We start from the raw sequence: 56033 nt of genomic DNA on the forward strand, positions 1-56033 counted from the left end.
CGTGCGGGCGCCGAGCGTGCGCCGCCGGCGAGCAGCGCCTGCCGGGCGGCGAGTACGGCGGCGTTGGCGGCCGTACGCGCGCGGGCGTGTCCGGGGCCGGTGCCGCCGGTGGCGGCGTACGCGGCGGCGGCGTTCAGGGCCTGGGCGGTGGCGCGGCGCTCGGGCCCGTGGGGGCGGAGCAGGCCGGGCGCCATGCACACCAGCCAGGCCCAGGCGCCCGCCGCGAGGCCCAGCGCGAGATGGCCGGGCACCTCGCCGAGGCTCTGCGGGGCGAACAGGGCGGCGGAGCTGACGAAGGTGAGCACCACGTTGCCGGGCGGGCCGAGCCGGGTGGCGTCGCACAGCGCCTTCTGCGCGGCGGCGAGCAGCGCGCCGGCGGTGACGAGCACGAGCGCGTTGCCCGTGAGCGAGGCGGTGACGAGGGCGACCGCGAGCCCGCCGAGCATGCCGAGCACCACCCCGGCCAGGACGCGGGCGCGGGCGGCGTAGGGGCGGCTGTGGGCGTAGAGCGCGCACAGGGAGCCGGCCATCGTGTACATGACCAGGTCGAGGCGGCCGAGCGCCAGCAGGGTCAGGTTGGGCGGCGCCATGGAGACGACGACGCTGAGCGCGGGCTTGAACCAGATGTCGGACGGGCGGCCGACGCGCAGGGCACCGGCGAGCGGGAGGGGACGGACGGGCATACCGACAAACTTAACAGGTGTTTTACCTGTAAATAATTCTGTGGTCGCGCCCCGCCGCACGCTCCCCCTCTACACCCTTGCGCTCGTATGCGCGCCCGACGGCCCGGGCATCGCTTCCCGTGGACCGACGTCGAGCGGGGAGGCGCCTGTGCACGGACCGGCTTCGTCCGGCTGGCTGATGGTCGCGCTGTGCGCGGCGACCGGCGCCTACTGCCTGCTGCGGATGCGCAGCACCGTGGAGGAACAGCGCAGTGCCGCGGGCGCCGAGGCCCTGATGGGGTTCGGCATGGCCGTGATGGCGGTGCCGTCGACAGCGTTCACGCCGCCCGGCTGGGCCTGGGCCGGCTACGCGGCGGTGTTCGGCGCGGCCGTGCCGCACGCCCTGTGGGCGGTGCGGCGCGGCGCCCACCATCTGCACCACCTGATGGGAGCCGCGGCCATGGTGTACATGGCGGTCGCCATGGCATCGTCCGCCCCCGGCCACCACCACGGGGGCGGCGACTCCGGCGTGCCGCTGGTGACGGGGGCGCTGCTGCTGTACTTCGCCGGGTACGTCCTGCTGTCCGGGGCCCGGCTGGTGCCGGCCGCCGCGGTCGCCGCGGGCCCCGCACCGCCCGGCTGGGCCGACCGGCCGGAGCTGGCGCGGGCATGCCGGTTGTCGATGGCGATCGCCATGGTGGCGATGCTGCTGACGATGTGACCCGCCTGCGGAATCCGTCGTGGTCTCCGTCACTTCGCGCAGTGGGCCGTACCGCACAGTAGCCATGGCTCATAGGGTTGTTCCCATGATGGTCCCCGCGGCATTGCTGCTGCTCGGCGCCCTGACCGCCGTGGCGGCACCCCGGCTGCTCGCCCGCGCCGACTGGCCGGACCGCGAACCGGTGGTGGCCCTGTGGGTGTGGCAGTGCGTGGTGGCGGCGGTCCTGCTGTGCTGCGCGCTGTCGATGGTCCTCAGCGCGGCGGCCGCCTGGCAGGCCGTACGGGGCCAGGTGTTCGCCCCGGCGCCCCGCGCGGTGGTGGAGGCGTACGCGCTCGGCGCGGCCGGCCCCTGGGCGGCGACCACCGCGGTGGCGCTGGCCCTCGGCGGGGTGTGGAGCGCGGCCATGCTGGTCCGTGAGGTGGTACGGGCCCGGGCCCGCCGTCGCCGGCGGCGCGCCGAACTCTCCCTGCGGGCCCCGCTGCTGCCCGGCGAGCAGTTCGATCGGGGACGGCTCGTCGTGCTGGAGGGCGAGCGTCCGGACGCCTGGTGGCTGCCGGGCACGGCTCCCCGGCTCGTCGTGACCACCGCGGCGCTGCGCCGCCTCAAGGGGCGCCAGTTGGACGCCGTACTCGCCCATGAGCAGGGCCACGCGCGGGCCCGGCACGACTGGCTGCTGCACTGCTCGGCGGCGCTGGCGGGCGGGTTCCCGCAGGTGCCGGTGTTCGCGGCGTTCCGGGACGAGATGCACCGGCTGGTGGAGCTGGCCGCCGACGACATGGCGTCGCGGCGCTTCGGCCGGCTGACGACCGCGCTGGCGCTGGTCGAACTCAACGAAGACCGGGGCGTGTTCGCGCTCGCGCCGGCCGGGCACGCGGACGTCCCGCGGCGGGTGCACCGCCTGCTCACTCCCCCGGACCGGCTCACCGCCGCCCGCCGGCTGCGGCTGACCGCGGCGGCGGCGCTCGTGCCGGTGGTTCCGGTGCTGGTGGCGTTCGTGCCGGGGCTGCGAGCGCTGGGCTAGACCGCTTCGCGCAGGCACGCAGGACCGGAAGTCGAGGATCGGGAGCGGGGATCGGGCCGTACCGCGCGTGCTCGTAGCGGCGTGCGCGCGCGTTCCGGGCCGCCGGCCGGGCACGCGTGAGCGCGAGCCGTCCTCCCGCCCGCCGCGCGGCTGGACGAGGTGGTGGAGCGGCTGGCCGACGGCTGGGCGACGCGCGTCGGCGAGGGCGGCGCGCGCCTGTCGGGCGGGGAGCGTCAGCGCGTCTCGATCGCGCGGGCGCTGCTGAAGGACGCGCCGGTGGTGCTGCTGGACGAGGTGACCTCCGCGCTGGACCCGGTCGGCGTCACGGGGCCGTGCACGTCGGCATCGAGCGCCTGACGGCGGGGCGGACGGTGGTGATGGTGGCCCACCGGACGCGCACCGTCCGGCACGCCGACCGCATCGTCTCCCTGGACGCCGGCCGGGTGGCCGAGGAGGGCAATCACGAGGAACTGCTGCCCCGCGGCGGCCGTTACGCCGAGTTCTGGCACCTGTCCCTGGCGCCGGCGGCCGAGGCGTGAGTGGCGGTATACGTGCCCCACGACGCGCCCGGGTTGGCCTTCGACCCCGCCCCTCGGCGAGGATCGCACCATGCACACCGGTTCCGTCGACTCCCCGCCCCGCCCTCCGCAGCACCGCCGCGCCGTGCGCGCGGGCACCGGTCTGGCACTGGGCTCGCTGCTGCTGATCGCCCTGGTCGCCGCCGAGTGGGCGCCGCTGCTGTCCCTCGACGGCGAGATCGCCCGCACCACCCACCGCTGGGCGGTCGACGCGCCGGGCCTGACGCAGACGTGCCGCATCCTGACGGACTGGGTGTGGGATCCGAACACGATGCGGATCCTGTGCGGGGTGGCCGCGGTCGCGCTGGTGTGGCGGTTCGGAGCGCGGTGGACGGCGGCGTGGCTGGTGGTGACGGTGGCGCTCGGCACCGCGCTGCAGCAGTCCGTGAAGGCCGCGGTGGGCCGCGCCCGCCCGGTCTGGCCGGACCCGGTCGACTCCGCCCACTACGCGGCCTTCCCGTCCGGTCACGCCATGTCCGCCGTGGTGGTGTGCGGTCTGCTCCTGTGGCTGCTGCGCCGCCACGGCGTGGGTGCCGCGCTGTGGCGTACGGCGGTGGGCGTGGCGGTGGTCTCGGTGATCGGCGTGGGGTTGACGCGGATCTGGCTCGGCGTGCACTGGCCGACCGACGTGCTCGGCGGCTGGCTCCTGGGCGCGGCCTGGGTGGCCCTGGCGGTCGCCGTGCACCAGCGCCTGCGGCCATGAGCGAACCTCGCCACGATCCCCCGGTCCCCTGACGCCGTGGCCGCGGCTCCCTAGGATCGGCGCATGACGGCAGCCGTACTGTTCGACTTCTCCGGAACCCTCTTCCGTGTCGAGTCCGCCGAGTCCTGGCTGCGCGCGGCGCTCGCCGGGCGGGGCCTCACCCTTCCCGGGCCCGAGTTGGCCGGGACCGCGCGAGCGCTGGAGGCGGCGGGAGCGCTGCCGGGCGGCGCGCACCCGCACCGCGTCCCGGCGGAGATCGGCGAGCTCTGGGAGCTGCGCGACCTCGGCTCGGCCCACCACCGGGCCGCCTACACCGGCCTCGCCCGCCAGGTGCCCCTGCCCGACCCGGCCCTGTACGACGCCCTGTACGACCGCCACATGAACCCGGCCGCCTGGTCCCCGTACCCGGACGCCCTCGACGTGCTGGCCGGTCTGCGCGAGCGCGGCATCCCCGTCGGCGTGGTCAGCAACATCGGCTGGGACCTGCGCCCCGTCTTCCGCGCCCACGGCCTCGACCGCTACGTGGACACCTACGCCCTGTCGTTCGAACACGGCGTCCGCAAACCGGACCCCCGTCTCTTCGGGCTCGCCTGCGCCGCGCTCGACGCCGACCCGCGCGCCGTCCTGATGGTCGGCGACAACCGATACGCCGACGGAGGCGCCACCGCCCTCGGCTGCACGGTCCACTTCGTGGACCACCTGCCGACCGCCCACCGCCCGGCGGGCCTGCGCCCGGTCCTCGACCTGACCGCCTGACCCGCGGGCGACCGCCTGGGGCCGATACCCGCGACCGGGACGCGCTGGGCGTCGCCGAAAGGCGAAACCTGCAGTGGTACGCCGGCAGAGCGGGAAGAAAGCCCCGCAATTGCCGTCCGCCTCGGACGATCCCCCGCGTCGCCCGAGGCGGACAGCTTGCCCGGCCGGGCCCGGGAACGGGTCGGTCGGGACGTGCTGAGTATAGTTGGCTGGCAGCCAGTCAACGCAGGAGTTACAGGATGTCCCCTCGAAGCGCCGCGGTCAATGAAGAGTTGCGGCGCCGTTCCCGGGAACGTCTGCTCCAGGCGGCGGTCGAGCTGGTCGGTGAACGCGGTTACGACGCCACGACCTTGGGAGACATCGCGGACCGGGCGGGATCGGCGCGCGGACTGGTGTCGTACTACTTTCCCGGCAAGCGGCAGCTGGTGCAGTCGGCCGTGCACCGGCTGATGCACCGCACGCTGGAGGAGGCGCTGGAACGCGAACCGCGCACCGAGGACGGCCGGGAGCGGATGGCGCGGGCCATCGACGCGATTCTCGGCCTGGCGCGCGACCGGACCGTGCTGATGCGCCAGCACATGGCGGGGCTGTTGCAGGCGGAGGGGTTCGTGCGCTGCCCGGAGCAGCAGCGGCTCGCGGAGCTGCTGAGCGACACGGTGGCCCGGCACGCCTCGTCGGACGCCGCCACCGACTATCCGATGCTGCGGGCCCAACTCATGGGCGCCGTCTACGCGATGGTGCTGCCGAACGTCGGCATGCCCATCACCCCGCTGCGCGCCGAGCTGTTCCGGCGCTACGGCCTGGACTGGGAGATGGGTTCCCCGCCGGACGCGGAGACGTCCGGCGGGGAGTGCGAGCGGGATCTGTCACGGTTCTTCGCGACGGGGTCCCCGGTGGTGGATCAGTCGAAGTAGTCCGGCTGGGTCTGGACGTTGAGCTCGCTCAGCCGCACCCGCTCGGCGGGGTTCGTCCGCCGGTCGTCGAGCTTGAGGACGTCGAAGCCCTTCGCCATGTCGTTCGAGTAGATGTGGCCGTTGTAGTAGTACGCGGACCAGGAACCGCCGCCGACCAGGCGCTCGGTGCTGATCGGGCCGCGCTCGAAGTAGGCGATCTCCTTCGGGTGGGAGGAGTCGGTGAAGTCCCAGACGGAGACGCCGCCCTGGTACCACGCCTGGACCATGAGGTCCTTGCCCTTGACCGGGATCAGCGAGCCGTTGTGGGCCACGCAGTTCTCGGTGTCGGCCTGGTGGCGGGGGATCTTGAAGTAGCTGCGGAAGACCAGCTTGCGGTGGTCGCCCTTGCCGGCGATGTCGTAGATGCCGTCCGCGCCGCGGTTCGGGCCGACGGCCGCGTTGCAGGTGGCCGCGCCACCGCCGCCCAGCTCGTCCGTGAACACGACCTTGTCGGCCTTCTGGTTGAAGGTCGCGGAGTGCCAGAACGCGAAGTTGACGTTGTCCTGCACCCGGTCGATCACCTTCGGGTTCTCCGGGTCCTCGATGGAGAAGAGGATGCCGTCTCCCATGCACGCGCCCGCCGCGAGGTCCTTGGAAGGAAGCACGGTGATGTCGTGGCAGCCGGTGGTCTTGGAGACGCCCGGGTTCGTGGGGGCGCCGGGGTTGCCGCCGCCGTCGGGACCCTCACCGGGGAACAGCACCGGGAAGCCGACGACCGCCGCCTTCTCGGGGGCCTTGCGCGGCACCTTGATGACGGAGATGCCGTCGTGCGGCGGCTGGCAGTCGGGGTACGCGGCGTTCGGCGAGTAGGAGGAGACGTAGATGTACACGTTGCGGCGCTCGGGCACCAGCGTGTGGGTGTGCGAGCCGCAGGCGGTCTCGACGGCGGCGACGTACTTCGGGTTCCTCTTGTCGCTGATGTCGAAGACCTTCATGCCCTCCCACGAGGACTTCTCGGTCGCCGGCTGGGTGGTGCTGTTGCAACTGCTGTCGCTGCGCGAGGAGTCGGTGGACAGGAACAACAAGTCACCGGAGACGGAGATGTCGTTCTGCGAGCCGGGGCACAGCACCTGGGAGACCGTCTTCGGGGCCTTCGGGTCGCTGATGTCGAAGATGCGGAAGCCGTCGTAGTTGCCGGCGAAGGCGTACTTGCCCTGGAAGGCCAGGTCCGAGTTGGTGCCCGGCAGCACGTCCTTGGGGATGTTCGTCAGGTGCTGGATGTTGGCGGAGTGGACGATCTCGTCCTGGCCGGGTATCTCCCCGCTCTCCACCGCCTCCTTCACTTCCTGCCTGGTGCCTTCCGACACCCGCTTCTCGGCGGCCGGCGAGTCCCCGGGATCGGGGGTGGCGACCGCGGGCTGTGCGGTGATCAGCGCGGCCAGGAGCCCGGCGGCAGCCGTGGTGATTCCCAGGCGTCTGCGCCGTGTTCGGGATCTGCTCAACAGGGTCACTGCTTCCTCCCTTGTGCCGTTCGCAAGGGAACGGTTCACGGACCCCCGAAGTATCGTCGTCATCATGGACAGATCAACAGGGGGCAACAGAGATGTAATGAATGTTTTCAACGGACAGTGCTCACCGGCGTGTTAAGACGGTCACCGGCACTCACGAAGTGCACCCCGCATACCGCCCGTCACAGGAGGTCGTCGTGCCCTTCCGCCGCGCGTCGCGTGTCACCGTCCCGCTGAGCGCACTCGCCGCACTCGCCGCTCTCACGCTCGGCGCCTGCGACGCGGGCTCGACGCCCGCACCCGACCGGGCGGCCGGCCCCTCGGTGCTCGTCCCCGGCAAGCCCGGTGAGGCCAACCGCACCCTCTCCGCCCAGGAGGCCGCCCAGCAGCGCGCCGACGACGACACCCCCAACTCGGCGGACGTCGACTACGCCCGCATGATGATCACGCATCACACGCAGGCCCTGGAGATGACCGGACTCGCCCCGGACCGCGCCGGGTCCACGCAGGTGAAGAAGCTCGCCGAGCGCATCGCGGCCGCCCAGGAGCCCGAGATCGGCGTGATGAAGGCGTGGCTGGCCGAGCACGGCAAGCGGGAGGAGGCCGAGGGCGGCCACGCGCACCGGGCCATGCCGGGGATGGCCACCGAGACCCAGCTGAGGAACCTGCGCGCGGCGCGCGGCAAGGCCTTCGACCAGCTGTTCCTGACGCTGATGATCACCCATCACGAGGGCGCGATCACGATGGCCACGGACGCCAAGTCCCAGGGAAACAACGTGAAGATCGAGGAGATGGCGGACGACGTGATCGCCCAGCAGACGAGCGAGATCACACGGATGCGGCAGATGCTCTGACGCCCGCGGTCGCACCGGCGCGCACGCCCGCACGCCTGCCCTCCCCGGCGGCCGCCCTGACGCGCCCCGTACCGGCGGGCGCCGGCTGAGGGCCGGTCAGCCGCGGCGGGCGTGCCGGGGCGTCAGGAAGCCGGCGTCCCGCGCCTGGGCGATCAGCCGGAGCGACCTGCGGCGGCTGTGCCCCGTCGCGCACATCACCGCGAGCACCGGATCGGTCCCCTCCTCCTGGGCGGTCCGGTACGCCTGCGCGACCAGCCACCGGCCCTCGATACCGCGCGGCCACGGCGGCCGGGCCCGGCGCGGCCCCGCCGCCTCAGCGGCGTCCGCTGCGTCCGATGCCTCCGATGCGTCCGATGCGTCCGATGCGTCCGCGCCCTCTTCCCCGCCTGCGCCTGCGCCCGCGTCGCCCTCGCCCTCGCCCGCGACACCGATGTCTACGGCACTCACGTCCGCCCCGCTGACGCCCGCCCCGCTCACGTCCACCTCGCTGACCTCCGCCCCACGGTGGCCCGCCGCCCCCTCCCCCACCATCTCCGCCTCGTCCGCCTCCCGGCCCCGGCCCTGTGCCGGCCCCGCCGCGATCCCGCACGCCTCGAACAGCGGCACCTCGAGCCAGTCGGCGAGCACCGCGAGGTCGTCGAGGGCGAGCGCGGGCCGGGCCCGTACGTCCTCCAGGGAGACGTTCCCGTCCGCGACGACGGCCAGCGCCTCCACCACCGCCCCGTCGGCGAAGGCCAGCCGCACCTGGAACCAGGCGGTCACGACGCCGCCCTCCCACACCTCCCACGCCGGCCACACGGACACCGCGCCGTCCTCCGGCAGACGGTCGGAAAGACCAAGAAAGGATGCTTCCAGCACGCACGGAACGTAACCGCATGATCACATTCCATACGAACGGACACGCACCCGCTCCCCGCACAGCACCCTGTCAGCGCAGCCCCGGCGGTGGGATGCTGGAACCGACAGCGAATACGGGGGCGAAGGAGTTCCGCCGTGCTGCGTGTCGCCGTCGTGGGTTCCGGACCGAGCGGGGTCTACTCCGCCCAGACCGTCGTCGAGCGGGAACCGCGGGCCCTGGTCGACGTGCTCGACCGGCTGCCGTGCCCGTACGGTCTGGTGCGCTACGGCGTGGCGCCCGACCACGAGAAGATCAAATCGTTGCAGAACAATCTGCGCGCGGTGCTGGAGCACGACCGGGTGCGGTTCCTCGGCGGCGTCCAGGTCGGCGCCGGCGGGGTGCCGGCGGCCCGGCTGCGGGAGCTGTACCACGCGGTGGTGTACTGCGTGGGCGCCGCCACCGACCGGCGGCTGGGGATTCCCGGCGAGGACCTGCCGGGCAGCTGGTCGGCGACGCGGTTCGTGTCCTGGTACAGCGCACACCCGGACGCCGTCGACGACGGGTTCCTCCGGGGCGTCCGGTCGGCCGTGGTCATCGGGGTCGGGAACGTCGCGGTGGACGTCACCCGGATCCTGGCGCGCGGCGCGGCCGAGCTGAGTCCCACCGACATGCCGGACGCGGCGCTGCGCGCCCTGGCCGCGAGCCGGGTGACCGAGATCCAGATGGTGGGGCGGCGCGGACCGTCCCAGGCGCGTTTCACCACCAAGGAGCTGCGCGAGCTGGGCGCGCTGCCGGAGACCGAGGTGACCGTCGACCCGGCGGAGCCGGCGCTGGATCCGGCCTGGGCCGACCCGTCCGCGCTGCCGGCGCCGCAGCGCCGCAACGTGGAGGTGCTGCGGGGCTGGGCGGAGCGCGACCCGCGCGGTGCCCCGCGCCGCATCCGGCTGCGGTTCTTCCTGCGGCCCGTCGAACTGCTCGCCGAGGCGGGGCGGGTGGGCGCGGTGCGGTTCGAACGGACGGTGCCGGACGGGCACGGCGGGGTGGCGGGCACCGGCGAGTTCCAGGTGCTCCGGGCACAGCTGGTGCTGCGGTCGGTCGGTTATCGCGGGGTGCCGGTGGAGGGGCTGCCGTTCGACTCCGGCAGCGGCACGGTGCCGCACCGGGCGGGGCGGGTGCTGCGCGGTGGGGTGGTGTCGCCGGGCGAGTACGTCGCCGGCTGGATCAAGCGGGGCCCGACGGGCGTGATCGGCACCAACCGGCCGTGCGCGAAGGAGACGGTGACCTCACTGCTGGAGGACGCCCCCGTGCTGGCCGGCCGGCCCCTCCCCGAGGACCCGCTGGCGGTCCTGCGCGCCGAGGGCGTGGAGCCGGTCGAGTGGGAGGGCTGGCAGGCCATCGAACGGGCGGAGGCGGCGCTGGGGGCGGAGCTGGGGCGGAGTGTGGTGAAACTGCCCGACTGGGACGCGCTGTTGACCGCGGCGCGCGGCGACCGCCCCTAGGGGCGAAGGGAACCGAACGCCCCCGCGCGGCCGGTGTCCGGGCGGGAGCGGCCCCCGCGCGGGTGGTTCACCCGGTGGCGGCCTCGCCGAGCCGGGCGGTCTGGCGGGTCGCGGCGTCCAGGAGGGCGTCGAGCAGTCCCGGGAAGAGATCGTCCAGGTCGTCGCGGCGCAGGCCGTTCATCTTGGCGGTGCCCCGGTAGGTCTGCCGGATGACCCCGCTTTCGCGCAGCACCCGGAAGTGGTGGGTGGTGGTGGACTTGGTGACCGGCAGCACGAAGTGCGAACAGGACAGCTCGTCGCCGTCGGCGGCGAGTTCGCGCACGATCCGCAGCCGCATCGGGTCGGACAGCGCGTGCAGCACCTGCTCCAGCCGGATCTCGTCGCGCGCCGGGTGGGGCAGGGTGCGACTGGCACTTGCGGTGGTCACGGCGGCTCCACTTCCTCAGGGAGCTCCATTGTACGAGGGGCATCGTAGTTTGACATCCGCCGTACTACGATGGCTATCGTACGAAGGAACCTTCGGTCCGTGACGAATGGAGCCCGCCGTGACCGCGCTGTTCGAGCCTTACACCCTGCGCGACCTGACGATCCCGAACCGCGTGTGGATGGCGCCGATGTGCCAGTACTCCGCGGCCCCCGAGGGACCCGAGGCCGGTGTGCCGCACGACTGGCACTTCGCGCACTACGCGGCCCGCGCGACCGGCGGCACCGGGCTGATCATCGTCGAGGCCACCGCGGTCAGCCCCGAGGGCCGTATCTCGCCGTACGACCTGGGCCTGTGGAACGACACCCAGGTCGAGGCCTTCCGCCGGATCACCCGCTTCCTGGCCGGCCAGGGCACCGTCCCCGCGATCCAGCTGGCCCACGCGGGGCGCAAGGCGTCGACCGACCAGCCGTGGAGGGGCGGGGCGCCGCTCGGCCCGGACGCGTACGGCTGGCAGCCGCTCGCGCCGAGCCCCGTCGCCTTCGACGAGCGGCACCCGGTGCCGACGGAGCTGACGGTCGAGGAGATCCGGGAGATCGTCGGCCAGTTCGCCGACGCGGCCCGCCGGGCGCTCGCCGCCGGGTTCGAGATCGCCGAGATCCACGGCGCCCACGGCTATCTGATCCACGAGTTCCTGTCCCCGTACTCCAACCACCGCACCGACGCCTACGGCGGCTCGTACGAGAACCGCGCCCGGTTCGCCCTGGAGGTGGTCGACGCCGTGCGGGAGGTCTGGCCGGACGGCAAGCCGCTGTTCTTCCGCGTCTCGGCGACCGACTGGCTGGACGAGGGCGGCTGGACCCCCGACGACACCGTCCGCCTCGCCCGCGACCTCCAGGCGCACGGCATCGACCTGCTCGACGCCTCGACCGGCGGCAACGCCCCCGCCGTCCGCATTCCCACCGGCCCCGGCTACCAGGTGCCCTTCGCCGCCCGGGTGAAGGCCGAGACCTCGCTGCCGGTCGCCGCCGTGGGCCTGATCACCGAGGCCGGGCAGGCGGAGAAGATCCTCGCCAACGGGGAGGCGGACGCCGTCCTCCTCGGCCGTGAGCTGCTGCGCAACCCGTCGTGGGCGCGGCACGCGGCCCGCGAGCTGGGCGGCGAGGTGCGGGTGCCGGACCAGTACCACCGGTCCGTCTGAGCCGTCCGCGTCCCGCTTCCGCCGGCGACTGCGTCGCACCCGCCCGCCGGTTGAGGCGGGCGGGTTCGCACCTCAGTCACCGGAGGGTGTGACGACCCGGCCCTCGATCGCGGCCGGCTTCGGCGACGCGCCGTCGACCTGTCCCACCTGCCCGGCCTGCGCGGACTGGTCCGTCTTGCCGGCCCGTTCGGTCTTCTCCCCGCTCCCCGGCGTGCCGGTGGTGCCCACGCCCGCCGTGCGGGCCAGCCGCTGCACCGTCCGCTCCAGGTCCGGCAGGACCCGCTGCCCGGCCACCGCGAGGGCGATGGCCGCCGCGACGCCCGCCCAGGCGAGCGGGCCGAGCGGGGTGCAGCCGACCAGCCGGCTGGCGACCGGGGTCTGGACGAGCGCGACCAGGGCGGCGGCGGAGCCCAGCGCGGTGACCTGGACCAGCGGGCTGTCGCGCCGGTCGAGCAGGGTCTGCGCGAGCTGGGTGCCGACCACCGCGCACAGCGCCATCGTCGTCGTACGGCGGGCCGTGCCCGGGGTGAACCGGCCGAACAGCCAGGCGGCGACCGCGCCCAGGCAGGTGGTCAGCGCCCGGTGCCGGATCTGCCGCATCAGCGGCTCGCCCAGCAGCGAGGTGCCCAGCGGCCCGCCCGCGCCGGTCTCGGCCGGGTCCTGCTTCGGGGTGACCGCGACGGCCATGGCCGGGAACAGGTCGGTGAACAGGTTCACCAGCAGCATCTGCCGGGTCGACAGCGGTGCCGCGCCCGCGAGCAGCGTGCCGAGGATGCCGAAGCCGATCTCGCCCGCGTTGCCGCCGATCAGGATGGCGACGGAGTCGGCGACGCTGTGCCACAGGGCGCGGCCTTCGCCGACCGCCTCCACCAGGACGGTCATGTCGTCGTCGGTGAGCACCAGGTCGGCGGCGTTGCGGGCGGCCGCCGAGCCGCGGGCGCTGATCCCGACGCCGATGTCGGCGGCGCGGATCGCGGCGGCGTCGTTGGCGCCGTCGCCGACCATGCCGACCACCCGGCCGGCGTCCCGCAGCGCCTCGACGACCTGCAGTTTCTGCTCGGGCGCGACGCGCGCCACGACGTCCGCGTCGCGCAGCATGCGGGAGCGTTCGCCGCGGTCCGCGGCGGCCAGGTCGTCGCCGGTGACGACGGCGGTGTCCTCGGGCCAGCCCAGGTCGAGGGCGATCGCCCGCGCGGTCTGCGGGTGGTCGCCGGTCAGCATCACCGGCCGTACGCCGGCCGCGCGCAGCCCGCGCACCAGGGCGTCGGACGTCTCGCGGGCCACGTCGGCGAGGGCGAGCAGCCCGGCGAACTCCAGGTCGTGCGGCGGCTCGTCGCAGACCTCGGCGTCGTCCTCGCCGTCGGCCAGCCGGCGCCGGGCGACCGCCAGCACCCGCAGCCCGTCACGGGCCAGCGCGTGCGCGGTCTCCTCGGCGTCCTCGGGCAGATCACGGCAGGCGGGCAGTACGGTCTCCGGGGCGCCCTTGACCTCGAACACCCGCACACCGTCCGCGGCGTATCCCACCGCGCCCGCGTAGCCGCGCCCCGCCTCGAAGGGCCGGGCCTCGGTCTGCGTCCACTCGGGGTCGCGGCCGGCCGCGTCCAGCACGGCCTCGTCGGTGGCGTGCACGACCTTCTCGCCGCCGTTGGGCTGCGGGCAGGCCCGTACAGCGATCCGCAGCACCTCGGAGTCGCGCGCCTCGTCGAGCCTGCGGACGGTGCCGTCGGCCTCGGCGACCCGGACCAGGCGCAGCTTGTTCTCCGTGAGGGTGCCGGTCTTGTCGAAGCAGATGGTGTCCATCCGGCCCAGCGCCTCCAGGGTGCGCGGGGCGCGCACCAGGACGCCGCGCCGGCTCAGCCGCCGGGCCGCCGCGAGCTGGCCCACCGTCGCCACCAAGGGCAGGCCCTCGGGGACGGCGGCCACCGCGACGGCCACGCCGCCGCTGACCGCCTCGCGGATGGGGGTGCCACGCAGCAGCGACAGGCCGGTCACCGCGGCGCCGCCCGCCATCGTCCACGGCAGCGCCTGGCTGGTGAGTTCCTGCAGCCGGGCCTGCACGCCGCCGGCCGCGGGGGTGCGCGCGGCGAGGTGGACGGCGCGGGCGGCCTCGGTGCGCTCGCCGGTCTCCACGACGACGGCCCGCGCGTGTCCGGCCACCACGGTCGTGCCCTCGAAGACCATGCAGCGGCGGTCCGCGACGGCGGCGCTGGGGGTGGGCTCCACCTGCTTGTCGACCGGCAGCGACTCGCCGGTCAGCGCGGACTCGTCGACCTCCAGGCCGTCCTCCCACAGCAGGCGGGCGTCGGCGGGCACGACGTCGTCGGCGTTCAGCTCGATCACGTCGCCGGGCACCAGGCGGGAGGCGTCGACGGTGCGCGGGCCCGGCCGCCGCCGGTCGCGCCGCCGTCCGGGGGGACCGGCCCAGCCGTCGGCGCTGACCCGTGCTTTCTGCTTCTGTTCGGCGACCAGTCCGGACAGCGCCCGCTCGGCCCGCAGCCGTTGCAGGCCGCCGACCAGGGCGTTGAGGTCGAGCGCGCCGACGACGAGCAGGGCGTCCGCGACGGAGCCGAGGATCGCCGACGCCGCCGAGCCGACCGCGAGCACCGGAGTGAGCGGGTCGTCCAGCTCGTTGCGTACCGCGCGGGCGAGCTGGAACGTCCAGCGCGCCGGGGCCATGACCGGCTTGCGGCCGACGGTGGTGACCGTCGCGCGCATCCGGTCCACGGTCTGCTCCAGAACGCTCTCCTCGGTCTCCAGCCGGTCGGCCAGCCGGGCCCGCACGGAGCGGGAGTCCAGGGCGTGCCAGGCCACCCGGGGCTGTGGGTGCGGGGAGCGGGTCAGCGCGACACCGAGGGCCGCGCGCACCCCGCCGAGCAGGGCCGTGGCGGCGGCCGCGTCGACGGGGACGTGACGCAGTCCGGGCAGCCACGGGTTGGTCTGCCGCCGGGCCTCGCCGACGGCCACGAGCAGCCCGGACAGGGCGGCGCCCGACCGGGCGAGGATCTGCGACCGGCGCCCGACCCCGCGGGCGGCGGGCACGGCGACGAGCAGCCGCCACACGTCGGACAGGCCGTCCGGGGTGAGGATGTCGGCGCCCCACGCGACGGCCGCGTCGCGGTCGGCGAGCCCGACGGCCAGGTCGCCGGCGAACATGGCCTCCAGGACCTCGGTGTCATCGGGGGAGGCGGGCCGGGCCACGGTGATCACACAGCCGTCGTCCTGGCGCAGCCGCTCGACCGTCTCGGCGGGCGGCCGCCCGGCGGGCACGATGTGGTCGGCGAGGCCGACGAAGTCGGTGAGGGCGGGGTCGTCGCCCACGACGACACGCAGTTTCGCGCGGCGGGCCGCGTCGAGGACGGGCTCGGCCCACGGGTCGGCCTCGCCGTCGGCGGTGCGCAGCGCGCTGGGGTGCAGGAAGATCGTCCCGGCCGTCTCCAGGCGGCGCAGCCGCTGCTGGTCGCGGACCAGGACGCCGGTGCGGGCGAGGGCGCAGCTGAGGGCGGCGTGGAAGGCGGCGGGGCCGTAGCGAGCCGCCTTGGGGGAACCGGCGAGCACCGCCTCGGCGGCCTCGGAGGCGTCATGTTTGACCAGCAGGGTCGCGAGGGCGCCCACCAGGCTGCCCGACTCGGCGTGCACGGCGTACTCCTGGGCCGGGGTCCGGCGCAGCGGCGGCCGGGGGAACCGGTCCATGGCCACGCCGGTGCGGTGGGGTACGCACAGCCGGTCGTGGACGGCGTCGAAGGCGGCCGCGCGCGCCAGTGTCTCGGCCAGTCCGCAGGTGCGCAGCGAGCCGTCGAGCACCAGCGCGACGGGGTTCTGGCCGGCGCCGTGGACGGCCGCGTTGACGGCGGCCAGCACGAGGTCGGCACGGGAGTCGCCCAGCCGTCCGCGCAGCCAGGAGCGGAACCGGGGGTGCTCACGCAGCAGGGTGTTGCCCGCCGAGAAGAACTTGGGCGAGGGCGGCAGGCGCAGCGCGGAGGCGGCGAGCGCGGCGCCGATGCCGAGCGCGTCCACGCCCAGCGCGGCCACCGCGGTGCGCACCCCGATCGGGTCGCCGGGGTGGGCGAACTCCTCCACGGACTCGTCGTCGGGGGCGAGCCCGTGCCGTTCGGCGAGTTCGCTCGCCTTCTCCAGCACCGAGTCGGCGACGGCGGCCTCGGTCGCGGCCACGACGAGGCGGGACAGGCCGCCGTCCCAGTACGCGTAGGCGACGTCGGGCCGCTCCATCAGGGCGGCCGCGACCCGCCGGGCGGCGTGGGCCGCCTCGCCGGCCTCGCGCTTTCCGTCCGTCGTGACGGCCCGCAGCGCGAGGTGGGCGCGCCGTCCGGAGCGCCAGTCACGCCTCTGTCCGGGCAGTGCCGCGGTCCGCGCCACCCGCGCGACCCGCACCGCGGAGTCCGCGCCGCGCACTCCCGCTCGCGCCGTCCCGGCCGCCGCCGCCGCGGCCAGACCGACGGCGGGCGCGGTTCCGCGCGCCAGCAGCCGGGGCCCGGCCAGCAGGGCTCCGGAGACAGCCGACACCGGCCCCGTCAGCAACCCCATCGCACATCCTCGGTTCGTGCTCGACTGTTTTCGCTTCTCGACTCTCGCGGATCTCTACGCTTGCAAATCCCTACCTTTGCGGGCTTTTACGACTTTATGCCTATTACGGCCTGTTGATAACTGCTCATACCCATTACCGGAAATTTGGCCTTCCGGAGGTTCGGCTCAGCCGGAGGTCCCGGTGTGTCGCCGGGCCGCCGTGCGCCGGTGGGCGGTCGCCGCCTTGATGGTCGTCGTGCCGGTCCCGTGTACCGTCCTGGTCCGCGTCCCGGAGACCGTCGTACGGCCCGGGGAGGCCGTCGTACGAGCACCGGGCGCCGCGGCGGACATGCCGGATTCCGCGGCGGGCTCGCCGGAGGACGCGTCGCTCCGGCCCGTCCCCATGGTCGCCGTGCCGCCTCCGGGCGCCGTCGTCCGGGAGGCGTCACCGGGGCCCTGTTCCCGCTCCTGGCCGGGCCTGGGCTGCGTCAGCCAGGCCACGGCCGCGCCCGCGATCGCCACGGGCCATTCCACGACCCCCGCGGCGCCGAGCACCCCGGCTCCCGTGTAGACCGCGATCCGGCGCCCGCGCGGGGACACGATCCCGACCGCGTCCAGGGTGCCCTCGGCCGCCTTGCTCACCTTGTCCATGCCGGGCATCCGACGCAGCGCCGAACCGGTGAACCGCACCGGCTGCGTGATGACGGACGACGGCTTCAGCCGTGTCATGACACTCCCCGCCTCCCTGCAGATGGCCTCTGTGCACCGGCCCGAGTTCCCGGAAACCACCCAGTCACCCGTGGGAGGCGGGGGAAACACGAGTGGCCGGGGGACTCTGCCCCCCGGCCACCGCGCGGCTTGCGCCGGCCGGACTCAGCCGGTCGCGCAGGCCGTCCCGTTGAGCGTGAAGGCGCCTGGGGACGCGCTGTTGCCGGTGTGGCTCGCCTGGTAGCCGATGCTGACGCTCGCGCCGGGCGCGAGGGTGGCGTTGTACGCGGCGTTCGTCGCGGTCACCGCGCCGGAGGCCGGTGCGTACGTGGCGCCCCAGCCGCCCGTGATGGTCTGGCCGCCCGGCAGGGTGAAGCCCAGCTTCCAGCCGTTGATCGCCGTGCTGCCGGTGTTGGTGATCGTCACGGAGGCGGTGAGACCGGTGTTCCAGGCGTTGGTGGTCGCCTTCACCTTGCAGCCGGACGGCTGCGGCTGCGGCGCGGGGCCCTGGCCGTCGAGGCCGAAGAAGGTGAGCACGCGGGCGCCCATCGTGCCGTAGGCGTAGAGGTTGTGGCCGACGCCCTGGAGGCTGATCGCCTCCACGGGGGCCCGGTCACCGGTGGCGCCGTAGCGGGTCCGGGTCCAGCCGGTGGCGGGGGTGTCGGTGGACGCCGGCGTCTGGCTCACGCCCAGGACGTTCGTCCACTGCTTGATCTCCTCGCCGAAGTTCGGGTAGCGGAGCACGTCGTCCTCGGTGCCGTGCCACAGCTGCATCCGGGGGCGCGGGCCGGTGTAGCCGGGGAAGGCGCCGCGGACCAGGTCGCCCCACTGCTGCGGGGTGCGGGTCACCGTGCCGTTCGCGCAGGCGCTGTTCCACTCGGAGCCGTCGGTGGTGGCGAAGCAGCCGAAGGGGACCCCGGCGAAGGCGGCGCCGGCGGCGAACACGTCGGGGTACACCCCCAGGAGGACGTTGGTCATCATCGCGCCGGAGGAGATGCCGGTGGCGAAGACCCGCTCCGGGTCGGCGTCGTAGGTGGCGAGCACCCAGTCGACCATCGACTTGATGCCCACCGGGTCGCTGCCGCCGCCGCGGCGCAGCGCCTGCGGCGAGGAGACGTCGAAGCACTTGCTGGACCGGGTGACCGACGGGTAGACGACGATGAAGCCGTAGCGGTCGGCGAGCGAGGCGTACTCGGTGCCGCTGTACATCGCCGGCCCCGAGCCGGTGCAGTAGTGGACGGCCACCAGGACCGCCGGGTCCGGGGTGACGCTCTCGGGGACGTACAGGTACATCTGCAGGTTGCTGGGGTTCGCGCCGAAGCCGGTGACCTCGGTGAGGGTGGCGGTCGGCGCGGCCTGCTCGCGCGCGGCTCCTTCGCGGGCGGCTCCCTCGCGGGCGGCGGCCGGGGGCGAGGCGAGCAGCAGCGCGGCCAGCAGCGGCACCAGCGCGCAGAGCGCGACGAGTACCGGGGGCAGGGGTCTCCTCGCGGTGTTGCCGGGGGTGGCGGACACGTGGTCGTCCCTTCGTGATCGCGGCTCGGGTGATCGTGAACAGTCTGTGCGTGGAAGCGCTCCCACACCGTCACACGGACGCCGCCGCAGGGGAGTTCACCCCGAGCGGGAGTGGCGGAATCTGTTCTGCGCGAGGCGTTGACCAGAAAGCGCTTGCCCTTTACGGTCCGTTCAAGAGCGTGACCGGCCGGCGCCTCAAGGAGCTGAAAAGGTCACGTGGACCACGTTCTGCGTTTACGTGGACAGGCACTGTTCATGTAAGCGAACAAGCTACGACCATTCCGCCCCCACAGAAGGAATCGGGACATGGCATCTGTGACACCTCCGCGCACCCGCCGCCGGCGCGCGCTGACCGGCGCGCTGGCCACCCTCGGCGTCTCGGTTGGCATGATCATGACCACCGGGGCTCCGTCGGCGAGCGCCGCCACCTGGCCCACCCCCACCAGCAGCCAGCCGGTGAGCGCCACCATCACCCTGAACGCCTCGAAGGACTACGGGATGCAGCGCCTGTACGGCAGCGGCGCCCTGGGCGGAGGCGACCAGTCGGAGGACCAGCAGCCGATCCTGAAGCTGGCCGACGGGGTCACGCTGAAGAACGTCATCATCGGCGCGCCCGGCGCCGACGGCATCCACTGTATGGGCAGCTGCACACTGCAGAACGTGTGGTGGGAGGACGTCGGCGAGGACGCCGCCACCTTCCGCGGCGGCACCGGCGCGACGTACCACGTCATCGGCGGCGGCGCGAAGAAGGCGGCCGACAAGGTCTTCCAGCACAACGGCGGCGGCACGGTGAACATCTCCAACTTCGCCGTCCAGGAGTTCAAGACGCTCTACCGGTCCTGCGGCGACTGCTCCACGCAGTACACCCGCAAGGTCAACCTCAACACCGTCGAGGTGACCGGCACGGGCACCACCGCGCGGCTCGTCGGCATCAACGTCAACCGCAACGACGTGGCGACGCTGCGGAACATCACGATCCTGAACGACGCGAGCCGCAAGGTCGTCCCGTGCCAGAAGTACAACAACAACACGGCGGTGGGCGTCGGCCCGGACAGCACCAACTGCCTGTACTCCGCCTCGGACATCGTCTACCGCTAGGCGTGACGTCCACGGTCACCTCACGGTGATCCCGCGATGACCCGGCCGTACGAAGCGTCCCCGCACGACGCCTCGTACGGCCGTCACGCTGTCCGGGGCGGGCACCGTCCGGTCAGCGGGGCTCCACGCGCGCGTGCACCTGCTCCGCCAGCTCCCGCCGGTAGCCCGCGTAGGCGGCGCGCAGCTCGGCGCCCGGCCAGTCGTCGGGGAGCAGCGGGCCGGGCAGCACGGGGTCGGCCACCAGATGCCGTACGACGGCGGCGAAGGCGGTGAGCCGGCCGGCCGGTCCGGGGGCGTCGGCGACCCGGTCGAGCAGGGACCGCGCGGTAGCCGCCCACGTGTCCAGCGGCCACAGCCGCGCGGCCAGCTCCGCGGCGGGCAGGGCGGGGCGGGCCGTGTAGTGCTGGACCACGGGATCCAGCTCGGCGGGCAGCGGGCGGAGCAGGTTCGCGGGGCGCAACCAGACGCCCTCGCGCAGCTCGGCGAGGCGCAGACCGGTGAGCCGGGTGCGCAGCTCGGCGCGTTCGGCGGGCCCGCGGCCGGTCGCGGTGACGACCACCATCTCCCAGTCGCCGTCCCACGCGCGCGTGCGTGGCCGTACGGCCTCGTCCTGGCGGCGCCGGCGCTCCAGCAGCCGGTCGCCGATGCGGTAGCCGGTGCCGGTGCGGCGCAGATCCCCGGCGGCCGTCATGCGGCTGAGCGCGGCCCGCAGCGTGGAACCTCCGACGCCGAACGGGGCCACCACGCGGGCGAGGTCCTTCGCCGGCAGCTCCGGCGGCTGCGCGCCCAGCAGCAGGCTCAGCACCACCGACCGCGCGGACAGCGGGCGCAGCTCGGGTTCGTTCGTCGGCATGGGCTCGTACTCTACGGCGCACGGGCTTCGTTGCACTATTGCTGCGGTCACAGCGCGAGTGCAACACTCCCGGCATGGCCTCGACAGTCGCGCACCCGCAGCAGCACGCCGGCGCCCACGCCGCCACGCATGCCGCCCGGCCCGCCGCCACGCACGCCGTGACCAACCAACCCCCGCCGCTCACGCCGTACGACGCGTCGGACGACGCCGCCCTCCTGGAGGGCCTGCGCCGTGAGGGCGCCGGGTGGGCCGAGGAGGACATCCGGCGGCTGGGCCGACGGGCCGGGAGCGAGCAGGCGCAGGAGTGGGGCGACCTGGCCAACCGGCACGAGCCGGTGCTGCGCACCCACGACCGGTACGGCCACCGGATCGACGAGGTCGAGTTCCATCCCGGCTGGCATCACCTGATGGAGGTGGCCGTCACCGAAGGGCTGGCCGGGGCTCCCTGGGCGGACGAGCGGCCCGGCGCGCATGTCGCGCGCACGGCGGGCGGGCTGGTGTGGGGGCACGCGGAGGCCGGTCACGGCTGCCCGACGTCGATGACGTACGCGGCGGTCCCCGCCCTGCGCCGCGAGCCGGAGCTGGCCAGGGTCTACGAACCCTTGCTGACCAGCCGGGAGTACGAGCCCGGCCTGCGCGTCCCGACGCGGAAGCGGGGGCTGCTGGCCGGGATGGGAATGACCGAGAAGCAGGGCGGGTCCGACGTACGGACGAACACCACGGCCGCCACGCCCACCGCCGAGCCCGGTGTCTACTCGCTGCGCGGGCACAAGTGGTTCACGTCGGCGCCGATGTGCGACGTGTTCCTCGTGCTGGCGCAGGCCCCGGGCGGCCTGTCCTGTTTCCTCGTCCCGCGCGTGCTGCCGGACGGGGCCCGCAACACCTTCCGCGTCCAGCGGCTGAAGGAGAAGCTGGGCAACCGGTCCAACGCCTCCGCCGAGCCGGAGTTCGACGGGACGGTCGCGTGGCTGGTCGGCCCGGAGGGAGAGGGCGTCAAGACCATCATCGAGATGGTCAGCTGCACGCGGCTCGACTGTGTGATGGCCTCCGCGACGCTGATGCGCAAGACGCTGGTGGAGGCGGGCCACCATGTGCGGCACCGCACCGCGTTCGGCGCGCGGCTGCTCGACCAGCCACTGATGCGCAACGTCCTGGCCGACCTCGCCCTGGAGTCGGAGGCCGCGACCACCCTGACGCTGCGGCTGGCGGGCGCCGCCGACCGCGCGGTGCGCGGGGACGCCGGGGAGCGGGCGCTGCGCCGGATCGCGACCGCCGTCGGCAAGTACTGGGTCACCAAGCGGGGTCCGGCCTTCACGGCCGAGGCACTGGAGTGCCTGGGCGGCAACGGTTACGTGGAGGAGTCCGGGATGCCGCGGCACTACCGGGAGGCGCCGCTGCTGTCGATCTGGGAGGGCTCCGGGAACGTCAACGCCCTCGACGTGCTGCGGGCGCTGGGCCGTGAACCGGCCGTCGCCGATGCCCTGTTCGCGGAACTCGCCCTGGCGCGCGGCGCGGACGCCCGGCTGGACGCGGCCGTCACCGGGCTGAAGGACGGCCTCGCGCAGGCCTCTCCCCTCGGCGCCCGCAGGCTCGTGGAACGGATGGCGCTCGCCCTTCAGGCCTCCCTGCTGGTCCGGTTCGCCCCGCCGGCCGTCGCCGACGCGTTCTGCGCGACCCGGCTGGGCGGCGACTGGGGGTACGCGTTCGGGACGCTGCCCGCGTCGGCCGATGTCGACGCGATCCTCGGCCGGGCTCTTCCCGGGGGCTGCTGACCGCCCGCACGCGGGTCGCCGGCCGGTCAGGCCGCGTTGTCAGTGGCGTGGTGCGCACTCGCGATGTACGGGGCGGTGCACGACCTGGGGGACGTCTACGACTCGACGCTGGCCTGTGTGCCGTCCCTGTTCGAGCGCGCCGCCGGGGAGGAGAACCCGCACACCCGCCCGTCGATCGCCGGCTGTCTCGCCGCGCTGGACGGCGCCGCCGCCGCGCCGCTGCGGGACCTGGCGGTGACAAAAGTGGCCACGCGCCCCGGTACACGGCGCGGACGGGCGGCTACGGCAGCCATGACGTGCTCGGCGACGAGGAGCTGCTGCGGGTGTGCCGCGAGGTGCGGCCCGGTAGCCGCCCGGCCCGGCCGGCTGAGCCCGGCCCAGTCCGGCCCGGCCCAGTCCGGCCCGGCCCAGTCCGGCCCGGCCCAGTCCGGCCCGGCCCAGTCCGGCCCGGCCCAGTCCGGCCCGGCTCGGACCGGCCCGGCCCAGTCCGGCTCGGCTCGGACCGGCCCGGCGACACCGCCGTGACCTGCGGCGACGGCGTTCCGAGGGGTGACTGTCAGTGGTGGGGTGCAGACTGGCCGGTGTCTGGGACAAAGACGTCGCGGAGGTGATCGGCATGACCGAGGTACTGCTCGCCGTGGGCACGCGCAAGGGCCTGTTCATCGGGCGCCGGCGGGGTGGTGGCGCGTGGGAGTTCGACGAGAGCCCCTACTTCAACGCGCAGGCCGTGTACTCGGTCGCCATCGACACCCGCGGCTCCGCCCCGCGCCTGCTGGCCGGCGGCGACAGCGCGCACTGGGGTCCGTCGGTCTTCCACTCCGACGACCTCGGCCGCACCTGGACCGAGCCCGCCCGGCCGGCCGTGAAGTTCCCGCAGGACACGGAGGCTTCGCTGGAGCGGGTGTGGCAGCTGCACCCGGCGGCGGCGGAGCCGGACGTGGTGTACGCGGGCACGGAACCGGCCGCGCTGTACCGCTCGGAGGACCGCGGCGAGAGCTTCACCCTCGTCCGTCCCCTGTGGGAGCACCCGACGCGCTCGCGGTGGATGCCGGGCGGCGGCGGGGAGGGCCTGCACACCGTCCTCACCGACCATCGCGACCCGCGGTCGGTGACGGTGGCCGTGTCGGCGGCCGGGGTGTTCCGCACCGGCGACGGCGGCGCGAGCTGGGCCCCGTCCAACTCCGGTGTCTCCGCGGTGTTCCTGCCCGATCCGGACCCGGAGTTCGGCCAGTGCGTGCACAAGATCGCCCGGGACGCGGTCACCCCGGACCGGCTGTATCTCCAGAACCACTGGGGCGTGTACAGAAGCGACGACGCGGGCGCGCACTGGACCGACATCGGCCAGGGCCTGCCGTCCACGTTCGGCTTCGCCGTCGCGGCCCATCCGCGCCGCGGGGACACGGCGTACGTCTTCCCGATCGCCGCGGACTCCGACCGCGTGCCCGCCGGCCGGCGCTGCCGGGTGTTCCGCACGGCGGACGCGGGCAGGACCTGGGAGCCGCTGACGGCGGGTCTGCCGCAGGGGGACCACTACGGCACGGTGCTGCGCGACGCGATGTGCACGGACGACGCCGACCCGGCGGGCGTCTACTTCGGCAACCGCAACGGCGAGGTATATGCGTCGGACGACGACGGCGACAGCTGGCGGCAGTTGGCGGCGCACCTGCCGGACGTGCTGTGCGTGCGGGCCGCGGTGGTCGGATGAGGCGGGGTGGACCGTCCCGGGGGTGCTGCGGGCGGCGGCCCGGGGCGCCGGGCGTTGGCCACCGGTTGATCGCCGTGTGGCGTACGGCAGTAGGGTGACGCCCGTGGCACCACGACCGTTGCATGAAATCGTCGAACCGGGCTGGGCGAAGGCCCTCGAACCCGTCGCCGGGAAGATCGCCGAGATGGGTGACTTCCTGCGCGCGGAGATCGCCGCGGGACGCACCTACCTCCCGGCCGGACAGAACGTCCTGCGCGCCTTCCAGCAGCCCTTCGACGAGGTGAGGGTCCTGATCGTCGGACAGGACCCTTACCCGACCCCGGGGCACGCGGTGGGCCTGTCGTTCTCCGTCGCCCCGGACGTGCGGCCGCTGCCCGGCAGTCTGATCAACATCTTCCGCGAGCTGCAGGCCGACCTGGGCCTGCCGCAGCCCTCGAACGGCGACCTGACGCCCTGGACGCGGCAGGGCGTGCTCCTGCTCAACAGGGCGCTCACCACCGCCCCGCGCAAACCGGCGGCGCACCGCGGCAAGGGCTGGGAGGAGGTCACCGAGCAGGCCATCCGCGCGCTGGCCGCCCGTGGCAAGCCCCTGGTGTCCATCCTCTGGGGCCGCGACGCCCGCAACCTCCGCCCGCTCCTCGGCGACCTGCCCTCCATCGAGTCCGCCCACCCCTCCCCCATGTCGGCGGACCGCGGCTTCTTCGGCTCCCGGCCCTTCAGCCGCGCCAACGACCTGCTGATCCGTCAGGGCGGCCAACCGGTGGACTGGCGCCTGCCGTGACCTCCACCGGGTTCCTCGCCGTGGACTCGGGCGGCTCCGGTCTGCGGGTGGTCGTGGGCACGGTGGACGGCGGGCCGCTCGGGCAGCGGGAGTCGCGGGTGCCGGTGCGGACGGGAGCGGGCGGGATCGACGCCGGGCACCTGATGGAGCAACTGGTGCCGATGGTGCGGGAACTGGCCGCCGGGACGGGGGTGGCGGAGCCGGGCTGTGCCGTGGTCGGCGCCGCCGGGTTCGGCACGCTGGGTGACGCGCTGCGCGCCGAACTGCCGGGCGCCCTGCGGCGGGAGTTCGGCATCCGGCGGGTCGCGCTCGCCGCGGACGCCGTCACGGCGTACGTCGGCGCGCTCGGTGTGCGGCCCGGCGCCGTGATCGCCGCGGGCACCGGTCTCATCGCGATCGGCACGGACCTGACCGGCTGGCGGCGGGCGGACGGCTGGGGCCATCTGCTCGGTGACTGCGGCGGCGGAGCGTGGATCGGGCGCGCCGGTCTGGAGGCCGCGCTGCGGGCGTACGACGGACGGGCGGGTGGCTCCGCACGGCTGCTGGCCCGCGCCGAGGAGCAGTTCGGCCCGCTGGCGGATCTCCCCGGCGCGCTGTACCCCCGTACCGACCGCCCGGCCGTCCTCGCCTCGTTCGCGCCGCGGGTGGTGGCCTGCGCCGCCGACGACCCGGTCGCCGCGGACATCCTCCGCGCCGCGGCCCGGCACATGGCCGACGCGGCGGCCGCCGTCTGCCCCGCCGAGGGCACGCCGGAAGTGAGCCTGACCGGAGGCCTGTTCAAGATGGGCGAGCCGCTGCTCGCGCCCGCACGGGAGGAGCTGGCGAAGCGCCTGCCGCACGCCCGGTGCGTGCCCGCGGCGGGCGATCCGCTGCACGGCGCGGTGCGGATCGCCACCGCTCTCACGACCGGCGCCCTCACCCTTCCGGGGGACGCGAGACTGTTCTGCGTGGCCCCTGCGGAGGAATGATCCGGCCGCCGCATTCCGGCCACTCCGGACGGCGCCGTACGTCCCGCCCGGACGAAAACCCGCTGATCAGTTCCGATCCCGGCGTAACTCATCAGACAAAACCGGACGGATACCGCTCACCTGCACCCTCCCCGAACAGGGGAGCCACGGAAGCCACTAACATGCGGCACCATGAGCTCCTCCACTGGGCCCGCGTCCGGCCTGCCAGTACGAATGCCGCGCCCCCGCCAGCCCGGGCGGCACCGCCGACCCGAGCCCCTGGCGGCTCCCGAGGGCGCGCCCGCGCTCGTCCTCGCGGTGCCCGGCGCGCCCAGCGCCGCCACGCGCGGTCTCGCCGAGGAGATCGTGAGCATCGCCCGCTCCGAGCTGCCCGGCCTCGACGCCCGTATCGGGTACGTCGACGGGGACGACACCGAGTTCCCCACGCTGCAGGCCGTGCTCGCGCACGCCGCCGACGAGCGCACCGCCCGTTACGAGCAGGCCCTGGCCGCGGGCGCGGACGCCAAGGAGCCCGAGGGCCCCGTCGCCGTCGTCGTTCCCCTGCTGGCCGGCCCGGACGCCGCGCTGCTGCGCCAGGTCCGCCAGGCCGTCATGGACAGCCGGGTCGCGGCCGAGCTGACCGATGTGCTGGGCCCGCACCCGCTGCTCGCCGAGGCGCTGCACGTGCGGCTCTCGGAGGCCGGTCTGGCCCGCGCCGACCGGGCCCGGCTGTTCACCGTGGCGACCGCCGCGGACGGCATCATCCTGGCGGCCGTCGGCGGCGAGGAGGCCGTGCAGGCGGCCGGGATCACCGGCATGCTGCTCGCCGCCCGCCTGGCCGTGCCGGTGATGGCCGCGGCGCTCGACCAGGAGGGCTCGATCGCCTCCGTAGCCGAGCAGCTGCGCTCCTCCGGCTCCCAGCAGCTGGCGCTCGCGCCGTACCTGATCGGCCCGGAGATCGACACCACGCTGGTCGAGGCGGCCGCCGCCGAGGCCGAGTGCCCCGCCTCCGAGGCGCTGGGCCCGTACCCGGCGATCGGCAAGCTCGCCCTGGCCAAGTACACGACGGCCCTGGGCATCGCCCCGCAGCAGCCCCAGGGCGCACCGGTCCGCTGACCCGGTCGGCACCGCCGTAGGACGAACGACACGTCAAGGGCCCGCTCCGCACGCCGGAGCGGGCCCTTCACGCATGCCCCGGCTCAGCCGAGGACCACGCACGACGCCGCCGTCACCCGCACCGCTCCCGCGCGCCGCGGCCGCCCCGTCGCCGGGTCGACGGCGAACCAGGTCACATCGCCGGAGCGCTCGTTCGCGACGTACAGGAGCCCTTCCGAGGCGGTGAGCGCGCGGGGCCAGTGGCCGCCGCAGGGCACGGTGCCGGTCAGCCGCAGCGTGTCCCCCTCGACGGCGAACACGGAGAGCACGTCCTCGCCGCGGGTGGCGGTCCACACGAAGCGGCCGTCGGGCGAGACGGCGATGCCCGACGGGTAGGCGTCACCGGCGGGGGCGCCGGGCAGCACCGGTGTCTCGGCGAGCGGGCGCAGGACCCCGCCCTCGGCATCCCAGCGGCAGACGGTGACGGTGGGGCTGAGTTCGTTGACGACGTAGGCGTGCGTGCCCTCGGGGTGGAAGGCCAGATGGCGCGGTCCGGAGCCGGGCCGCAGGGCGGTCTCCCGGTGCGATGCCAGAGCGCCCTCGTCGAGGGTGGCGACGCGGACGGAGTCGGTGCCGAGGTCCACGCCGAGGATCCACCGTCCGCTCGGGTCCGGCAGCACCTGGTGGGCGTGCGGGCCCCGCTGGCGGGGCGTGCGGGGCCCCGACCCGGTGTGCCGGAGCGTCGTGGACGCGGCGGTGGCGAGGGTGCCGTCGGCGCGCAGCGGTACGACGGTGACGCTGCCGGAGCCGTAGTCGGCGGTGAGGACGTGTCCGGCGTGCACGCTGAGATGGGTGGGTCCGCTGCCGACGCGCACCGGCGCCCCGGCCGGTTCGGGGACCGCGCCGTCCACGCGGTAGGCGCCCACCGCGCCGTCGGCCGTCTCGCTGACCGCGTAGAGCATGCGCCCGTCGGGTGCCAGGGCGAGGTAGGAGGGGTCGGGGAGGCCGTCGACGGCGTTGAGGAGCGTGAGCGCGCCGCCGTCCGGGTCGACGGCGGCCGTCACCACTCCGGGGCCGCCGGCCGCCGTGAACGATCCGATGTACGCCCGCCGCCGCTGTCCGCCGTCCGTCACCGCTGTCCCCTCTCGGTCCTGGGCCTGTGCGGTGACGGTAGCAGCGGATCAGGGAAGGTCTAGACCAAACGGGTGCGGGTCTGGTGAAGGGCCGTCCCTCGGCCTCACCGGCCGGGGCCCGCCGCCGCCTCGGACGCCAGGGCGACGGCGTCCGCGCCTACGCCTCGACCAGCGGGGACTTCGGCGGCGTGCGCAGGGGTGTGGCCAGTTCGGCGAGCGCGCGCTCCAGGCCGTGCAGGTGGGCGAGCGCCGGTTCGGCGGCCGGGGGCTGCGGTGCGAGGCCGGCGATCTCGCGCTCCGCGGGTCCGCCGGTCAGCGCCTCGACCGCGGCCTGCACCCGCCAGCAGGCGGCGGCCAGCCGGGCGTCGTGGGAGGCCTCCGGGTCGGCGGCGACGGCGACCAGGCCGCGGACCTCGCGGGCGCAGTCGTCGAGCAGGGCGAGCACCCGGCGGGCGCGCCGCTTGCGGCCGCGCATCGGGCTGAGCGGATGGACCAGCGGGGCGACCGCGAGCCGGACCCGGGCGAGCTGCTGCTCCAGCTCGGCGACGCGCGGGCCGGGGTCGGCGGCCGGGTCGCCGGCGAGCCGGGCGGCGGCCTCGGCGGTGCAGGCGTGCACCGAGCGCAGGGCGCGCTGGATCCAGGCGTCGGTGACCCGGTGGGTGGTGACGGGCAGGACGAAGAGGACCGCCAGGACGGCACCCAGCGCGCCGATGCCGGTCTCGGCGAGACGCAGCGCGAGCAGCGCGGGTTCGAGCATGCCGAGGAGGCCGTAGAGCAGCTCGGCCAGCACGGTGACGCAGAGCATCATCCAGGTGTAGGAGACCGCGGCCGTGTAGAAGATGCCGAAGACGCAGACGGCGATCAGGGCGGCGGAGGGTACGGCGGCACCCTCCAGCGGGACGGCGACCAGCAGGCCGAGGCCGATGCCGAGCACCGTGCCGAGGACGCGCCGGAAGCCGCGGACCAGGGTCTCGCCGCGCGAGGTGGTGTTCACGAAGATCCACCAGGTGGCGCCGACGGCCCAGTACCACCGCTCGTCGGACACCAGCTGGCCCACGACCAGCGCGAACGCCGCGCCGACGGTCGCCTGGACCGCCTGGCGGGTGGTGATCCGGCCGAGTCCGGTGCCGTCCGGCGGGGCGACGGCGGGGACGGGGGGCATCCGCCGCTCGTAGCACCACAGGCCGAACCGCACGGCCGCCGCGGTCGGTACGGACAGCAGGACGGCGGCGTACAGCTCGGGCAGGTGGCGCGGGGTGGCCTGGAGGAACTGCGCGATGAAGTACGTCATGAAGGCGAACACGCCGAGGCTGTGTCCGCGCGGGCCCCAGCGGCGGGCGTAGACGCCCGCGCCGACCACGGCGAGGAAGAACAGGTCGCGCAGCACGCGCTGGTCGTGCACCTCGGCCGCGACGGCGAGCACCGGCAGGCCGACGACCGGCAGCAGCGCGGTGGTGACCGCCTGGCCGCGCACGGTGGCGTCGGTGACGGTGAACAGGGCGAGCAATGCCGCGAGGCCACCGATGACGGCACCGACGAGGGAGTGGCCGGCGAGTCCGCAGACGACGACCGCGAGGCCGACGCCGAGGACCGCGCGCGTCGCGAAACGCAGCCGCGTCCGCCCCGGATCCGGAGCCACGAACACCCTCTTCAGCACTGCTTACCGCCCCCTTGAGCTGATCGGCACGAAAAAGGCGCCGCGGGATCCGCAGCGCCATCGACCTCACCATGACAGCATCCCTGCCACCAGTGGCTCAAGTCGCCCCGCCTCGACTGTGCCATTGGTACATACGGAAGTCAGAGGATGCGTCCGGCACCGGGCCATCGGACCATGGCGAGTGGTGCAGCCGACGGTGGGCGATCTGGGCCATTGGTACAGTCAGCCAAGATCATCGAGGAGGAGGCCGCGCACCATGGCCGTGGACGAGCTGGACACCCGCATCCTGCGGCTGCTGCTGGAGCAGCCGCGCACGAGCGTGCGGGAGTACGCCCGTATCCTCGGGGTCGCCCGCGGCACCCTCCAGGCCCGGCTGGACCGGCTGGAGCGGGAGGGCGTGATCACCGGCACGGGCCCGACCCTCTCCCCCGCCGCCCTCGGCCATCCGGTGCTCGCCTTCGTCCACATCGAGGTCACCCAGGGCCACCTCGACGACGTGGGCGACGCGCTGGCCGGCGTACCGGAGATCGTGGAGGCGTTCTCCATCACGGGCGGCGGCGATCTGCTCACCCGGGTCGTGGCGCGCGACAACGCCCACCTGGAGGACGTCATCCAGAAGCTGATCAGCCTCCCCGGTGTCGTCCGCACCCGCACGGAGGTGGCCCTGCGCGAACGCGTGCCGCACCGGCTGCTGCCGCTGGTGGAGTCGATCGGACGGGCGACGAGGACGTGAGCCGGGGCGCACCGCGTGAGCCGGGGCGCACCGCACCGCTCCCGCCCGACGGGCCGCCGATCCCCGCTTGGCATCCTGGTCCCATGAACAGTCTCGGCGGAATCTCGGTCATCTTCGATCTCGATGGAACGCTCGTGGACAGCGAGCCGAACTACTACGAGGCGGGCCGGCAGATCCTCGCCGAGCACGGCGTACCGGGCTACACCTGGGAGGACCACGAGCGGTACGTCGGCATCAGCACGCTGGACACCATCGCGGACTGGAAGCGGCGGTACGGCCTGAGCGCTCCCACCGAGGAGCTGTTCGCCGCCAAGAACCGCCGTTACCTGGAGCTGGCCCGCGCGGCGACGCCCGTCTACCCGGAGATGCGCACGTTCGTGGAACTGCTCGCCTCCGAGCAGGTCCCGATGGCCGTGGCGTCCGGCTCCTCCCCCGAGGCCATCGCGGCGATCCTGGCCGCCACCGGCCTGGACGCCCTGCTGCGCACGGTCGTCTCCGCCGACGAGGTGCGGCGCGGCAAGCCCGCCCCCGACGTCTTCCTGGAGGCGGCCCGCCGTCTCGGTGCGGCCCCGGCCGGCTGCGTGGTCGTGGAGGACGCCGCCCCGGGTGCCGCGGCCGCGCACGCGGCCGGCATGCGCTGCGTCGCCGTCCCGTACGTCGCCGAGCAGGCCGGCGACCCGGAGTTCGCCACGGCGGACCTGGTCTTCCGCGGCGGTCAGCGGGAGTTCACGGCGCGCGCCGCCCTCGACTGGCTCCTCGGCGCCGCCACGGCGTCCTGACCCCTCCGGCCGGACACCCACCGCCCACCGGTCCCGGCCGAATCGGTCGGGACCGTTGACTCACCCGAACCCCACCTCTACCTTCTGGTCGGCTACTCGTACAGCATTCGATATACCGAACATGCCGAGTCGATCAGAGGAGCAGCACCCATGGCCCCGCCCCTCTCCCGCCGCGCCCTTCTCCAGTCGGCGATCCTCGCCGCGACCACCCCCGGCCTCGCCGCCACCACCACGACGGCCACCGCGTCCGCCGGGGGCGCCACCACCGCCACCACCGCGGCCACCACGGCCCCCGCCACCACCCTCCCCGCGCCGGCCGCCTGGAAGCTGCGCCCCTTCGCCCTCGAGGACGTGACCCTCGGACCGGGTCTCTTCGCCGGCAAGCGGCAGCTGATGCTCGACCACGCACGCGGCTACGACGTGAACCGGCTGCTCCAGGTCTTCCGCGCCAACGCCGGCCTCCCGACCGGCGGCGCGGTCGCCCCCGGCGGCTGGGAGGGCCTGGACGGGGAGGCCAACGGCAACCTCCGCGGCCACTACACCGGCCACTTCCTCACCATGCTGTCCCAGGCGTACGCGAGCACCGGCGACCAGCTGTACGCGGACCGGATCCGCACCATGGTCGGCGCCCTGGCCGAGGTCCGCGAGGCGCTGCGCCGGGACCCGGTGGTGTTGCCCGCGGCGGGCCGCTTCGGCCGGGCGGCGGAGCAGGTACGCGGCTCGTACCAGTACGTCGACCTGCCCCGGAACGTCCTCGCCGGAAACCCGGCGATCACCCTCGCCGCCTGGGTCAAGCCCACCCACGCGAGCACGTGGGCCCGCGTCCTCGACTGCGGCGACGACACCACCCGCTACCTGTACCTGGCCGCGCGCAGCGGCGGCGGCGCCCCGCGCTTCGCCCTCACCACCGACGGCCCCGGCGCCGAGCAGGGCATCGACGGCACCGCGCCGCTCCCCCTCGACCGGTGGAGCCACCTCGCGGTGACCCTCGCCGACGGCACCGGCACGCTGTACGTCGACGGCACCGCCGTGGCCCGCAACGCCGCCATGACCCTCACCCCGGCGAGCCTCGGCACCCCCGCCCACGCCTGGCTGGGCCGCTCCGCCTTCCCCGCCGACCCCGTCTTCGCGGGCGCCTTCGGCGGCTTCGACGTCTGGTCGCGCGCCCTGACCCCCGCCGAGATCGCCGGCCTGCAGGACAGCCGTCCCGCCGACGCCCCGGCCGGACGCGGCGACCTGGCCTCGTACGCCTTCGACGAGACCGACGGGTCCACCTTCTCCGACGCCTCCGGCCGCGGCCTGACCGCCACCCTGCGCCGCACCTGGGGCGGGCCGAGCCATCCCGGCTTCCTCGCGGCGTACCCCGAGACCCAGTTCATCGAGCTGGAGTCGATGACCCGCGGTGACTACACCCGCGTCTGGGCGCCCTACTACACCGCGCACAAGATCCTGCGCGGCCTGCTGGACGCCCACCTCGCCACCGGCGACGAGCGGGCCCTCGACCTCGCGTCCGGCCTGTGCGACTGGATGCACTCCCGGCTCTCCCGGCTGACCGACGCGACCCTCCAGCGCATGTGGGGCATCTTCTCCAGCGGCGAGTTCGGCGGCATCGTCGAGGCCATCGTCGACCTGCACGCCCTCACGGGCAAGGCCGAACACCTCGCCCTGGCCCGGCTGTTCGACCTCGACCGGCTCATCGACGCGTGCGCCGCGAACACCGACGTCCTCGACGGACTGCACGCCAACCAGCACATCCCGATCTTCACCGGATACGTCCGGCTGTACGACGCGACGGGCGAGGAGCGCTACCTCACCGCCGCGAAGAACTTCTGGCGCATGGTCGTACCGCACCGCATGTACGGCATCGGCGGCACCAGCACCGGCGAGTTCTGGAAGGCGCGGGACGTCATCGCGGGCACGCTCGGCGCCACCACGGCGGAGACCTGCTGCGCCTACAACCTGCTCAAGCTCAGCCGGACCCTGTTCTTCCACGAGCAGGACCCGGCGTACATGGACTACTACGAGCGGGCCCTGTACAACCAGGTCCTCGGCTCCAAGCAGGACAAGCCGGACGCGGAGAAGCCCCTCGTCACGTACTTCATCGGCCTCTCGCCCGGCCACGTCCGCGACTACACGCCCAAGCAGGGCACGACCTGCTGCGAGGGCACCGGCATGGAGAGCGCCACCAAGTACCAGGACTCGGTGTACTTCGCCCGGGCCGACGGCAGCGCCCTCTACGTCAACCTCTTCAGCCCCTCCACCCTCACCTGGGCCCAACAGGGCGTCACCGTCACGCAGAACACCGACTACCCGCGCGAACAGGGCACCACGCTCACCGTGCGCGGCCGCACCACCGCGTTCGCGCTGAAGCTGCGCGTGCCGTCCTGGGCGACCGCGGGGTTCCGGGTGACCGTGAACGGCCGCGCCGTCGACGGAACTCCGCGCCCCGGCAGCTACTTCACCGTGCGCCGCACCTGGCGCAGCGGCGACACCGTGCGGGTGAGCGTCCCCTTCCGGCTGCGGGTCGAGAAGGCCCCGGACGACCCGACGCTCCAGACCCTCTTCCACGGCCCCGTCAACCTGGTCGCCCGCAGCGCCTCGACGGACTACCTGACGTTCGGGCTGTACCGCAACGCCGCCCTGTCCGGCGACCTGCTGCCCACCTTCACCGCCGTGACCGGCAAGCCCCTCCATTACAGACTGGACGGCACGGAGTTCGCCCCGTTCTTCGAGGGCACCGAGGACCCCACCCACGCGTACATCCGGCGCTCCGAACCCCGTGTGATCTTCGGGGGCACCGACTCGGGCGTGGCCAACCCGGTGAAGGCGGACCGCACGACGCTGCTCGACGAGATCTGGGCGGGCGCGCCGTTCGCCGACAAGGGCGCGCTGGTGTCCCGGGTGCGGGCGACCGTGGACGCGTGGACGGCGGCGGGGCTGCTGAGCGCGGCGGACGGCGAGCGGATCGTGGCCACGGCGGGGAGGGCGACGTACGTCGCGTAGGGGCACAGGACCCGCCTGACGGGCACTCGGAGGCGGTGACCGGCGGGCGGGCCGTGCCGGTGGTCAGGACCGGCGGCGCGGCTTGCCCCGCTTGGCGCTCTTGGCGGCACCGGCGGAGCGGGCGCGCGGGCTCTTGCCCGCCGCACGGGTGCCGGCCGCGGGCTTCCGCGCCCTTCCGCTCGTCCCGGCCTTCTCGGCCTTCCCTGCCTTCCCTGCCTTCTCCGGCTTCCCTGGCTTCTCGGTCTTCCCTGCCTTCTCCGGCTTCCCTGGCTTCTCGGTCTTCCCTGCCTTCTCCGGCAGGGGGCGGGTGCGGCCGCGGGTGCTGTTGACCGTGCGGCCGCGGACGATGCCGATGAAGTCCTCGACCAGGTCGGTGGTGGCCTCCTCCGGCCAGGACAGCACGACGCTGGACTGGGGGGCGTCCGTGACCGGCCGGTAGGTGAGGTCGCGGCGGTGGTGCAGGCGGGCCAGGGACTGCGGCACGACCAGGACGCCGATGTTCGCCGCGACCAGCTCGATCGCGTCCGCCGTGGTGGCGGGGCGCTCGAAGGCGGGCTCGCCCGGCGGGCGGTCCCAGCCGAGGACGTCGTCGAGGGGGTGCAGGACCACCTCGTCGGCGAGGTCGTCGAGGGTCACCTCGTCCGCCGCGGTGATCACATGGTCCTTGGGGACCACGACGACGGTGGTCTCGGTGTAGAGGGGGATCGCGCTGAGGACCGTACGGTCGACGGGAAGGCGGACCAGACCCGCGTCCGCGCGGCCGTCCCGCAGGACGTCGCCGGCCTCGGCGGGCTCCACCTGAAGAAGCGTGAGGGGGACGTCGGGCGAGCGCTGCTCCCAGACCCGCACCCACTTGGCGGGCGTCACTCCGGGGACGTACGCGAGCCGGAACGAGGGGGAATCCGCCGAGTCGGTCATTCCGCCAGGTTACCGGCTGTGGTCAAAGGCCCCGTCGGCGGCCGATAGTCTGGACTGCATGAAGTCGCACCAGAGCACCCAGACGATGAAGCCCGCGACCGCGGCGAAGAAGCTGGGTGTGTACCTCCCCGCCACCCCCGCCGAGTTCCAGGAGGGTGTCGTCTCGCGCGCCGAGCTGAACGAGCTCCAGGCGAACCCGCCGGAGTGGCTGCGGGAACTGCGACGCAACGGTCCGCACCCCCGTCCGGTGGTCGCGGCGAAGCTGGGCGTCTCCATCGCCGGCCTCGCCCGCGCCGGGGTCACGGAAGCGCTGACCACCGAGCAGATCGAGGCGCTGAAGCAGGAGCGGCCCGAGTGGCTGGAGAAGGAGCGCGCCACGCAGGCCGAGGTCCGCAAGGAGGCGGCCCGGCTGAAGCAGCGCGCCGCCGAACGCGCGCAGCAGGGTGACGCGGGCGCCTGACGTCCACCAGACCGTGCCGGCGCGCCGGAGCCAGGCCGCCCAAACGCTGCTAGGGGCACCCGGTGCAGGGTGCGGAGGGCCGCGCCGCCGCGAGGGTGAGCACGCCGTCCACCGTGCGAGCCGGCCGCGCGCGCCCCTTGAGTTCGTCGAGCCGCTTCAGCAGGTCGTAGCCCTCGCACAGCACGGTCTCATGGCCGCCGTAGGACTCCATGTTGATCACCGCGGCCTCCACATGCCGGAATTCGGACAAGAGCACCGGCACGGTGGGAACGCCCCAGGCGAGCGCGGCACCGGCCCGGGAGTAGAGCGAGGGCAGCAACTCGGCGCCACTCGCGTTGCGGATCGTTTCGGCGTCGCCGGTGCTGTGCGTCGTGAGGCATAAGCGGGCGTGCTCGATCACCTGGGCGAGCACCCGGAAGTCCTCAAGGGACAGCTCGACCGCCAGAAGCTCACCGGGCGGCGGGACGTCGGCGGAGTGCCCGGCTCCGGACGCTTCCTGCCCCTCTTGACGACGTCTGCGTCTCCACGGCGCCACACCGCTCCCCCCTGAGCACCCGGCCGGATCACCCGACGCACCTGGCCGGACCATCCAGCCCCGACGGCCTTCGTGTGATGTCTCCTACGCCGAGCGTAGCCGGTACACGACAACTATTGCCACCGGACAACTTTCGCCCCGGTCGCCCCGGCCGCAGCCTGCCCTGCCGAGCGCACGGCACAACCCTCAGGAAAGCGGCGTTCCCACTCGCCCGTGGCCCTACGATGGCCCGGCTGGCGGTGCTTGCTCGGCGGCTCCTCGGGTACCGCGTTTGAATGTGGGTGTTGTCCTGATGGGCAGGCGTATACGGAAAGTGATGCGTTCGTGACTGGTCTCGACGGTTCCGGGGACGACCCGGCAGGCGGGCCGGGCGACGATGCCATGGCCCTCGCCCTGCAGATCGCCGATGCCGTGGACGGTCTCACGACCCTGTGGTCGATTGCCGCGCAGGAAGCGCGGATGCGGCTGTCGCCGCACCAGTTGCGGGCCCTGCAGATCCTGAGAGCCGCGCCGGGGCTCAACCTGACCACTCTGGCGGAGAGCATGGACATAGGGATGCCCACCGCCAGCCGCCTGTGCGACCGGCTGGAGGCGGCCGGTCTGCTGGAACGCGTACTGCACCCGTTGAAGCGCCGGGAAGTACAGCTGAACCTCACGGGCCACGGTCAGCAGGTCCTCGACGAGGTGGCCTCCCGCAGGACGCGGGCCCTCGCTGAGGCCCTCGCCGGCATGGAGACGGACGAGCGGGAAGCACTGGCCCGCGGTATGCGGGGGTTCCTGCAGGCGCAGGACGGCCTTCTGCCGGGGGCGGACCGCCCCTACAGCCCGTGATCCGGCCGGCCCGCCTCAGCGGCCGGCCGGCCGGTCCAGTCCAGGCACACCACGGCGGCGTCGGACATCAGTTCGCTGCTGCCGAAGTGCTCGATCATCCCGGCGACCACCGCACGCGCCGTCTCGTGCGGGGGTGAAGGGCGGGTGGCGCTGAGCACCTGGCGCAGCGCCTGTTCACCGAACGCGTCCCCGGCCGCGGAGCGGGTGTCGTGCACGCCGGTGCTGACCACGATCAGCCGGTCACCGGGCTCGACCTGGAAGGTCTGCTCCTCGTACAGCGTCTCCTCGAACATGCCGAGCGGGAGCTGTGCCACCAACGCGATCCGCTCCGTGTGACCGTCCCGCTGACGGAACAGTTGCGGCGACCCGGCGTCGACCGCGGCCACCCTGCCGGTGGCCAGGTCGAATCTCAGCAGCAGTGTGGAGGCGTACGCCTTGCCGCCGTACTGGGCGAACACCGCCTGGTCGGCGAGCGAGGCCTGGTCGGCCAGGCCGACGCCTGCCCGGCGCGCGTTGCGCAGGGCGCCGACGGTGAGGCTGGTCAGCAGCGAGGCCTCGATGCCCTGGCCCATGCCGTCGGTGACCGTGAGGACGAGGTGGTCGGCGCTCGTCGACCAGTCGAAGTTGTCGCCGCCGATGGCGTAGGCCGGTTCCAGGTGGGCGCCGATCGTGTATTCCGCACGGGCGCAGCCGCGTCCCGGCAGCAGCTGCCACTGCATCTCGGCGGCGAGGGTGAGGCGCCGGGTGCGCCGGGCCTGAAGGTAGAGGTCGGTGTCCCGGCCCGCGGTGGCGACCTCGTGGCCGAGTGCGGTGGCGAACTCCGACAGCTGGAGCACGGTGTCCGGATCCGCCGCCCCTGCGGGCAGCCACACGGTGAGGATGCCCAGGCGGTCGCCGCGCACCGTGATGGGCAAATGCACCAGGTGGCCGGCGCGCTCGCGCAGCACTTCGACCACCGGGCTCTGGGCGACGAAGGCGCTGCCCGCCGGGCCGTCCTGAGCGGGCACCGGGGAGCCGGTGTGCGGCAGATGGGAGACCGGTTGCAGCACCGACAGGCTGTAGTCGGCCAGCAGGAGAATCACCTCTTGGGCGCCGACCCGGTCGGCGAGCAGGCGGCCCGCGGTGGCGACCAGAGCGTGGGGCGGGGCTGCGCGCAGCTGCGCCTCCGCTGAGGGAAGCGGATCAGAGGTATTCACGGCATCCACTCTCTCGCGGGGTGACCTCCACGCTACCGCGCTGGAGACCGGTTCAAGCGGGTTCGCTTCTTCCTGACGGATCGGTGTGCGTTTCGTCATCCTGGCGTCGTGCCGGAGCGTGGCACAGGAGCAGGCACACGTCGTCGTCGCGCGCGGAATCGTGCAGGAGTCGCGTGACCACGGTGTCGGCGGCCGCGTCGAGGTCCTGTTCCGTCTCCGGGGCAGGGAGTGCGCCCAGCGCGTCCGCCAGGCGTTCGATGCCGGGGTCGATGCCGAGCGCCCGTCGTTCGACCAGTCCGTCGGTGTACAGCATCAGGGTGCCGCCGGGTGGCAGGGCGGTGGCGTGATCGGCGTAGACGCAGTCGATGGGGATGCCGAGCATGGGGCCGGGTCTGTCCCGCAGGACGCTCACGCCGCCGTCGTCGGAGCACACGATGGCGGGCGGGTGGCCGGCCGACGCCCAGACCGCTTCCCGCTCGCCCGGGGAGACGCGGGCGATGAGCGCGGTGGCGTACAGCTCCGGTTGCAGGTGGCGCAGCATGCGGTGGAGCAGTGTCAGGATCTCGCCCGGGGTGGCGTTGTCGATGGCGTAGGCGCGCAGGGCCGTGCGCAGTTGTCCCATCACGATGGCGGCGTGCAGCCCGTGGCCGGTGACGTCCCCGATGACAATCAGCAGGCTTCCGTCGGGCTGCAGGAAGGCGTCGTACCAGTCACCGCCGATGTTCATCCCCTGGGTGGCGGGCAGGTAGCGCGCGGCCAGCAGCAGACCGGGTACGGCGGGCAGGTCGGTGAGCTGGGCGCGTTGCAGGCTCTCGGCGGTGTCGCGGTACTGCTCGTAGCGGCGGGCGTGGTCGAGGGCGATGCCCGCCCTGCGGGCGAGTTCGATCAGCATGACGCAGGTGTCGGCGTCGAAGCGCGGTCCGGGCGCGGTGAGCGTGAGGACGCCCAGCAGACGGCGCGGCCCGAACGGGATGGCCAGCAGGGGCCGGTCGGGCGACAGCGCCGAGGGAGGAAGGTCGTCCACGCCGGGCAGACGGCCGGGATGCGGGCCCGCGTGCTGGGGGCGGTCGGTGCGGGCGGCGGTCACGGCGGCCGCCGCGTGCTCGCGTCTGCGGTGCCCTGGCTCGTCGTCCTCGTCGAAGAGCCAGACGTCGATGTGTTCGGCGTAGTCCGGTACCAGCAGGTCGGAGACGCGGCGCACGATGGCCTCGGGGCTGAGGGAGACGGCGATGGTGGCGCTGGCGTCGGCGAGGAAGGTCAGCAGGCGGCGCGCCCGCTCGGTCTCGTCGCGCGCGGCCCGCTCGGCCTCCAGCAGATCCTGCTGGGCCCGGGCGGTGGCTTCCAGCTCGGAGTGCAGCGCCAGGACGCCCTGGTTGGTGTGGTGCAGCTCTTCGCGGTGCAGCCGCACCAGGCATTGCTGTTCCTCGAGGAGGTCCAGGGCTGTCGTGGTGTTTTCGTCGGCGCGCAGGAGGGCCTCGGACAGCAGCGCGCCGGCCACGCCACGGTCGAGGGGCGGCAGGGGCGGCGGGTGCCGCAGGTGCGGCAAGGGGCAGACGAGGGCCGGCTCGCCCTCCGGGTCCGCCGGAGACGCGTTGATGGGCCGGAGGGAGACCTCCAGTCGGCTCTCCTGTGCCGCGGTGTCGTTCCGGAGGGCGCGTACGAGCTCCCACTCGCCGCCCTGGCTCAGGCAGCGGCGCAGGCGCGCGCTGAGATCCGAGAGGAAGCGTGCCCGTTCCAGGGCGGGGACCTGGCCGTCGGTGACGGTCCGGTCGAGGGCGGCGCGGGCCAGGGCCGCGTCGGTGACCGTCGTGATCTTCCAGACGTCGTGCGTCGTGGTCATGGGTGCCCGCTCGCGCGGGCGGGGACCAGGACGGCCACGCTGGTGTCGTCGCGCAGGGGACTCGCCGCACTGCCGGCGTCCCGCAGGACGACCGCGGCGGTCACGGCCGGGTCGTGGTCGAGGAGGCCGCGGTCCTGTGGCGGCGACCAGCGTCCGGGCAGCCCGTCGCTGTGCAGGATGAGCAGGCTGTCCGGCCGCCAGGACGACTGCTGTACGGGCACCGTGGCGGGGAAGTGGGCTCCCACGATGCCGGGGTGGGAGATGAGCGGTTGCCAGCCCTCGTCGGTGCGCAGCCTGGCGCCGATGTTGCCGACTCCGGCGTAGGAGAGCCGGTGCGTGGCCTCGTCGAGCTGCGCCACGCCGACCGCGGCACCGCGCGTGCCGCCCAGCGCGGAGTGCAGGAGGCGCAGCAGGTCGGCCGCGGGAAGGCCGGCGTTCCTGCGCAGTTCCCGCACGGCGGTGGCGGACGCCTCCGCCGCCTTCCGGCCGTGCCCGAGTCCGTCGGTCAGCATCAGGGTGACCAGTGATCCGCAGCGCACCCACGCGAAAGCGTCACCGGAGTACTCGTCGTGCGCGAGCGAGGTGGTGATCCCCCCGGCCCGAGCGCTGCCGTACGCCGGGGCCGGGCGGGCGGACGCGGCGACAGGCGGTCGCGCCGGGCTGATGCGCGCCACGGCGACCGTGCCCGCTCCGGGCCGGCTGTGCAGGTCGAAGTCACGGGCGATCCGCAGGCAGGTGCCCAGGCCGGCGCCGAGCGAGGAGGGCGCGGTGGTGAATCCGTCCCGCAGCGCCTCGGGGACGTCACGGATGCCCGGCCCGTGGTCGAGCGAGGTGATCTGCACACAGGGCGCGGCCTCTGCCCGCGGGTCCGCCCGGGTGTCGGAGGGGCCGGTCAGGTTGATGACGATACGGCCCTCGCTCGCGTGCTTGACGAGGTTGGTCGCCAGCTCGGTGGCGACGAGGGCCGCGACCGCGGTGCAGTGCGCGTCCAGACCGATGTGGCCGCAGGCGTGCTCCGCTGCGACGCGGACATCCCGGACCCTGGTCGAGTCCTGCACCGGGATCTCCCAGACCCGGCTCACGAGGCGCCCGTTCGCGGGGCGGGCAGGCCGGGGGGCCAGTCCGTGACGGTGACGGTGGTGCCGTGGCCGGGACGGCTTTCGACGACCAGCTCCTGCACCAGCCGCTTGGCCCCGCTCAGTCCGAGCCCCAGGCCGCCGCCGGTGCTGTAGCCGTCGGTCATGGCCAGCTCGATGTCCCTGATACCGGGACCGGAGTCGACGAAGCTCAGCCGCAGGCCGCGGGTGCGGCCGTCCTGCATGAGCCACATCTCCATGTACCCGCCGCCGCCGTGCACGAGTGTGTTGCGGGCCAGTTCACTGGCCGCGGTGACCAGTTTCGTCTGCTGGACCAGACCGAAACCGATGGCGGCAGCGGCCTGGCGCACCTCCTGGCGCACCCAGGCGAGATCGGCGTCCGAGCCGATGGGGAGACGGGTGGTCGGCGCGAGCGAGGCATCCATCACGCACCCTCTTCCGCATGGGCGAGGGAGGACCCCGAGGGAGCCCGGCCGAGCAGCGCCAGCGCCCGCCCGACGTCCAGCGCGGTGTCCAGGCCGGGCAGGGTGAGCCCCAGTTCGACCAGGGTCATGGCCACTGCCGGGCGCATGCCGGCCAGTACGGTCCTGGTGGCCAGCAGCCGGGCGCTCGCGGCGATCTCGGACAGGATCCGGCCGAGGAAGGAATCGACGATCTCGACACCGGAGATGTCGATCACGACACCGCCCACCGGTACCGGGTTGTGCGCGATGCGATGGGTGATGTCGTACTGGAGCCGTTCGGCCTCCCCGTCGTGCAGTTCCCCCTGGAGGGTGATCAGCAGGACGTCCCCCAGCGCCAGGACCGGCACCGAGTCGGCGGGGCCCGCGGACACCGCGGTCACCGCGAACTCGCTCCTGCGACCGGGCGTGGGGAGACCGCGATGCCCTGCTCGGCGAGCGCGTACGCCAGGGCGTCCGCCAGACCGGCGCGCGTGACGATCGTCCCGAGGTCGATGCCGAGGTGGACGATGGTCTGCGCGATCGCCGGCCGGATCCCCGAGACGATGCATTCCGCGCCCATCAGCCGGGCCGCGGCGACCGTCTTCATCAGGTGCTGCGCGACGAGTGAGTCGACCGTCGGCACACCGGTGATGTCGAGGATGGCGTAGCGGGCCCGCTCGTGCACGATCGCCTCCAGGAGGCTCTCCATCACGATCTGGCTGCGGGCGCTGTCCAGGGTGCCGATCAGGGGGACGGCGACGATGTTCTCCCACAGTTTGATGACCGGGGTGGCCACCTCCAGCAACTGCTGGCGCTGCCGGGCGATCAGCTCTTCACCCGAGCTGACCGTGGTCTCCATGACCACCAGGCGCAGCGTGCCGAGCAGGAGGGTGAGGGAGAGCGTCACGTCGTACGCGTGCGCGCTGTCGGTGTCCTCGTACTCGGAGCGCAGCAGCGCGGCCACGGGCTCGCGCAGACCGGCGACCTCACCGGCGATCTGGGCCGGGGTGTATCCGGACTTGGCGCGGGAGGCCGCCATCCGGCCGAGCTGGTCCCTCACCGTGTCGAAGCCCGGCGCCCGGAGGTCTTCCAGCCGTCCTGAGCGGGCCACGTCCGCCAGGGCGTCCACCACGGCCTTGCACGCGTCCACCGCCTCGTCGCGGGACACGGTGAAGACGGTGCGGAAGAGCGTGGTGTCCGCCCAACGCTGGGCGATCTGCTCTCGGCGCCGTTCCAGGAAGCCGCCCAGCTCCTGTGCCACATCCGGATCCTGCACCTGCACCGTCTCCCTGTTGCGAGCCTCACGGCCTGCCGAGACAGCAAACCATCAAGCAATTATTGCTTCATGACAAACGTTAGCGCGCGGCAGTACGCGGAACAACACGCGATCGTCACAATCCCCCCCAACCGCGGTCATCGGTCTGCGGCCTGCCGCGCCAGTCCAGGCACACGACCAGGGCGTCGTCCTCGGGCATCGCCTCGCCGCGGTGGCCGGTCAGCTCCCGCAGGACGGCCCGCGGGACCTCGGCCGCGGGCAGCAGCCGGGTCGACTGGATGGCCCGGGCGAGCGCCGCCTCACCATAGGCTTCTCCCCTGGGTGACGCGACCGCGTGAACTCCGTCACTGACGAAGATCAGCCGGTCCCCCGGCTCCACCCGGAAGTCCTGTGCAACGTAGTCGGTCTCCTCGAACATACCCAAGGGCAGCTGCGCGTCGAAGGCGATCCGCTCCACGACGCCGTCACGCAGCCGCAGCAGCTGGGGCGAGCCGGCGTCCACGACCTTCGCCCGGCCGGTCTCCAGGTCGAAGTCGAGCATCAAAATGGACAGATAGCAGCGTCCCCGGTAGTGGGCGTACACCGCCTGGTCGGCCAGGGCCGCCTGGTCCGCGATGGAGATACCGGCCCGGCGGGCGTTGCGCAGCGCGTTGATGGCCAGGTTCGTCAGCAGGGAGGCCTCTATGCCCTCGCCCATGCCGTTGGTGACGTACAGCATCAGCCGGTCGGCGGTCGCGGACCAGTCGAAGTTGTCGCCGAAGATCGCGTACGCCGGCTCCAGCTGGGCACCGAGGTCGTACTCGGGCCGCGAGCAGGACCGGCCGGGCAGCAGCTGCCACTGCATCTCGGCGGCCAGGGTGAGCCGGTCCTTGCGGCGCGCCTGGAGGTAGATGTCGGTGTCCCGCTCGGCGACGACCACCTCGTGACCGAGCACCTCGGCCACGTCGGCGAGTTCCGGCTCACAGCCGGATACGGCGCTCTCCTCGGGCAGGGTCACGGACAGCACGCCCAGCCGGTCGCCCCGCACGCTCACCGGCAGGTGCAGCCGCACCCGCCCGCCCGGCAGATCCTCACGGTGGGGCCGCTGCGCCCCGAAGGCCCGGCCGGCCGGGCTGGTGTGCACCGACACCGGCTCCAGGGTGTGCGGCAGCACGGACACGGGCTGGAGGACCGTCAGCCCGTAGTCGGCCATGAACAGCTCGACGTCTTCCGCGGCGTACTGCTCCATCAGTACGGCCCGGACGGCTTCGAGCAACTCGTGGGGTGCCGCCCTGCGCAGAGCGCGTTCAGCGACCTCGAATCTGTTCACTATGGGAGATACACCAATCTTTCGCGCAGCCGTGGTCGGCCTGTGCGCCTAGTACGCTGACAGCCACCCCAGTGCCTGCGAGAGTGTGACAGTGACTGCCTTCCGCCGCCGCCCTGAGCCCGAAGAGGTCGCACGTGTGACCACCACGGCAGTCGAGCTGCTGGAGGTCGTATGGGGCCGGACCTCCACCGCCCCCACCTCCGCGTCCCAGTTGCGCGTTCTGCACATCCTGGAGCACCACGACGGCGTCAACCTGCGTACGCTCACCGAGCTCCTCGCCTCCACGCCCCCGTCCACCAGCCGGCTGTGCGACAGGCTGCAGGCGGCCGGCTTCGTCGAGCGAGAGGCGAGTCCGCAGGACCGGCGTGAGGTACGGCTGCGTCTGAGCAGCCGCGGCCGGGCGTTCCTCGCGGACCTGCGCACCCGCAGGGAACGGGAACTGCGGAAGGTTCTGGCGGACATGCCCGCCGCCAAGCGGACCGCGCTGCTGGAGGGCCTGGAGGCGTTCTGCGCCGCGGCGGCGGCACAGATACACGGCGAGGAACCGGACTCCGGAAGCCGGACCGCCTGAGCCCGCCTTCGCGGCTCCCGCCCCGCCGTCACCCCGTGCCGGGCACGACCAGCACACGGAGCGACCTCCGCCCACCGGAGCATTCCAGGTCCTTCCCCGCGCACATCCGACACCGCTAACTTTGTTGCCTCACGACCATTGTTGTCAAACGACAACAGTCACCTTCGGGTTACCCTCCGAGGTCGCTTCACCCGCTTTCGAGCATTTCGAAGGCGGTTGTCCGGCGCGTCCTGTCCGCGCCTTGGGGCCGGTGGCCGGGCCGGGGCCGGGGCCGGGCGGTCACCGCGGCGGGCGCTCCGGCCCCTCGGGTACAGCCGGGGACGCCGAGTCCGGCGCCGTGAGGTCCGGCGCCGCGAAGAGATCGCACAGCTGCCCCAGGGCGTCATGGAGGACGGCCTGGTCGGTGCCGGTGGCGGCAAGAGCCCGTCGCAGCAACAGACGGCGGTGCCTGCGGGTCGCCTCCAGCAGCCGCTCGCCGGTCCGGCTGAGCCGGATCGACACCTGCCGGCCGGCGCTGACGCGTTCGATGAGTCCCCGCTGGCCCAGCCGGTCGCACAAGCGGGTGGCCGACGACGGGCCGACTCCCATCTCCCTCGCCAGACCGGTCAGATTGCGCGCCCCTGCCTCCAGGACGAGCAGCGTACGCATCTGCTGGTCCGACACATCCGGTGCGATCTCCAGGTGCGCCTGCCGCCAGAGCTGGATCATGGCCTCCGCCACGCGCTCAGCGGCGTCCACGGCGTCCACCGGCTCGGGCGTGCGGACCATTCTGCCCCCTTCCCCAACGCGTGCGGCCTTTCGCCTACCCTGCCGCAGGGCCGCTATCCGGAAGCGCCCGTCGCGGCGGTGCCGTCTCGCACAGCCGATCCCGTGACCGAACAGCCGCCCGACACGGAACGGCGGCCGGCGGCCCGGGCGGTGAGGGTGCGGGGCGGTGAGCGTGCGGCAGTTCAGTCGTCGAGGGCGTGACTGAGGGATTCGCGGCAGTCGATGAAGGCGTCGACGCCGACGATGTTCAGGGTGCGCTTCACGGTCTCCGTCGGTGCCGCGAGGCGCAGCCAGCCGCCGGCCTCGCCGAGGGCCCCGTGCGCGGTGATGAGGACGTTGATGCCGCTGGAGTCCATGAAGGTGACCTGTCCCATGTCGGCCACGACACGGGGACGGGGCTCGCCGGCGGCGTCCAGGGCCTCACGGAGGGTGCCTGCGGTGTGGTGGTCGATCTCGCCGGCCAGAGCCACCACGCGGATGCCGCCGGTTTCGGTGACCACCGCCGACAGCCTTCCGTGCTGCGCGGCGTGTTCGGCGTCCGCCATTCGGTTCTCACCCATGGCGGTGATAGTGGCACACAACAGCCCCGTCCCGGAATCACCGCCCCGATGCCGTTCCCCTGCCGCCCCGATGTCCCGACGCCGTCCCGGTGTCTCGATGCCGTCCCGATGCCTCGATGCCGTCCCGATGCCTCCGCTGGGACGCCCGGTCGCCGGCCGGCCGAGGATTCCGAGGCGTTGTCCACCTTCGCAGGGGTACGCGCCAGGGGTGGAGGCGACTGTGATGGGATCAGTGACCGTGAGCCAGGACGACACCACGCCGTACGGGCGACCACTGCGGGTGGCGCTGGACGGGGACGGCACCGTGATCGCCAAGGCCCGCCGGCTGGCCGCCGGCTTCCTCACACAGATGCAGGCCGACCATGGCCTGCCCGTCTCGCAACGCGCCCTCGACGTCACCCGGCTCGTGGTCAGCGAGCTGGTCACCAACGCGCACAAGTACGCCCCCGGTCCGATCCTGCTGAGCCTGTGCGTCATCGGCGCGGCGGTCGAGGTGCAGGTATGGGACTCCGGCCCCGCCCTGCCCGTCGCCCGGGCCGCCGACGCCGACCGCGTCGGCCAGCACGGCCTGGAGATCGTCATGGCCGTCGCCCAGAGCGTCGAAACGCGTCGCGACCCGGTGGGCAAGCGCGTCACCGCCCGCATCGCCCTTTCCGACCTCCCCGGCGGTCCCTCGACACCGGAGACCCGCACCGGTGGACGAGCGACCGGCTCATCTGGCGTGTCGTCGATCGGATAAACGAGGCGACCGGGGGTACAACGGCTGATGGCTCGTGCGGTCGCGCGAGCCGGAGCAACCCCGGCAATGGGGATGTTCCCGGCATGAACGAAAGATCGATCAGTATGGCCAGCGGCACCGTGAAGTGGTTCAACTCCGAAAAAGGCTTCGGCTTCATCGCCCAGGACGGCGGAGGCCCGGACATCTTCGCCCACTACTCCCAGATCAACGGCAACGGCTACCGGGAACTGACCGAAGGTGAACACGTCACCTTCGACATCGGGCAGGGCCAGAAGGGCCCGCAGGCGCAGAACATCACCCGCGCCTGAGCGGGCGGGAGCGACCACGGAGTGAGGCGGCTGTCCGGCATCGGCAGCCGCCTCACTCATGCCGCCAAGCCGCCTCAGTCATGCCACCCGCGCGTCAGTCGGCCCCGCGCGCGTCAGTCGGCCGCCTGCCGAGGAGACCGCCTGTCGCGGTTAGGACTGCCTCGTAGACGGAGCGCTGACCGGGTACCGGAACGCAGCCGATGGCATCGGTGCGCAAGAGGTCGTCGGCGTGGTCGAGCAGCCGGGTGGGCAGGAGACCGGTCCAGGGCAGGACCCACCCGAGCCAGCGGGGGACGTACCGGCGTGGCGCCGGGTGTTCGAGGAGCTCGAGGACCGCGCCGGCGACGGCGGTCGGCGGCTGGGGCGTGAGGCGGCAGGGCAGGCGGATGCCGTGTGCGAGCCGTGTGTCGACGAGCGCGGGCAGGACGGCACTGACGTGCACGCCGTGGGGGCTGGCCTCACGGCGCAGGGCTTCGGACAGGGCGAGGACCCCGGCTTTGGTGGCGCTGTAGGCGGCCATGCCCGCCATGGCCATGACGGCACTGGCGCTGGCGATGTTGACGAGGTGCCCGGTGCCCTGTTCGTACATTCGGTGAGGGCGGCGCCTGGCTGCCATGGCACAGAGCCGTGAGGTTCACCGCGATGGTGTGGTCCAGCAGTGAGGGCGTTTGGTCGGTCAGTTCTCCGGTGGGGAGGATGCCGGCGTTGTTGACCCATACGTCGACGCGTCCGTGGTGGTGCGTGGCCTCGGTGACCAGACGCCCAGGGATCTGAGCGTCGGTGACGTCCGCGGTGACGTAGCGGAGGCGGGGGCCGAGTATGTCGGCCATACGGCGGAGAGCCGTGCCGTCGATGTCGCAGAGCACGAAGCGGTGGGCGGCGGCGGCCAGTTCGCCGGCGATCGCCCACCATCACCCTCTGTAACGGGTGAAGGGTGGTTCGGTCACCTCGCATGTGGCCGCCGAGGGTGGGCCACCGGGCGCGCGGACCTCGCATGGGGCCGGGCCGGACCGGGTACACGGGGGGACCGACCGGACGTCGGGAGGCACAGGATGAGCATGAGCGAGCAGACACCGTCCCAGGCCGAGGGTGAACGCGACGACGTCACCGGTACCTCCTACGACCCGCCGCGTACGACGCCCTCCCAGGCGGAGGGCGAGCGGGAGGACGACGTCGAGGACGTGACGCAGGCACCGCCCGGCGAGGACACGGAGCGGCAGCGGGGAGTCGAGCGCTCGGACCGGCCATCGGAGGCCGAGGGCTCGGAGGCCGGGACGGAGGCCGAGGGCGCCGAGTGGCAGCGGGGATACGCGCGCGCCGGGGACGAGGAGGAGCCGGGGGCCCACTCCGGGCAGGAGAGTCAGGCCCGTGAGCGGGTGGTGCCGGGCACGGCGAGCGCGGCCGAGGGCTACGGCCCGGCCGGCGGGACGGCGAGCGGGGAGCCGCTGACCGGCGTCGAGGAGCCGGCGGACGAGCGGGAGCGCTGACGGACGGCGAGGGCGCGGAGCCGGAGGTGAGACGGATGACCTCCGAGCCGGTGTCGGTACCGGCGCACGGGGTGGCACTGGCGGGTGACCTGACGATGCCCTCCGGCGCTGAGGGGGTGGTGCTGTTCGCGCACGGCAGCGGCAGTTCCCGGCACAGTCCGCGCAACCGCGCGGTGGCCGCCGAACTGAACCGCGTGGGCCTGGGCACGCTGCTGCTGGACCTGCTGAGCGAGCGCGAGGAGCTTGACGACGCCGTCTCGGGGCGGCACCGCTTCGACATCGGTCTGCTCGCCCGGCGGCTGGTGGACACGGTGGACTGGCTGGAGCGGCAGCAGGGGACGCGGGCTCTGCCGGTGGGCCTGTTCGGTGCAAGCACCGGGGCCGCCGCCGCGCTGGTGGCCGCGGCGAAGCGGCCCGGGCGGGTGTACGCGGTGGTCTCCAGGGGCGGGCGGCCGGACCTGGCCGGTGACCGGCTGCCGGAGGTGGCGGCGCCGGTGCTGCTGATCGTGGGCGGCGCGGACGAGCTGGTGCTGGGGCTCAACGAGGAGGCCGCGGAGCGTCTGTCGGCGCCGCACCGGATCCATGTCGTGCCGGGGGCCACGCACCTGTTCCCGGAGCCGGGTGCGCTGGAGGAGGTGGCCGGGGCCGCCGGCGACTGGTTCCGGGAGTGGCTCGGCACCGGCGCGGGAGAGGCCTGACCCACCGATATGTGCGGCCTGTGTGTTCCGTGACGTCCGCGCATATGCCTGGCGTGCTTCGCCGTGCTCCCGTGCGCCCCCGTAGAAAAAGGATTCCGCAATCCGCCATCAGGTTGAACTGGGCAGTACATGATTCAAGTGCCCGTTCGGTGAGTGATCACCGAATTCCGTGTTTCGACTGAGGCGGGGGTAACCGATGAGCGGTTCCGTCAAGGAACCTGAACAGGCATGGACAGTGGAATGTGCCCCCGGCGCATTCCCTCTGCTCGGCCACGGTATCGCCTTGTTCCGCCGCCCGCTGGCGTTTTTGAATTCTTTGCCGGCGCGCGGGGATCTGGTGGAGGTGCGGCTGGGCCCGCAGCGCGCCTGGGTCGTGTGTCATCCGGAGCTGGTGCACCGGATGCTGTTGGACGCGCAGACGTTCGACAAGGGCGGCACGCTGTACGACAGGCTCCGCTCTCTGATGGGCGACGGCGTCGTGACCTGCCCGCACGACCGGCACCGCCGGCAGCGCCGGCTGCTCCAGCCCGCCTTCCGCCCCTCCAGCGTGGCCGGCCACGCGGACCTGATGGGCGAGGAGGCCGCGTCGGTGGCCGCCACCTGGCGGGCCGGGCAGGAGGTCGACGTCAGCGCGGCCATGATGACGGTGACGGCGCGCGTGATGAGCCGGGTGCTGTTCTCCGACTCCCTGGACGCGGCGACCCACGCGGAGGTGCGGCGCTGCCTCGCCGATGTCGTGCGCGGCCTGTTCCTCCGTACGATCGTGCCGGTCGACGCGGTCTTCGCGTTCCCGGCACCCGCGAACCGCCGCTACCGGCGCGCGACCGACCGGCTGCACGCGATCGTGGCCGCGGCCGTCGCCGAGCGGCGCCGGGGCGCCCACCGAGACGATCTCCTGGGGACGCTGCTGGCCGCCGCGAGCGACGAGGACGGCGCCGTCACCGACCGGGAGGTCCACGACCAGCTGATCACCCTGCTGCTCACCGGCGTCGAGACCACCGCCCTGTGCCTGGCCTCGGCGTTCAGCCTGCTGGGCCGCGACCCGGAGGCCGAGGGGCGGCTGCACGCCGAGCTCGACACGGTGCTCGCCGACGGGCGCCGGCCGGGACCCGGCGATCTGCCCCGGCTCGACTACACCCGCGCGGTCGTCACCGAGACGCTGCGCCACTCCCCGCCCGGCTGGCTCTTCACCCGGGTCACCACCCGCGACACGGAGCTGGCGGGCCGCCGTATCCCCCGTGGGACCACGGTGCTGTACAGCCCGTACCTGCTGCATCACGACCCCGCGTCCTTCCCCGATCCCGAGCGCTTCCTCCCCGACCGCTGGCTGCCGGGCGGGACCGCCGCCGCGCGGGACCACGCCCTGGTGCCCTTCGCGGCGGGCAGCCGCAAGTGCCTGGGCGACGGCTTCGCCATGACGGAGGCGACGCTGGCGCTGGCGGCCATCGCCGCCCGCTGGCGGCTGGCCCACCGCCCCGGCACCTCCCGGGACACCCGGCCCGCGGTCACCCTGGGGCCGCGGACCCTCCGCATGACCTGCGAACCGCGAACGCGCGAGCGGGTCGGCACCACGCACCGTACGACGATCCGCGTACCGCACTCCCGAACGGCAGGTGAGACCGGTGTCGACGACGCATGAGGAAATGACGGTTCCCCGGCAGGGCGGAATTCGCAGTTCCAGCCTGAAGGAGCTGATCGACGCGCAGCTGTACATGCCCTTTCCGTTTCAGCGGAACCGGCATGAGGCGGAGGCGTCGGCGGGGGTGGAGAAATGGCTGCGGGAGGTCGGCCTGCTGGATGAACCGGGCGTTCCGGAGATGATCGCGTACACCCGCCCCGCCGAACTCGCCTCCTTCAACAGCCCGGCCATGGATTACGGAATTCTCCAGATCGTGGCCAACCAGATCGCCTATCAATTCGTCTACGACGACAGGGCGGAGGAGGTGGGCCGCAGCCGACCGGACCGGTTGCTGCCGATGCTGTGCGAGAGCATCGCGATCCTGCGCGACGACGCGGCACCCAGCACCCCTCTGGGCGTGGCCCTGACCAACCTGTACCAACAGGTGAAGGAGCGGTGCACACCGGCTCAGGCCGCCCGCTGGGCCTGGAAAAGCCGGGAGTACGTGCACGGTCTGCTGTACGAGGCGGTGGCACAGACCCGCTCTGCTCCGGTGCGGATCAAGCTGTGCACGTCGATCCGTTCGCTCACGGCGGGCGTCGAACCGTTCTACCCGCTGTGCGAGGCGGCGCAGCCCGCGGAACTGAGCCCGGCCGAGCTGCACAACCCCCTCATGCGGCGTCTGGAGCGGCTGTCCGCCGATGCCGCCGTATGGATTCCCGATCTCTTCTCCACGGTGAAGGAGCAGCGGGCGGGCGGGATGATCAACCTGGCCCTCGCGCACGGGCATGAGCACCGCTGCTCGCTGCCGGCGGCCGTCACCCGGGCCATCCGGCAGATCAACAGCACGATCGGCGAGTTCGAGCAGCTCTACGCGGAGTTGCGGCCGGAGCTGAGTCCAGCCGGCATCGGCTATGTGGAGGGCATGATCGGCTGGATACGGGGGTGCTACTACTGGTCCCGCACCGTGCCGCGCTACGCGGAGGCGACCACGACGCCCGTGCTCCTCTGACCCACCACGGCGACTGGCCCTCACCTGAGGGCCAGTCATATCTCCTTACCAGACGGACGGTCCGTCAAACCACTCGTCCGCTTGGTTCACTCATCCTTGTCGTCATCGTGCCGCAATACGGCCAATCGGGTGGCCCTAGGGGCGTACGCTCTCCCTTCCTGCGAGGACCAGCGACAGGAAGCGGTAAGGCACATGGCGCCTGTGTCACGGCAACCGATCACCCATCCGCGGCCGTTGTTCGAACGCCAGAGGGAACTCGACGCGCTCGAGGCCGCCTTGTCCCAGCTGCGGTCTCCGGCGGAGGGCGTCACACCCAGCCGGGGCGGGCTGCTGGCCTTCACCGGTCCCGGCGGGCTGGGGAAGACGGCTCTGCTCTCCGTTGCCCGGGAGCGGGCCGCACAACAGGGATTCACCGTGCTCTCGGGCCGCGGCAGCGAGACGGAACAGGATCTCGCCTTCCGCCTGGTCCGCCAGCTGGTCCAGCCCGTGCTGGCGAAGCTGGACCCACCGGAGCTGCGCGCGGTCCTGGGCAGCTGGTACCCGATCGTCGCCACCGCCCTGGGTCTGGAGGCGACGGACAACGGGCTGCCGGACCCGACCGGTGTGCGCGACGGGCTCGACTGGGTGATGACCCGCCTGTCGGTGAAGAAGGCCCCGCTCGTCCTGCTCCTCGACGACCTCCACTGGGTGGACCTGGAGTCGCTGAGCTGGCTCACCTCTTTCGCCCCGCGCGTCGCGGACCTTCCGCTGCTGATCATCGCCGCCTACCGGCCCGCCGAACTTCCGCACGAGGCCTCGGAGTTCCGTGCACTGATCGAGGATCACGGGAGCCGCCCGTACGCGCTCTCCCCGCTCAGCGCCGAGGCCGTGGCGCACATCGTGCGGGAGGAAGTGGGCGAGCAAGCGGAGGACGCGTTCTGCGCGGAGTGCTACTCGGCCACCGGCGGCAGCCCGTTCGAGACGGTCGAGCTGGCCATCGGGCTCGCCGAACGGAAACTGCAGGGCACCCGGGAGGACCTGCCGGTTATGCGGGACCTCGCCGCCGCGGTCAAGGGCCCGGGCCTGCTGGACCGTCTGCAACGGCTCGGCACGACCACGGTCCGCTTCACCTACGCCGCGGCCGTACTCGGATCCCCGTTCCGGCCCGACATCGCCACCACCCTCGCGGCGGTCGGCAGCCAGGCCGCCGCTGAGGCCGTCGAGAAACTGCGCGGGGCACGGATCCTGGCCGAGGGCGAGGCGCCCGGCGGCGAACTCGACTTCGCGCATCCGATCATCGCCACGACGATCTACCGTTCCATCCCGGCGCACTACCGCAGCGGCTTTCACAACTCGGCGGCGGTGGCCATCCGCGCCGCGGGGTACGGCCCGGCCGCCGCGGCCCGCCATTTGCTGGAGGTGCCCTGCGAGGGCAAGCCGGAGGCGGTCGAAAGCCTCCGGGAGGCCGCGTACGAATACCTCCGCGCCGGAGCACCGGAGGCCGCCCGCAAGCTGCTCACCCGGGCGCTCCAGGAGCCGCCTCTCCCCGAGCAGCGCGCCGGGCTCCTCCACGAACTGGCCGGTGCGACCTTCCTGATCGAGCCGACGGCCACGGTCAGTCATCTGCGCGAGGCGCTGGCGGAACCCGGCCTCGACCCGGATCTGCGGGCGTCCATCGTCTACCGGCTGACCCAGGCACTGGCCCACACGGACCGCATGCCCGAGGCCGCGGCCGTGGCGGCGGACGAGGCGCAGAAGTCCAGCCATCCGCGGATCCGGTTGCGGATGCAGGCGGACCATTTCGCGTGGAGCATGTCCAGCACCGAAGAAGCCGACTCGGCGGCTCGCTCCCGCAGGCTGACGCGGCTGGCGGACCGGCTGTCCGGCCGCAACCCGGAGGAACGCTGGATCCTGGGCCTGCGGGCCTGGGACTCGCTGCTGCGCGGCGAGCCGCGGCGCGACGTCCTCCGCCATGCCGAGAACGCCCTGCGGGGCGGAATGAGCTGGACCGACGAGAACCGGGGCTTCGAGGTACCGGTGTCGGTCGCCTTGGCGTTCATGTACTGCGACCAGCCTCGGCGGGCCGAGGAGCTGTTCACCAAGGGCATGGCCGAGTGCGAGTCGAAGGGCTGGCGCGGCTCCCACCTGGCCCTCGGACAGACCCTGTTCGGGTACATCCGCTACCGCCGGGGCAACCTCATCGAGGCGGAGCACTGGGTGCGTCAGGGCCTGCGGACCGCCGAGCGCGTCGAAGGTGCCGTGCCCGCTCAGTGGTTCGCCGTCGGCGTCCTGATCCAGACCCTTCTGGCTCGGGGACGGGTCGTCGGCGCCCGCAGGGTCGCCGACGAACACGCCGGCTACGGCCGGGTGGTGCCGAGTGCCGTCATCTACCCGGATCCGCGCACGGTCTACGCCGAACTGCTGCTGGCCGAGAACCGGAGGGCGGAGGCCGCCCAGCTTCTGACCCGTGTCGGAGACTGGCTCGACGGCCGTGACTGGCGCAACCCCTCCTGGTGTCCGTGGCGGCTGGATCTGTCCGCCGCGTTCGCGCGGACCGCGCCGGAGCGGGCCGTGCGGGTCGCCCGGGAGGCCGTGGCGCACGCGCGGGACTTCGGTGCGGCGTCGGTGATCGGGCAGGCGCTGCGCGCCGAGGCGGAGGTGACCGGCGGACGGGCGGCGCTGGAGCTGTACGAGGAGGCCGTGGAGCATCTGGAGCAGGCGCCGTCGGCGTACGAGCTGGCCCGCGCGCTCGTCGGGCACGGCGCCGCGCTGTCCCGTGAAGGGCGGCTGCACGACGCCGCCGACCGGCTGTACCAGGGCCTGGAGGTCGCCGTGCACTGCGGTGCGGAGGCGCTGGCCGCGCGGGCGAGGGAGGAGTTGTCGACGGCCGGGCTGCGTCCGCTGCCGCTGCGGTACGCGCAGACGGACACCCTCACCGCGCACGAGCGCCGGGCCGCGGAGCTGACCTCGCAGGGGCACGCCACCGCGGTGGTCGCCAAGGAGCTGCACCTCACCGAGCAGGGGGTGCGCCAGCTTCTCTCCGCCGTCTACCGCAAGCTGGGCACCGACCCGGCGGGGCTGACCGAGGCGCTGGAGGCGCTGCCGCGGCCACGGGTGTGACGCCGGGCCGCGGGCGTACAGCTGTCACGCGTCCGGTTTCACGAGTCCGGTTCCATGATCCGCATGTCATGGGTCGAATCTCATGAGCCGGACCTCATGACCGGGATCTCATGACGGGGATCTCATGAGCCGGCGAGGAAGCTGAGGCGTACCTGGCGGTTCGGGTTGTCCCGGTTGGTGTCGACCAGGCACACCGACTGCCAGGTGCCCAGCTCCAGTCGCCCGTTGAGTACGGGCAGGGTGGCGTGCGGCGGCACGATGGCGGGCAGGACGTGGTCGCGGCCGTGGCCGGGGCTGCCGTGGCGGTGCTGCCAGCGGTCGTCGGCGGGCAGGAGGGTGTGCAGGGCGGTGAGCAGGTCGTCGTCGCTGCCCGCGCCCGTCTCGATGATGGCGATGCCGGCGGTGGCGTGCGGGACGAAGACGTTGAGGAGACCGTCGCGTCCGGCGGCCGCCTCGCCGAGGAAGGCCTCGCAGTCGCGGGTGAGGTCGACGACGGTCTCCTCGGAGCCGGAGGTGATGTGCAGCACTCGGGTGGTGAACGCGTCTGACATGGTCCCCATCCTGTCCCATCGGGCCCGCGGCCGGGCGCACCGGGCGTTCGTGCCGGGGAGCGGCGCGGGAAGGCCTGCGGGGAAAGCAGTGGGAACAGTTGCGGGCAGAGCTGCGGGGAGACCAGCGGGCAGAGCTGCGGGAAGATCCGTGTCCTCGGTGGTGTTGACAGCGGCGTGGACAGCACGCGCGAGGTCGAGGTAGTCGTCATAGGCGCCGGTCAGGCCGGTCTGGCCGGCGCCTTCCATCTGCGCCGGTCCGGGTTCGAGCCGGACCGCGACTTCGTGGTGCTGGACCACTCCCCCGGTCCGGGCGGGGCGTGGCAGTTCCGGTGGCCCTCACTGACGTACGGCAAGGTGCACGGGATGCACGCGCTGCCGGGCATGGAACTGACGGACGCGGACGCCGGGCGGCCGTCGGCCGAGGTGATCGGCGAGTACTTCGCGACGTACGAGCTGACGTTCGATCTGCGGGTGCGGCGGCCCGTGGACGTGCGCGCCGTGCGGGAGGGGCCGGGCGGGCGGCTGCTGGTGGAGTCCTCGGTGGGGACCTGGGCGACCCGGGCCCTGATCAACGCGACCGGCACCTGGGACCGCCCCTTCTGGCCGCGCTACCCGGGCCAGGAGACGTTCCGCGGGCGGCAGTTGCACACCGCTCAGTATCCGGGGCCGGAGGAGTTCGCGGGGCTGCGGGTGATCGTGGTGGGCGGCGGTGCCTCGGGGACGCAGCATCTGCTGGAGATCGCGCCGTACGCGGCGTCCACC

Annotated in this window: 50 protein-coding genes and 3 pseudogenes (1 of these 53 running past the window's edge); 30 read left to right on the forward strand and 23 right to left on the reverse strand. The window is 73.4% G+C overall.

The annotated features are described in order from the left end of the window. Positions 1–683, reverse strand: a pseudogene (locus tag AB0K92_RS25685) (FUSC family protein); the annotation flags it as partial. A 148-nt stretch (positions 684–831) separates the two neighbouring features. Here AB0K92_RS25685 and AB0K92_RS25690 point away from each other — a divergent pair. The 6 genes and pseudogenes from AB0K92_RS25690 to AB0K92_RS25715 all read left to right on the forward strand — a co-directional run bounded on the left by AB0K92_RS25690 (position 832) and on the right by AB0K92_RS25715 (position 5355). Next, positions 832–1383, forward strand: coding sequence for a DUF5134 domain-containing protein (locus AB0K92_RS25690; protein WP_365926541.1), 552 nt, complete (start codon positions 832–834; stop codon positions 1381–1383). Between the two features lie 85 nt (positions 1384–1468). Further along, positions 1469–2404 carry a M56 family metallopeptidase gene (locus tag AB0K92_RS25695; RefSeq protein ID WP_365926543.1) on the forward strand — a complete coding sequence of 312 codons (936 nt, stop codon included), beginning with the start codon at positions 1469–1471 and terminating at the stop codon, positions 2402–2404. 141 nt (positions 2405–2545) lie between these two features. Next, positions 2546–2943, forward strand: a pseudogene (locus AB0K92_RS25700) (ATP-binding cassette domain-containing protein); the annotation flags it as partial. 70 nt (positions 2944–3013) lie between these two features. Then, the gene (locus AB0K92_RS25705) at positions 3014–3685 is read left to right on the forward strand and encodes a phosphatase PAP2 family protein (RefSeq protein WP_365926545.1); all 672 of its coding nucleotides are present in this window, start codon (positions 3014–3016) and stop codon (positions 3683–3685) included. 63 nt (positions 3686–3748) lie between these two features. Further along, the gene (locus tag AB0K92_RS25710) at positions 3749–4441 is read left to right on the forward strand and encodes an HAD family hydrolase (protein WP_365926547.1); all 693 of its coding nucleotides are present in this window, start codon (positions 3749–3751) and stop codon (positions 4439–4441) included. A 239-nt stretch (positions 4442–4680) separates the two neighbouring features. Next, positions 4681–5355: a helix-turn-helix domain-containing protein gene (locus tag AB0K92_RS25715; protein WP_365926549.1), complete on the forward strand. Its 675-nt coding sequence runs from the start codon at positions 4681–4683 to the stop codon at positions 5353–5355. Here AB0K92_RS25715 and AB0K92_RS25720 read toward each other — a convergent pair. Next, complete coding sequence (locus AB0K92_RS25720) at positions 5343–6845, reverse strand: hypothetical protein (RefSeq protein ID WP_365926551.1); 1503 nt, start codon at positions 6843–6845, stop codon at positions 5343–5345. The genes AB0K92_RS25715 and AB0K92_RS25720 overlap by 13 nt on opposite strands. Positions 6846–7039: 194 nt before the next feature. Between AB0K92_RS25720 and AB0K92_RS25725 the strand changes: the two genes are divergently transcribed. Next, positions 7040–7696, forward strand: a complete 657-nt coding sequence (locus AB0K92_RS25725; RefSeq protein ID WP_365926553.1) for a DUF305 domain-containing protein — start codon at positions 7040–7042, stop codon at positions 7694–7696. A gap of 96 nt (positions 7697–7792) precedes the next feature. On the opposite strand, the gene AB0K92_RS25730 is transcribed toward AB0K92_RS25725, so the two are convergent. Then, on the reverse strand, positions 7793–8554 hold the full coding sequence (locus AB0K92_RS25730; protein ID WP_365926555.1) for a DUF6214 family protein: 762 nt from the start codon (positions 8552–8554) through the stop codon (positions 7793–7795). A 135-nt stretch (positions 8555–8689) separates the two neighbouring features. Between AB0K92_RS25730 and AB0K92_RS25735 the strand changes: the two genes are divergently transcribed. After that, the gene (locus AB0K92_RS25735) at positions 8690–10033 is read left to right on the forward strand and encodes an FAD-dependent oxidoreductase (RefSeq protein WP_365926557.1); all 1344 of its coding nucleotides are present in this window, start codon (positions 8690–8692) and stop codon (positions 10031–10033) included. A 67-nt stretch (positions 10034–10100) separates the two neighbouring features. Here the strand turns inward: AB0K92_RS25735 and AB0K92_RS25740 are convergent, their stop codons facing one another. Then, the gene (locus AB0K92_RS25740; protein ID WP_365926559.1) at positions 10101–10460 is read right to left on the reverse strand and encodes a helix-turn-helix transcriptional regulator; all 360 of its coding nucleotides are present in this window, start codon (positions 10458–10460) and stop codon (positions 10101–10103) included. 118 nt (positions 10461–10578) lie between these two features. Here AB0K92_RS25740 and AB0K92_RS25745 point away from each other — a divergent pair, with 118 nt between their 5' ends. After that, entirely contained in the window at positions 10579–11658 is a 1080-nt protein-coding gene (locus AB0K92_RS25745; protein ID WP_365926561.1) for an NADH:flavin oxidoreductase/NADH oxidase, read from the forward strand. A 72-nt stretch (positions 11659–11730) separates the two neighbouring features. On the opposite strand, the gene AB0K92_RS25750 is transcribed toward AB0K92_RS25745, so the two are convergent. The 3 genes from AB0K92_RS25750 to AB0K92_RS25760 form a co-directional block, all read right to left on the reverse strand. Further along, positions 11731–16200, reverse strand: a complete 4470-nt coding sequence (locus AB0K92_RS25750) for a cation-translocating P-type ATPase (RefSeq protein WP_365926563.1) — start codon at positions 16198–16200, stop codon at positions 11731–11733. 165 nt (positions 16201–16365) lie between these two features. After that, the gene (locus tag AB0K92_RS25755; protein WP_365926565.1) at positions 16366–16908 is read right to left on the reverse strand and encodes a hypothetical protein; all 543 of its coding nucleotides are present in this window, start codon (positions 16906–16908) and stop codon (positions 16366–16368) included. A gap of 144 nt (positions 16909–17052) precedes the next feature. After that, a complete protein-coding gene (locus tag AB0K92_RS25760) occupies positions 17053–18399 on the reverse strand; it encodes a PHB depolymerase family esterase (RefSeq protein ID WP_365926567.1) in 1347 nt (448 codons plus the stop codon). A gap of 306 nt (positions 18400–18705) precedes the next feature. Between AB0K92_RS25760 and AB0K92_RS25765 the strand changes: the two genes are divergently transcribed. Beyond that, positions 18706–19497 carry a pectate lyase gene (locus AB0K92_RS25765; RefSeq protein WP_365926569.1) on the forward strand — a complete coding sequence of 264 codons (792 nt, stop codon included), beginning with the start codon at positions 18706–18708 and terminating at the stop codon, positions 19495–19497. A gap of 112 nt (positions 19498–19609) precedes the next feature. Here AB0K92_RS25765 and AB0K92_RS25770 read toward each other — a convergent pair whose 3' ends face one another. Next, the gene (locus tag AB0K92_RS25770; RefSeq protein WP_365926571.1) at positions 19610–20350 is read right to left on the reverse strand and encodes a PaaX family transcriptional regulator C-terminal domain-containing protein; all 741 of its coding nucleotides are present in this window, start codon (positions 20348–20350) and stop codon (positions 19610–19612) included. Between the two features lie 74 nt (positions 20351–20424). On the opposite strand from AB0K92_RS25770, the gene AB0K92_RS25775 reads away from it, so the two are divergent. From AB0K92_RS25775 to AB0K92_RS25800, 6 genes are all read left to right on the forward strand, one after another. Then, positions 20425–22122 (forward strand): acyl-CoA dehydrogenase family protein, encoded by a 1698-nt coding sequence (locus tag AB0K92_RS25775; RefSeq protein ID WP_365926573.1) that lies wholly within the window; start codon positions 20425–20427, stop codon positions 22120–22122. 63 nt (positions 22123–22185) lie between these two features. Further along, a complete protein-coding gene (locus AB0K92_RS25780) occupies positions 22186–22647 on the forward strand; it encodes a hypothetical protein (RefSeq protein ID WP_365926575.1) in 462 nt (153 codons plus the stop codon). Between the two features lie 34 nt (positions 22648–22681). After that, positions 22682–23827, forward strand: a complete 1146-nt coding sequence (locus AB0K92_RS25785; protein WP_365926577.1) for an exo-alpha-sialidase — start codon at positions 22682–22684, stop codon at positions 23825–23827. 103 nt (positions 23828–23930) lie between these two features. Further along, positions 23931–24608, forward strand: a complete 678-nt coding sequence (locus AB0K92_RS25790) for a uracil-DNA glycosylase (RefSeq protein ID WP_165995935.1) — start codon at positions 23931–23933, stop codon at positions 24606–24608. Next, the gene (locus AB0K92_RS25795; protein WP_365926579.1) at positions 24605–25576 is read left to right on the forward strand and encodes a BadF/BadG/BcrA/BcrD ATPase family protein; all 972 of its coding nucleotides are present in this window, start codon (positions 24605–24607) and stop codon (positions 25574–25576) included. Before AB0K92_RS25790 ends, AB0K92_RS25795 begins: the two co-directional genes overlap by 4 nt. Positions 25577–25747: 171 nt before the next feature. Continuing rightward, complete coding sequence (locus tag AB0K92_RS25800) at positions 25748–26671, forward strand: hypothetical protein (protein WP_365926581.1); 924 nt, start codon at positions 25748–25750, stop codon at positions 26669–26671. Between the two features lie 83 nt (positions 26672–26754). Here AB0K92_RS25800 and AB0K92_RS25805 read toward each other — a convergent pair whose 3' ends face one another. Both AB0K92_RS25805 and AB0K92_RS25810 read right to left on the reverse strand, forming a co-directional pair. Further along, positions 26755–27783 (reverse strand): lactonase family protein, encoded by a 1029-nt coding sequence (locus tag AB0K92_RS25805; RefSeq protein WP_365926583.1) that lies wholly within the window; start codon positions 27781–27783, stop codon positions 26755–26757. Between the two features lie 157 nt (positions 27784–27940). Then, positions 27941–29440, reverse strand: a complete 1500-nt coding sequence (locus tag AB0K92_RS25810) for an FUSC family protein (protein WP_365926585.1) — start codon at positions 29438–29440, stop codon at positions 27941–27943. Between the two features lie 256 nt (positions 29441–29696). Here AB0K92_RS25810 and AB0K92_RS25815 point away from each other — a divergent pair, with 256 nt between their 5' ends. From AB0K92_RS25815 to AB0K92_RS25825, 3 genes are all read left to right on the forward strand, one after another. Beyond that, a complete protein-coding gene (locus AB0K92_RS25815) occupies positions 29697–30173 on the forward strand; it encodes an Lrp/AsnC family transcriptional regulator (protein WP_165995943.1) in 477 nt (158 codons plus the stop codon). Between the two features lie 83 nt (positions 30174–30256). Continuing rightward, positions 30257–30952: an HAD family phosphatase gene (locus tag AB0K92_RS25820; protein ID WP_365926587.1), complete on the forward strand. Its 696-nt coding sequence runs from the start codon at positions 30257–30259 to the stop codon at positions 30950–30952. 150 nt (positions 30953–31102) lie between these two features. Then, positions 31103–33955 (forward strand): beta-L-arabinofuranosidase domain-containing protein, encoded by a 2853-nt coding sequence (locus tag AB0K92_RS25825; protein WP_365926589.1) that lies wholly within the window; start codon positions 31103–31105, stop codon positions 33953–33955. Between the two features lie 63 nt (positions 33956–34018). Here the strand turns inward: AB0K92_RS25825 and AB0K92_RS25830 are convergent, their stop codons facing one another. After that, positions 34019–34873 (reverse strand): LysR family substrate-binding domain-containing protein, encoded by an 855-nt coding sequence (locus tag AB0K92_RS25830; protein ID WP_365926591.1) that lies wholly within the window; start codon positions 34871–34873, stop codon positions 34019–34021. A gap of 58 nt (positions 34874–34931) precedes the next feature. Here AB0K92_RS25830 and AB0K92_RS25835 point away from each other — a divergent pair, with 58 nt between their 5' ends. Continuing rightward, on the forward strand, positions 34932–35333 hold the full coding sequence (locus AB0K92_RS25835) for a DUF5997 family protein (RefSeq protein WP_365926593.1): 402 nt from the start codon (positions 34932–34934) through the stop codon (positions 35331–35333). A gap of 49 nt (positions 35334–35382) precedes the next feature. Here AB0K92_RS25835 and AB0K92_RS25840 read toward each other — a convergent pair whose 3' ends face one another. Further along, positions 35383–35868: a hypothetical protein gene (locus tag AB0K92_RS25840; protein ID WP_365926595.1), complete on the reverse strand. Its 486-nt coding sequence runs from the start codon at positions 35866–35868 to the stop codon at positions 35383–35385. 324 nt (positions 35869–36192) lie between these two features. Here AB0K92_RS25840 and AB0K92_RS25845 point away from each other — a divergent pair, with 324 nt between their 5' ends. Next, the gene (locus tag AB0K92_RS25845; protein WP_365926597.1) at positions 36193–36699 is read left to right on the forward strand and encodes a MarR family transcriptional regulator; all 507 of its coding nucleotides are present in this window, start codon (positions 36193–36195) and stop codon (positions 36697–36699) included. On the opposite strand, the gene AB0K92_RS25850 is transcribed toward AB0K92_RS25845, so the two are convergent. The 7 genes from AB0K92_RS25850 to AB0K92_RS25880 all read right to left on the reverse strand — a co-directional run bounded on the left by AB0K92_RS25850 (position 36687) and on the right by AB0K92_RS25880 (position 43860). Beyond that, the gene (locus tag AB0K92_RS25850) at positions 36687–37904 is read right to left on the reverse strand and encodes a PP2C family protein-serine/threonine phosphatase (protein WP_365926599.1); all 1218 of its coding nucleotides are present in this window, start codon (positions 37902–37904) and stop codon (positions 36687–36689) included. The genes AB0K92_RS25845 and AB0K92_RS25850 overlap by 13 nt on opposite strands. Before the next feature lie 43 nt (positions 37905–37947). Continuing rightward, complete coding sequence (locus AB0K92_RS25855) at positions 37948–39735, reverse strand: GAF domain-containing SpoIIE family protein phosphatase (protein ID WP_365926601.1); 1788 nt, start codon at positions 39733–39735, stop codon at positions 37948–37950. Next, the gene (locus tag AB0K92_RS25860) at positions 39732–40817 is read right to left on the reverse strand and encodes an ATP-binding SpoIIE family protein phosphatase (RefSeq protein WP_365926603.1); all 1086 of its coding nucleotides are present in this window, start codon (positions 40815–40817) and stop codon (positions 39732–39734) included. The genes AB0K92_RS25855 and AB0K92_RS25860 overlap by 4 nt, the downstream gene beginning before the upstream one ends. After that, on the reverse strand, positions 40814–41257 hold the full coding sequence (locus AB0K92_RS25865; RefSeq protein WP_165995961.1) for an anti-sigma regulatory factor: 444 nt from the start codon (positions 41255–41257) through the stop codon (positions 40814–40816). Before AB0K92_RS25865 ends, AB0K92_RS25860 begins: the two co-directional genes overlap by 4 nt. Beyond that, positions 41257–41676 carry an STAS domain-containing protein gene (locus tag AB0K92_RS25870; protein WP_365926605.1) on the reverse strand — a complete coding sequence of 140 codons (420 nt, stop codon included), beginning with the start codon at positions 41674–41676 and terminating at the stop codon, positions 41257–41259. Before AB0K92_RS25870 ends, AB0K92_RS25865 begins: the two co-directional genes overlap by 1 nt. Beyond that, positions 41673–42536, reverse strand: a complete 864-nt coding sequence (locus tag AB0K92_RS25875) for an STAS domain-containing protein (RefSeq protein ID WP_365926607.1) — start codon at positions 42534–42536, stop codon at positions 41673–41675. Before AB0K92_RS25875 ends, AB0K92_RS25870 begins: the two co-directional genes overlap by 4 nt. A gap of 130 nt (positions 42537–42666) precedes the next feature. Continuing rightward, entirely contained in the window at positions 42667–43860 is a 1194-nt protein-coding gene (locus AB0K92_RS25880) for a PP2C family protein-serine/threonine phosphatase (protein ID WP_365926609.1), read from the reverse strand. A gap of 136 nt (positions 43861–43996) precedes the next feature. Here AB0K92_RS25880 and AB0K92_RS25885 point away from each other — a divergent pair, with 136 nt between their 5' ends. Continuing rightward, the gene (locus AB0K92_RS25885; protein WP_365926611.1) at positions 43997–44431 is read left to right on the forward strand and encodes a MarR family transcriptional regulator; all 435 of its coding nucleotides are present in this window, start codon (positions 43997–43999) and stop codon (positions 44429–44431) included. A 279-nt stretch (positions 44432–44710) separates the two neighbouring features. Here AB0K92_RS25885 and AB0K92_RS25890 read toward each other — a convergent pair whose 3' ends face one another. Both AB0K92_RS25890 and AB0K92_RS25895 read right to left on the reverse strand, forming a co-directional pair. Further along, a complete protein-coding gene (locus AB0K92_RS25890) occupies positions 44711–45199 on the reverse strand; it encodes a MarR family transcriptional regulator (protein ID WP_365926613.1) in 489 nt (162 codons plus the stop codon). A gap of 182 nt (positions 45200–45381) precedes the next feature. Then, positions 45382–45759, reverse strand: a complete 378-nt coding sequence (locus tag AB0K92_RS25895) for an STAS domain-containing protein (RefSeq protein WP_365926615.1) — start codon at positions 45757–45759, stop codon at positions 45382–45384. Positions 45760–45982: 223 nt separating this feature from the next. Between AB0K92_RS25895 and AB0K92_RS25900 the strand changes: the two genes are divergently transcribed. Together AB0K92_RS25900 and AB0K92_RS25905 are read left to right on the forward strand one after the other, a co-directional pair. Further along, positions 45983–46498 (forward strand): ATP-binding protein, encoded by a 516-nt coding sequence (locus AB0K92_RS25900; protein ID WP_365926617.1) that lies wholly within the window; start codon positions 45983–45985, stop codon positions 46496–46498. A gap of 104 nt (positions 46499–46602) precedes the next feature. After that, the gene (locus AB0K92_RS25905) at positions 46603–46806 is read left to right on the forward strand and encodes a cold-shock protein (protein WP_165995972.1); all 204 of its coding nucleotides are present in this window, start codon (positions 46603–46605) and stop codon (positions 46804–46806) included. A 116-nt stretch (positions 46807–46922) separates the two neighbouring features. Here the strand turns inward: AB0K92_RS25905 and AB0K92_RS25910 are convergent. Beyond that, positions 46923–47708 (reverse strand): annotated as a pseudogene (locus AB0K92_RS25910) (SDR family NAD(P)-dependent oxidoreductase); the annotation flags it as partial. A 156-nt stretch (positions 47709–47864) separates the two neighbouring features. Between AB0K92_RS25910 and AB0K92_RS25915 the strand changes: the two are divergent. From AB0K92_RS25915 to AB0K92_RS25935, 5 genes are all read left to right on the forward strand, one after another. Next, complete coding sequence (locus AB0K92_RS25915; protein WP_365926619.1) at positions 47865–48293, forward strand: hypothetical protein; 429 nt, start codon at positions 47865–47867, stop codon at positions 48291–48293. A gap of 35 nt (positions 48294–48328) precedes the next feature. Continuing rightward, on the forward strand, positions 48329–48991 hold the full coding sequence (locus AB0K92_RS25920) for a dienelactone hydrolase family protein (protein WP_365926621.1): 663 nt from the start codon (positions 48329–48331) through the stop codon (positions 48989–48991). Positions 48992–49187: 196 nt separating this feature from the next. Further along, positions 49188–50630, forward strand: coding sequence for a cytochrome P450 (locus tag AB0K92_RS25925; RefSeq protein ID WP_365926623.1), 1443 nt, complete (start codon positions 49188–49190; stop codon positions 50628–50630). Beyond that, entirely contained in the window at positions 50614–51621 is a 1008-nt protein-coding gene (locus AB0K92_RS25930; protein WP_365926625.1) for a (-)-alpha-amorphene synthase, read from the forward strand. The genes AB0K92_RS25925 and AB0K92_RS25930 overlap by 17 nt, the downstream gene beginning before the upstream one ends. 192 nt (positions 51622–51813) lie before the next feature. After that, the gene (locus AB0K92_RS25935) at positions 51814–54720 is read left to right on the forward strand and encodes an AAA family ATPase (RefSeq protein ID WP_365926627.1); all 2907 of its coding nucleotides are present in this window, start codon (positions 51814–51816) and stop codon (positions 54718–54720) included. A 122-nt stretch (positions 54721–54842) separates the two neighbouring features. On the opposite strand, the gene AB0K92_RS25940 is transcribed toward AB0K92_RS25935, so the two are convergent. Further along, positions 54843–55271 (reverse strand): secondary thiamine-phosphate synthase enzyme YjbQ, encoded by a 429-nt coding sequence (locus AB0K92_RS25940; protein WP_165995981.1) that lies wholly within the window; start codon positions 55269–55271, stop codon positions 54843–54845. A 174-nt stretch (positions 55272–55445) separates the two neighbouring features. On the opposite strand from AB0K92_RS25940, the gene AB0K92_RS25945 reads away from it, so the two are divergent. Then, positions 55446–56033 carry the 5' portion of an NAD(P)-binding domain-containing protein gene (locus AB0K92_RS25945; RefSeq protein ID WP_365926629.1) on the forward strand. Its footprint extends 492 nt past the window's final position, so only the first 588 of its 1080 coding nucleotides appear in the window; its start codon is at positions 55446–55448; its stop codon lies beyond the right edge, outside the window.

The organism is Streptomyces sp. NPDC052687 (assembly GCF_040678395.1).
GTDB lineage: Bacteria > Actinomycetota > Actinomycetes > Streptomycetales > Streptomycetaceae > Streptomyces.

What these genes read in the sequence shown, in the direction of transcription:
- AB0K92_RS25695 (WP_365926543.1), top strand. Translation starts at nt 1,469, where the DNA reads ATGATGGTCCCCGCGGCATTGCTGCTGCTCGGCGCCCTGACCGCCGTG.
- AB0K92_RS25705 (WP_365926545.1), top strand. Translation starts at nt 3,014, where the DNA reads ATGCACACCGGTTCCGTCGACTCCCCGCCCCGCCCTCCGCAGCACCGC.
- AB0K92_RS25710 (WP_365926547.1), top strand. Translation starts at nt 3,749, where the DNA reads ATGACGGCAGCCGTACTGTTCGACTTCTCCGGAACCCTCTTCCGTGTC.
- AB0K92_RS25715 (WP_365926549.1), top strand. Translation starts at nt 4,681, where the DNA reads ATGTCCCCTCGAAGCGCCGCGGTCAATGAAGAGTTGCGGCGCCGTTCC.
- AB0K92_RS25750 (WP_365926563.1), bottom strand. Translation starts at nt 16,200, where the DNA reads ATGGGGTTGCTGACGGGGCCGGTGTCGGCTGTCTCCGGAGCCCTGCTG.
- AB0K92_RS25755 (WP_365926565.1), bottom strand. Translation starts at nt 16,908, where the DNA reads ATGACACGGCTGAAGCCGTCGTCCGTCATCACGCAGCCGGTGCGGTTC.
- AB0K92_RS25765 (WP_365926569.1), top strand. Translation starts at nt 18,706, where the DNA reads ATGGCATCTGTGACACCTCCGCGCACCCGCCGCCGGCGCGCGCTGACC.
- AB0K92_RS25770 (WP_365926571.1), bottom strand. Translation starts at nt 20,350, where the DNA reads ATGCCGACGAACGAACCCGAGCTGCGCCCGCTGTCCGCGCGGTCGGTG.
- AB0K92_RS25775 (WP_365926573.1), top strand. Translation starts at nt 20,425, where the DNA reads ATGGCCTCGACAGTCGCGCACCCGCAGCAGCACGCCGGCGCCCACGCC.
- AB0K92_RS25780 (WP_365926575.1), top strand. Translation starts at nt 22,186, where the DNA reads ATGTACGGGGCGGTGCACGACCTGGGGGACGTCTACGACTCGACGCTG.
- AB0K92_RS25800 (WP_365926581.1), top strand. Translation starts at nt 25,748, where the DNA reads ATGAGCTCCTCCACTGGGCCCGCGTCCGGCCTGCCAGTACGAATGCCG.
- AB0K92_RS25815 (WP_165995943.1), top strand. Translation starts at nt 29,697, where the DNA reads ATGGCCGTGGACGAGCTGGACACCCGCATCCTGCGGCTGCTGCTGGAG.
- AB0K92_RS25820 (WP_365926587.1), top strand. Translation starts at nt 30,257, where the DNA reads ATGAACAGTCTCGGCGGAATCTCGGTCATCTTCGATCTCGATGGAACG.
- AB0K92_RS25825 (WP_365926589.1), top strand. Translation starts at nt 31,103, where the DNA reads ATGGCCCCGCCCCTCTCCCGCCGCGCCCTTCTCCAGTCGGCGATCCTC.
- AB0K92_RS25830 (WP_365926591.1), bottom strand. Translation starts at nt 34,873, where the DNA reads ATGACCGACTCGGCGGATTCCCCCTCGTTCCGGCTCGCGTACGTCCCC.
- AB0K92_RS25835 (WP_365926593.1), top strand. Translation starts at nt 34,932, where the DNA reads ATGAAGTCGCACCAGAGCACCCAGACGATGAAGCCCGCGACCGCGGCG.
- AB0K92_RS25855 (WP_365926601.1), bottom strand. Translation starts at nt 39,735, where the DNA reads ATGACCACGACGCACGACGTCTGGAAGATCACGACGGTCACCGACGCG.
- AB0K92_RS25865 (WP_165995961.1), bottom strand. Translation starts at nt 41,257, where the DNA reads ATGGATGCCTCGCTCGCGCCGACCACCCGTCTCCCCATCGGCTCGGAC.
- AB0K92_RS25890 (WP_365926613.1), bottom strand. Translation starts at nt 45,199, where the DNA reads ATGGTCCGCACGCCCGAGCCGGTGGACGCCGTGGACGCCGCTGAGCGC.
- AB0K92_RS25895 (WP_365926615.1), bottom strand. Translation starts at nt 45,759, where the DNA reads ATGGGTGAGAACCGAATGGCGGACGCCGAACACGCCGCGCAGCACGGA.
- AB0K92_RS25900 (WP_365926617.1), top strand. Translation starts at nt 45,983, where the DNA reads ATGGGATCAGTGACCGTGAGCCAGGACGACACCACGCCGTACGGGCGA.
- AB0K92_RS25905 (WP_165995972.1), top strand. Translation starts at nt 46,603, where the DNA reads ATGGCCAGCGGCACCGTGAAGTGGTTCAACTCCGAAAAAGGCTTCGGC.
- AB0K92_RS25915 (WP_365926619.1), top strand. Translation starts at nt 47,865, where the DNA reads ATGAGCGAGCAGACACCGTCCCAGGCCGAGGGTGAACGCGACGACGTC.
- AB0K92_RS25920 (WP_365926621.1), top strand. Translation starts at nt 48,329, where the DNA reads ATGACCTCCGAGCCGGTGTCGGTACCGGCGCACGGGGTGGCACTGGCG.
- AB0K92_RS25925 (WP_365926623.1), top strand. Translation starts at nt 49,188, where the DNA reads ATGAGCGGTTCCGTCAAGGAACCTGAACAGGCATGGACAGTGGAATGT.
- AB0K92_RS25935 (WP_365926627.1), top strand. Translation starts at nt 51,814, where the DNA reads ATGGCGCCTGTGTCACGGCAACCGATCACCCATCCGCGGCCGTTGTTC.
- AB0K92_RS25940 (WP_165995981.1), bottom strand. Translation starts at nt 55,271, where the DNA reads ATGTCAGACGCGTTCACCACCCGAGTGCTGCACATCACCTCCGGCTCC.